General features: G+C 72.7%; 38 protein-coding genes, 1 tRNA gene and 2 pseudogenes. 20 read left to right on the top strand and 21 right to left on the bottom strand.

Translation table 11 applies throughout. The features are described 5' to 3' along the window. Both ACFV9O_RS19860 and ACFV9O_RS19855 read left to right on the top strand, forming a co-directional pair. A pseudogene (locus ACFV9O_RS19860) lies at window positions 1-414 on the top strand (hypothetical protein); the annotation flags it as partial. Window positions 415-859: 445 nt separating this feature from the next. Next, window positions 860-1330 (top strand): GNAT family N-acetyltransferase, encoded by a 471-nt coding sequence (locus tag ACFV9O_RS19855; RefSeq protein ID WP_385419596.1) that lies wholly within the window; start codon window positions 860-862, stop codon window positions 1328-1330. Window positions 1331-2382: 1052 nt separating this feature from the next. Here ACFV9O_RS19855 and ACFV9O_RS19850 read toward each other — a convergent pair. Beyond that, window positions 2383-2455 (bottom strand) — tRNA-Arg (locus tag ACFV9O_RS19850). A 314-nt stretch (window positions 2456-2769) separates the two neighbouring features. Here ACFV9O_RS19850 and ACFV9O_RS19845 point away from each other — a divergent pair. From ACFV9O_RS19845 to ACFV9O_RS19795, 11 genes are all read left to right on the top strand, one after another. After that, the gene (locus tag ACFV9O_RS19845; RefSeq protein WP_385419594.1) at window positions 2770-4371 is read left to right on the top strand and encodes a dynamin family protein; all 1602 of its coding nucleotides are present in this window, start codon (window positions 2770-2772) and stop codon (window positions 4369-4371) included. Between the two features lie 219 nt (window positions 4372-4590). Then, window positions 4591-6321 (top strand): GTPase, encoded by a 1731-nt coding sequence (locus tag ACFV9O_RS19840; RefSeq protein WP_385419653.1) that lies wholly within the window; start codon window positions 4591-4593, stop codon window positions 6319-6321. A gap of 165 nt (window positions 6322-6486) precedes the next feature. Further along, entirely contained in the window at window positions 6487-7035 is a 549-nt protein-coding gene (locus ACFV9O_RS19835; RefSeq protein WP_385419591.1) for a single-stranded DNA-binding protein, read from the top strand. Between the two features lie 216 nt (window positions 7036-7251). Then, window positions 7252-8685: a Cys-Gln thioester bond-forming surface protein gene (locus ACFV9O_RS19830; protein ID WP_385419650.1), complete on the top strand. Its 1434-nt coding sequence runs from the start codon at window positions 7252-7254 to the stop codon at window positions 8683-8685. A gap of 202 nt (window positions 8686-8887) precedes the next feature. Beyond that, a complete protein-coding gene (ettA, locus tag ACFV9O_RS19825) occupies window positions 8888-10552 on the top strand; it encodes an energy-dependent translational throttle protein EttA (protein ID WP_385419588.1) in 1665 nt (554 codons plus the stop codon). Between the two features lie 8 nt (window positions 10553-10560). Continuing rightward, window positions 10561-10992 carry an acyl-CoA thioesterase gene (locus ACFV9O_RS19820; protein ID WP_385419586.1) on the top strand — a complete coding sequence of 144 codons (432 nt, stop codon included), beginning with the start codon at window positions 10561-10563 and terminating at the stop codon, window positions 10990-10992. Next, window positions 10989-11666: a hypothetical protein gene (locus ACFV9O_RS19815; RefSeq protein ID WP_385419583.1), complete on the top strand. Its 678-nt coding sequence runs from the start codon at window positions 10989-10991 to the stop codon at window positions 11664-11666. The genes ACFV9O_RS19820 and ACFV9O_RS19815 overlap by 4 nt, the downstream gene beginning before the upstream one ends. 180 nt (window positions 11667-11846) lie before the next feature. Continuing rightward, entirely contained in the window at window positions 11847-12611 is a 765-nt protein-coding gene (locus ACFV9O_RS19810) for an IclR family transcriptional regulator (protein WP_385419580.1), read from the top strand. 93 nt (window positions 12612-12704) lie between these two features. Next, a complete protein-coding gene (locus ACFV9O_RS19805) occupies window positions 12705-15188 on the top strand; it encodes an FAD-dependent oxidoreductase (protein WP_385419577.1) in 2484 nt (827 codons plus the stop codon). Between the two features lie 11 nt (window positions 15189-15199). Further along, entirely contained in the window at window positions 15200-16348 is a 1149-nt protein-coding gene (solA, locus tag ACFV9O_RS19800; protein ID WP_385419574.1) for an N-methyl-L-tryptophan oxidase, read from the top strand. After that, window positions 16345-17490 (top strand): aromatic ring-hydroxylating dioxygenase subunit alpha, encoded by a 1146-nt coding sequence (locus tag ACFV9O_RS19795; RefSeq protein WP_385419572.1) that lies wholly within the window; start codon window positions 16345-16347, stop codon window positions 17488-17490. The genes solA and ACFV9O_RS19795 overlap by 4 nt, the downstream gene beginning before the upstream one ends. A 75-nt stretch (window positions 17491-17565) precedes the next feature. On the opposite strand, the gene ACFV9O_RS19790 is transcribed toward ACFV9O_RS19795, so the two are convergent. The 4 genes from ACFV9O_RS19790 to ACFV9O_RS19775 all read right to left on the bottom strand — a co-directional run bounded on the left by ACFV9O_RS19790 (window position 17566) and on the right by ACFV9O_RS19775 (window position 25369). Further along, window positions 17566-18504 (bottom strand): ABC transporter ATP-binding protein, encoded by a 939-nt coding sequence (locus ACFV9O_RS19790; RefSeq protein ID WP_385419569.1) that lies wholly within the window; start codon window positions 18502-18504, stop codon window positions 17566-17568. Further along, window positions 18501-21308, bottom strand: coding sequence for an ABC transporter permease (locus ACFV9O_RS19785; protein ID WP_385419566.1), 2808 nt, complete (start codon window positions 21306-21308; stop codon window positions 18501-18503). Before ACFV9O_RS19785 ends, ACFV9O_RS19790 begins: the two co-directional genes overlap by 4 nt. A 107-nt stretch (window positions 21309-21415) precedes the next feature. Continuing rightward, window positions 21416-24841 (bottom strand): FtsX-like permease family protein, encoded by a 3426-nt coding sequence (locus tag ACFV9O_RS19780; protein ID WP_385419564.1) that lies wholly within the window; start codon window positions 24839-24841, stop codon window positions 21416-21418. A 123-nt stretch (window positions 24842-24964) separates the two neighbouring features. Next, on the bottom strand, window positions 24965-25369 hold the full coding sequence (locus ACFV9O_RS19775; RefSeq protein ID WP_385419561.1) for a globin: 405 nt from the start codon (window positions 25367-25369) through the stop codon (window positions 24965-24967). A 149-nt stretch (window positions 25370-25518) separates the two neighbouring features. Here ACFV9O_RS19775 and ACFV9O_RS19770 point away from each other — a divergent pair, with 149 nt between their 5' ends. Beyond that, window positions 25519-26532, top strand: a complete 1014-nt coding sequence (locus tag ACFV9O_RS19770) for a methyltransferase domain-containing protein (RefSeq protein ID WP_385419558.1) — start codon at window positions 25519-25521, stop codon at window positions 26530-26532. Here the strand turns inward: ACFV9O_RS19770 and ACFV9O_RS19765 are convergent. The 14 genes from ACFV9O_RS19765 to ACFV9O_RS19700 form a co-directional block, all read right to left on the bottom strand. Beyond that, window positions 26510-27733 (bottom strand): FHA domain-containing protein, encoded by a 1224-nt coding sequence (locus ACFV9O_RS19765; RefSeq protein ID WP_385419555.1) that lies wholly within the window; start codon window positions 27731-27733, stop codon window positions 26510-26512. The genes ACFV9O_RS19770 and ACFV9O_RS19765 overlap by 23 nt on opposite strands. Before the next feature lie 94 nt (window positions 27734-27827). Next, complete coding sequence (locus ACFV9O_RS19760; RefSeq protein WP_385419553.1) at window positions 27828-29186, bottom strand: VWA domain-containing protein; 1359 nt, start codon at window positions 29184-29186, stop codon at window positions 27828-27830. A gap of 81 nt (window positions 29187-29267) precedes the next feature. Next, a complete protein-coding gene (locus ACFV9O_RS19755; protein ID WP_385419550.1) occupies window positions 29268-30638 on the bottom strand; it encodes a PP2C family serine/threonine-protein phosphatase in 1371 nt (456 codons plus the stop codon). A gap of 3 nt (window positions 30639-30641) precedes the next feature. Further along, a complete protein-coding gene (locus ACFV9O_RS19750) occupies window positions 30642-33464 on the bottom strand; it encodes a tetratricopeptide repeat protein (RefSeq protein ID WP_385419547.1) in 2823 nt (940 codons plus the stop codon). 5 nt (window positions 33465-33469) lie between these two features. Then, window positions 33470-34786, bottom strand: a complete 1317-nt coding sequence (locus ACFV9O_RS19745) for a hypothetical protein (RefSeq protein WP_385419545.1) — start codon at window positions 34784-34786, stop codon at window positions 33470-33472. Between the two features lie 137 nt (window positions 34787-34923). Beyond that, entirely contained in the window at window positions 34924-36039 is a 1116-nt protein-coding gene (locus ACFV9O_RS19740; protein ID WP_385419542.1) for a glutamate ABC transporter substrate-binding protein, read from the bottom strand. A gap of 11 nt (window positions 36040-36050) precedes the next feature. Further along, the gene (locus ACFV9O_RS19735) at window positions 36051-37466 is read right to left on the bottom strand and encodes a hypothetical protein (RefSeq protein ID WP_385419540.1); all 1416 of its coding nucleotides are present in this window, start codon (window positions 37464-37466) and stop codon (window positions 36051-36053) included. 331 nt (window positions 37467-37797) lie between these two features. Then, window positions 37798-38790 (bottom strand): N-acetylglucosamine kinase, encoded by a 993-nt coding sequence (locus tag ACFV9O_RS19730; protein WP_385419538.1) that lies wholly within the window; start codon window positions 38788-38790, stop codon window positions 37798-37800. After that, complete coding sequence (locus tag ACFV9O_RS19725) at window positions 38781-40046, bottom strand: 6-phospho-beta-glucosidase (RefSeq protein ID WP_385419535.1); 1266 nt, start codon at window positions 40044-40046, stop codon at window positions 38781-38783. Before ACFV9O_RS19725 ends, ACFV9O_RS19730 begins: the two co-directional genes overlap by 10 nt. A 7-nt stretch (window positions 40047-40053) precedes the next feature. Then, window positions 40054-40974 (bottom strand): carbohydrate ABC transporter permease, encoded by a 921-nt coding sequence (locus tag ACFV9O_RS19720; RefSeq protein WP_385419532.1) that lies wholly within the window; start codon window positions 40972-40974, stop codon window positions 40054-40056. Window positions 40975-40980: 6 nt separating this feature from the next. Further along, on the bottom strand, window positions 40981-41967 hold the full coding sequence (locus ACFV9O_RS19715) for a carbohydrate ABC transporter permease (RefSeq protein ID WP_385419529.1): 987 nt from the start codon (window positions 41965-41967) through the stop codon (window positions 40981-40983). Window position 41968: 1 nt separating this feature from the next. Next, window positions 41969-43306, bottom strand: a complete 1338-nt coding sequence (locus tag ACFV9O_RS19710) for an ABC transporter substrate-binding protein (RefSeq protein WP_385419526.1) — start codon at window positions 43304-43306, stop codon at window positions 41969-41971. A gap of 66 nt (window positions 43307-43372) precedes the next feature. Beyond that, the gene (locus ACFV9O_RS19705; protein WP_385419524.1) at window positions 43373-44605 is read right to left on the bottom strand and encodes an ROK family protein; all 1233 of its coding nucleotides are present in this window, start codon (window positions 44603-44605) and stop codon (window positions 43373-43375) included. A gap of 152 nt (window positions 44606-44757) precedes the next feature. Next, window positions 44758-45813, bottom strand: a complete 1056-nt coding sequence (locus ACFV9O_RS19700) for a mechanosensitive ion channel family protein (RefSeq protein ID WP_385419648.1) — start codon at window positions 45811-45813, stop codon at window positions 44758-44760. A gap of 262 nt (window positions 45814-46075) precedes the next feature. On the opposite strand from ACFV9O_RS19700, the gene ACFV9O_RS19695 reads away from it, so the two are divergent. After that, window positions 46076-46612 carry an HNH endonuclease gene (locus ACFV9O_RS19695; RefSeq protein WP_385419521.1) on the top strand — a complete coding sequence of 179 codons (537 nt, stop codon included), beginning with the start codon at window positions 46076-46078 and terminating at the stop codon, window positions 46610-46612. Window positions 46613-47004: 392 nt separating this feature from the next. Here the strand turns inward: ACFV9O_RS19695 and ACFV9O_RS19690 are convergent, their stop codons facing one another. Then, window positions 47005-49923, bottom strand: a complete 2919-nt coding sequence (locus ACFV9O_RS19690; protein WP_385419518.1) for a beta-N-acetylglucosaminidase domain-containing protein — start codon at window positions 49921-49923, stop codon at window positions 47005-47007. 241 nt (window positions 49924-50164) lie between these two features. Between ACFV9O_RS19690 and ACFV9O_RS19685 the strand changes: the two genes are divergently transcribed. The 3 genes from ACFV9O_RS19685 to ACFV9O_RS19675 are packed head-to-tail and all read left to right on the top strand — an operon-like array spanning window position 50165 to window position 52776. Then, the gene (locus ACFV9O_RS19685; RefSeq protein WP_385419515.1) at window positions 50165-50353 is read left to right on the top strand and encodes a hypothetical protein; all 189 of its coding nucleotides are present in this window, start codon (window positions 50165-50167) and stop codon (window positions 50351-50353) included. Continuing rightward, window positions 50354-52513, top strand: coding sequence for a 4-alpha-glucanotransferase (gene malQ, locus ACFV9O_RS19680; RefSeq protein ID WP_385419512.1), 2160 nt, complete (start codon window positions 50354-50356; stop codon window positions 52511-52513). A gap of 20 nt (window positions 52514-52533) precedes the next feature. Then, window positions 52534-52776 carry a hypothetical protein gene (locus ACFV9O_RS19675; RefSeq protein ID WP_385419509.1) on the top strand — a complete coding sequence of 81 codons (243 nt, stop codon included), beginning with the start codon at window positions 52534-52536 and terminating at the stop codon, window positions 52774-52776. Window positions 52777-52888: 112 nt separating this feature from the next. On the opposite strand, the gene ACFV9O_RS19670 is transcribed toward ACFV9O_RS19675, so the two are convergent. Then, on the bottom strand, window positions 52889-53416 hold the full coding sequence (locus ACFV9O_RS19670; protein WP_385419507.1) for a MarR family winged helix-turn-helix transcriptional regulator: 528 nt from the start codon (window positions 53414-53416) through the stop codon (window positions 52889-52891). A 126-nt stretch (window positions 53417-53542) separates the two neighbouring features. On the opposite strand from ACFV9O_RS19670, the gene ACFV9O_RS19665 reads away from it, so the two are divergent. Both ACFV9O_RS19665 and ACFV9O_RS19660 read left to right on the top strand, forming a co-directional pair. After that, the gene (locus tag ACFV9O_RS19665) at window positions 53543-54505 is read left to right on the top strand and encodes an EamA family transporter (RefSeq protein ID WP_385419504.1); all 963 of its coding nucleotides are present in this window, start codon (window positions 53543-53545) and stop codon (window positions 54503-54505) included. A gap of 163 nt (window positions 54506-54668) precedes the next feature. Then, a pseudogene (locus ACFV9O_RS19660) lies at window positions 54669-55550 on the top strand (DMT family transporter); the annotation flags it as partial. Window positions 55551-55643: the final 93 nt, after the last annotated feature.

The raw sequence follows: 55643 nt of genomic DNA, 5'->3' as shown, positions 1-55643 counted from the left end.
AAGGAGAAGGGCAAGGACGAGAAGAAGGACGAGGACAAGGAGGACCGGGACAAGGAGAAGGGCAAGGACGAGAAGAAGGACGAGGACAAGGAGGACCGGGACAAGGAGAAGGGCAAGGACGAGAAGAAGGAAGACCAGCAGGACGAGAAGAAGGACGAGCAGGTCCCGGACAAGCCGGTGGCTCCGGACGAGCCGAAGATCCCCGAGCCCCAGGCGCCCGAGCCCCAGGCCCCGGAGCCGCAGAACCCGGAGCCCCAGGCCCCCGAGCGCCAGGCCCCCGAGCCCCAGGCGCCCGAGCCCGAGGCCCCCGAGCCCCAGGCCCCGGATCAGCAGCAGGAATCAGATCAGCAGGAATCGGATCAGCAGGAATCAGATCAGCAGCAGGGCCCGGAACAGGGCTCGGACCAGCAGTAGCCCCCAACCAGGCACCACAGGGCTAGCCCAGCGCGTTTACGCGTCCTCTACGCCCCGCCCGCTAGCGTCCCCGGTCCGCCCTGCTCAGGCCGGCAGTTATAGAGCCGCAGCGCCGCCCCGTTTGTGGAGGGGGCAAGCCCGTTCGAGCTGGGCAGGCGGCATGCGACGCCTCCGGAGGTCCATGTGGTTCTTCGTGTGTGCGTAGCTCTCGGCTCTCAGCATGAGCATCGCCACGTCAGGCCGAGTTGCTCTTCACCAGGAGCTGCCTCGGACGCGGTCACAGCCCGGCGTGCCAGTCCCGCTCCAGATCGCCTATGTCGAATACGCTGCGAAGACGTCCAACCTGGCTTCTTGACAGCGCGTACGCACAAGGGAATGCCGCCTGGTGGCGGCCCTCCACGTCGGCCCGGACGGCGCAGCTGCCGGATGAAGGAAGGGATGTGGCATGAGGTCCCCAGGCGTGCACCTACGGGAGATTACCGACGACAACCGGGATGCCGTTCGCGCCCTCCGCGTCAGACGTGACCAGAAGCAGTTCGTCGCCTCAGTGTCCAAGTCGCTCAAGGAGGCGGCAAAGACGCCGGAGGCCAATCCCTGGTACCGCGCCTTGTACCGTGGCGACGAGCCAGTCGGCTTCGTGATGCTGTCGTGGAAACCGCCGGCTGGTCCTTTCAAAGGACAGCACTTCCTCTGGCGCCTCCTCGTCGACAAGCGGTACCAGAGGCGAGGGATCGGCCGAGAGGCGCTCACGCAGATCGCCGCCCTGGTTCGCGAGGACGGCGCCACCGAGCTGCTGACCAGCTACGAGCCCGGCGACGGCGAACCGTGGCCCTTCTACCAGAAGTTCGGGTTCGAGCCCACCGGGGAGATCGACGACGGCGAGATCGTTCTGCGGCTCACCTTCCCCGCTCGGTGAGCTCATACGGGAAGCCGCGGACGGTTTTGATTTCTGGTTGTCACATGACGAAGAAGCTGGTGGCACCTGGAAGTCGGTGCTCACCAGCTTCATATCCGCTTTAGAGGCCGTGCCATTGCCTTGATCCCGATCTTGGCACTCCAACCTGAGGCGGTGCCGATCCCCTGGATCTGAGCCGCCTCTCCGGGCACTGCAATCTCGCCGAGTGAGGGTGGCTGACGCGCGGATCGCCGGGGACCAGGGTTGCCGGTAATGCGACGGCACTGTCACTAGTCACCCGCCACTGCCTTTTGCGGGTCTTCCCTGCAGCGGCGAATGACCGGAGCACGAAGATCAGCACTGTCGCTGCTATCCATAGGTCACGTCCGCTGGAGTGGTGTATCGACGGCCACTCGGTGATCTCGTCCCGCCTCCGACCCCGCTCGCGAGAGCACCCCCGACCAGGGAGAGACCGCCTGTGGGTATCGCCGTGATCAGGCCGAGGGCTACGCCGACCCCCATGCCCTTCTCCCGGCCAATGGTCGGCCGAGACCGTCTGATTCGGACGGGCACAGCTAACTCACTGCTTCCGGCAAACACGCCACGTGATCGAAGCCTCTCGACACACGCCGTAGCGAGCTATTCCTCAGTTGTCACTTTGGCCTCAGCACCAGTAAGCACCACCGCGTCGGCTTTACCACCGACCCCGGCAGGTGATCTTGCCGCCCAGCCCCGTGCCGGTCGTTTTTGCCTCGGCCAAGGGAGTGTGCCGGTGCTGCTCGCCACGAACGCCCGATGCACCTCCGATCAGCTCAGGGACCATCAGCCGAGCATCGAGGCCAGCGGTGTTCTGCCGTACCTGACAGGGGGTTGACCCAGCCCAGAGAACTTCACCGCGTATTCGCCGCAGCCACCCGCAGAAACACGGTGACAGCCGGACAGTGCCGGACGGCTCCCAGCCATCGTGGGGGTGCTCCGGCGCTTACGCGTCCTCTACGCCCCGCCCGCTAGGGTCCCTCTGACCAGCAAAAAGGCCCTCCCAGGAGGAGGGCCGATCGATCGCGCGGTGTGTGCGCCCCCGGCAGGACTCGAACCTGCGGCCAAGCGCTTAGAAGGCGCCTGCTCTATCCACTGAGCTACGGGGGCCGGGTGTGGCCTCGGTGGCCTGGAGCCCCTGGTGGGTCGTCCGTGCCCTTGCCGGGACAAGGATAGGGCTCCGATCGCCTTGACCCGGATGCTTCACCTGCGTGGCACGATGTGGAGGTTCGGTGAAGCGAACCGATAATCGCAGGCAGGCGCGATTCTTGCAGCGCTTTTTTCGTCCCGCGGCTCGGGTGTTGTGCACTCGTTATGCCTGCGTCCCGCTCGTCCCGTCTGTCCCGTCTGCCTGATCGGCGCGCAGGGATGCCAATACGCTTCAAAAAGCCGCCAAAGTTGGGCATTCTTCGCATGTGGTGACCATGGAAGTACGGCCTCAGCTGATCGACGCACTCTCCGCCCTGCGCGACTGTGTCGCTGCCGTGCGTCTACCGCTCCCCCTTCCAGGTGCTCCGCGGGCGCGGCAGACCAGGGATGAGCTGCTCGCGCAGCTCGACGACTATCTGGTGCCCCGGCTGAAGGACCCCGAAGCGCCGCTGCTCGCGGTGGTCGGCGGGTCCACGGGGACCGGGAAGTCGACGCTGGTCAACTCCCTTGTGGGGCGGCGGGTGAGCGAGGCAGGGGTGCTGCGGCCCACGACGCGGACGCCCGTGCTCGTATGCCACCCGGAGGATCACCACTGGTTCGCGGGCATGCGTGTGCTGCCGCACCTCACGCGCGTATGGCTGCCGCAGCAGGAGGAGATCGAGGCCGCGGGCGGTGAGCGCGGGCCGGTGGAGGACAACGCGCTGCGCGTCGAGACCGCCGGCTCGCTGCCTCGCGGGCTCGCCCTGCTCGACGCGCCCGACATCGACTCGCTCGTCGTCGGGAACCGCATGCTGGCCGCCGAGTTGCTCTGCGCCGCCGACATCTGGGTCATGGTCACCACCGCATCCCGGTACGCCGACGCCGTTCCTTGGCATCTGCTGCGCACGGCGAAGGAGTACGACGCCATGCTCGTCACCGTCCTCGACCGGGTGCCGCACCAGGTGATCGCGGAGGTGTCCCGGCAGTACGCGGCCCTCCTCACGAAGGCCGGCCTGGGGGACGTACCGCGGTTCACGATCCCGGAGCTCCCCGAGTCCGCGGGCGGCGGCCGGGGGCTGCTCCCGGACTCCGCCGTGGCCGCGCTGCGGAGCTGGCTGGCGCACCGGGCCCTGGACCCTGCCGCGCGTCAGCAGACGGTTGTACGGACAGCCGCCGGCGTCATCGACTCGCTCAACGCCCGCATGCCGGCGCTCGCGGGCGCGGTCGCCGCGCAGTACGCCGCCGCCGTACGCCTCTCCGGCGCGGTCGAGGAGGCGTACGCGCTGGAGGCCGAGCGGGTGCGCAAACTGCTCGCGCGCGGCGCTGTGCTCGCCGGGGACGCCCGCACGCGCTGGCGGGGCTACCCGCGCGACAGTTCCGCCACCGAGCTCCTCGACGCCCTCGCCGAGAGCCTCATGGCGCTGCTCCAGTGCGCCGTGGCCGCCGCCGACGAGCGGCTCCAGGAGGCGTGGCGGCGCGAACCGGCCTCGGGGGCGGTCGGCGGCGGGTACGCGGCGGCCGACCGGGAGGCCGCCGAGCGCATCGGGATGGCGGTGCGCCGCTGGCGGCGGGTCCTGGAGGAGCTCGCCGAGGAGGTGGTACGGGGCATGGAACGCTCCGTCGCACCGGACCCCGAGACCGTCGCCGCGCTGCTCGCCGCCTCCCTGCTGGGCGGCCGTCGCGCCCGTGCCGCGGGGGAGCAGCTCGCCGAACGTATCGGCGCCCAGGGCGCGCTGCGGCTGCGCGACAAGGGCGGCGAACTCGTGACGGCGTACGTCGAACGCGTCCTGCACGAGGAGCGCGACCGGCGGCTCGCCCCGCTGGACGCCCTCGATGTGACCCCGGAGCCGCAGGCAGAACTGATCGCCGCGCTGTCCGTACTGCAGAAGGAGAGGTGATCGCCGGTGACCGCTGTCGCTGGGGAGACCGAGGACCGCTCGGAGCCCGGTTCCGGGGCCGCTCGGGCGGAGGGGGCCGGGGCCGTGGCCGGGTCCCCCGGCGGGACTGCCGCGGGGTCCGCCGAAGAACCGGTCGAGCAGTCCGTCGCCGGGGCCATCCCTGACGCCGCCGGGGCGGCCTCGGGCGAAGAGCCTGCCCCGGAGACGGAAAGGGAGGGCGTGGGCGGGCCCGGAGACGGATCCGGAGGCGGATCCGCCGGTCCGGGCGAAGTCCGCTGGGACGACGGCCTCATCGCCCGCCGCGCCGCCGAGCCCTCCTTCGACGACGCCACGCCGGCCGAGGAGCCGCACGTCCCCATCGGAGGCCCGTACGCCGCCCCGCTCCGCACCCGTCTCGAGGCCCTCCGCGAGCTCATCGGCCTCTCCCGCACGCGGCTCGACGGCCGGACGCTCGCCGAGGCGGGGCGGGTGCTCGACGAGGCGGCGGCGCGGCAGCGGCTGTCGTCGCAGCACACCGTCATCGCCATCGCGGGCGCCACCGGCAGCGGGAAGTCGACGCTGTTCAACGCCCTGGCCGGGGTGCCCATTTCGGAGACCGGGCTGCGCAGGCCCACCACCTCCGCGCCGATCGCCCTCAGCTGGTCCGAGGGCGCCGCCGGGCTGCTCGACCGGCTCGCCATCCCCGGGCGGCTGCGCCGCAGGCCGCTGGCCGGCGGATCGGGGGACGAGGCCATGCAGGGACTGGTCCTGGTGGACCTGCCCGACCACGACTCGGCGCTGACCGTGCACCGGGAACAGGTGGACCGGGTGCTGGCGCTGGTCGACGCGGTCGTCTGGGTCGTCGACCCGGAGAAGTACGCCGACGCCGCCCTGCACGAGCGCTATCTGCGGCCGCTCGCCGGGCACGCCGAGGTCACCTTCGTCGTCCTGAACCAGATCGACCGGCTGCCCGGTGAGGCCGCCGACCAGGTGCTCGACGATCTGCGCCGGCTCCTGGACGAGGACGGAATCGCCCTCGGTGAACACGGTGAGCCCGGCGCCACGGTCCTCGCCCTCTCGGCCCTCACCGGCGAGGGCGTCGGCGACCTGCGCGACCTGCTCGGCCGCTTCGTACAGGAACGCACGGCCGCTGCCCGGCGCATCTCCGCCGACGTCGACGCGGCCGCGGCACGGCTGCGCCCCCTGTACGTCGCCGAAGGGCGGCCCGGACTCGGCGAGCGGGCCCGCGAGGACTTCAATGCGCGCCTGGCGGGTGCGGTCGGCGCCACCGCCGTCGGCGAGGAGGCCGAACGCCAGTGGCGCAGAAACGCCGGGCGCGCATGCGGCACGCCCTGGCTGCGGCTGTGGCGGTGGTACGAGCGCGTCCGTACGCCGGGTGGGGGGCTGCCGCAGCCCCCGGAGCCGGTGGAGAAGGAGCTCACGGCACGGCAGCGGGTCGAGCAGGCCGTACGCATCGTCGCGGACGACGCGGCACACGGGCTGCCCGCGCCCTGGTCGCAGGCGGTGCGGGAAGCGGCGGTGCGCGGGGCGGAGGGGCTGCCCGAGGCACTGGACGAGCTCGCGGTCGAACTGGGCACGCCGCAGGCCCGTCCGCCGCGGCCGACGTGGTGGCCGGTCGCGGTGCTCGCACAGGCCGCCATGACACTGCTGCAGATCTACGGCGGGCTGTGGCTGACGGGCCAGATCATCGGGGTCCTGGATCCCATGCTGGTGCCCCCGGTGCTGCTGATGCTCGGCGGGATCATCGGCGGGCCGCTCGTGGAGTGGGCGTGCGCTGCCGCCGCGAAGGGACCGGCGCGGCGGTACGGGCAGGACGCGGAACGGCGGCTCAAGGAGGCCGCTGCGGCGTGCGGGCGGGCGAGAGTCCTCGATCCGATCGCGGCGGAGCTGATGCGGTACAGGGAGGTACGCGAGCAGTACGTGGCGGTGTCCGGACGCTCGCACCGCTGAGACGGCCGGTCCGGGTGACCCCGCCACTCGTTCGGGTGGCGGGGTTTTCCCCATCTGCGGCGGCTTCCACAGGCGTCGGCAGGGATCCGTGTCCGGGACCAGCATGGGATCAGTGGTCCGGATCAGCCGATCGGGATCAGTCGGTCGAACGGGAGGGGATCGGTCATGAACGAGACGATGGTGACGCTGGTCGGCAATGTGGCGACCGGGGTGGAGTACCGGGAATCCGCGAACGGGGGGTATGCGCGGTTCCGGTTCGCGGTGAGGTCGCGCCGCTGGGACCGGCAGCGGGAGCTCTGGGCGGACGGGCCGACCAGCTTCTACACGGTGTGGGCGTGGCGGGCGCTCGGGTTGAATCTGGCGGCCTCCGTCTCGGTCGGTGAACCACTCGTGGTCCACGGCCGGTTGAGGGTGCGGGAGGAGGAACGGGACGGGGTGCGGCGGTCGTCCGTCGACATCGACGCGGTGTCGGTCGGACATGACATGACGCGCGGTACGTCGGCGTTCCGACGGGTGACGAAGGCGGAGCCGTATCCGGCGGACCCCCCGGGCGGCGGGGCGGGTGACAGTCCGGGCGACGGCACGGGCAACCGGACCGGCCCACCGGGCCCGTCCCCTGACCCTGTCATCACCCACGTCTCCGCCGGTCAGGGCGGTCCTGACGGCCGCGGCCCCGTACCCGCGGCCGGAGCGGCCACCGCATCAGCCCCCTGACCTGCGGTTGTGGAGATTTGTCGATAGTTCGTCAGGGGATGAGGAGGCCGCGATAACGATTCCGATTCGGAATGGTTATCTCACGGTATGACGGGGCATCGGGTCGCGCCGCGTCCCTAGGATTCCCCAGTACTCACGGGGCACTTGAGTCTGCTGGCGAGGCACTCCCCCCACGCATCCCACGCGAAAGCGCCTCGCCCGGAGGGGAATTCTGTGATTTCTGCGTTCTCTGCACGTGGGCGGGGAGCCGCCCGTACGGCCGTGGCGGCTCTGGTGTTCGGGCTGTCCGCGGCAGGCTCGATCGTCACCGCGGGACCGGCCGTCGCCGACGAGGCCCCCCAGCACACGGGCGGAGCCTCCGCCACTCTCGACGGCCTGACCACCTTCGACCGCGCCGTGCTGCACGACGGCGGCCGCGATCAGGAACTGCCCGCCGGGCTCTTCGAGATGACCGTGGACGGCGGCGGCAAGCTCAAGACGTACTGCATCGACATCCACAACCCCACCCAGGAGCAGGCCAAGTACCTGGAGACCCCCTGGGACCAGACCTCGCTCGGCGCCAACAAGAACGCCGGCAGGATCCGCTGGATCCTGCAGCACTCCTACCCCCAGATCGACGACCTCACGGGGCTTGCCGACCAGGCCGGCACCGGTCCGCTGACCGAGCGGACCGCCGCGGCGGGCACCCAGGTCGCCATCTGGCGGTACTCGGACGGTGCCGAGGTCGAGGCGCTCGACCCGGCCGCCGAGAAGCTCGCCGACTGGCTCGAGAAGGAAGCGAAGAACGTCGAGGAGCCCCGTGCCTCGCTCAGCCTGGAGCCCAACGCCGTCTCCGGGAAGGCCGGCGGAAGGCTCGGGCCGGTCACGGTCCGCACCGACGCAGACCGCGTCACGGTGACGCCGCCCGCCGATGCCGCCGCCAGCGGCATCAAGGTGACCGGCAAGGACGGCAAGCCGGTGACCTCCGCGGTCAACGGCAGCGAGCTGTACTTCGACATACCCTCCGGGACCGCCGACGGCTCGGCCTCGCTGACCGTGCAGGCGACCACCTCCGTTCCGGTCGGCCGGGCGTTCGCCGGGGTGACCAAGAGCCAGACCCAGATCCTGGCCGGGTCCAGCCGGTCGACGGTCTCCGCGACCGCGACCGCCACCTGGGCCAAGGCCGGCCCGATCCCGGCGCTGTCGGCGGAGAAGAACTGCGCCAAGGGCGGCATCGACATCACGGCTACCAACAAGGGCGACGAGGCGTTCACCTTCGAGCTGATGGGCTTCAAGCACTCCATCGCCGCGGGCGAGTCCCGCACCGTGACCGTCCCGGTCCCCGAGGACCAGGCGTACGACTTCACGATCACCGGGCCCGGCGGGTTCTCGAAGAACTTCAAGGGCGTGCTCGACTGCAAGACCACCGGCAGCGAGGGTCCCACCCCCGACCAGCCGTCCTCCCAGCCCAGCCCGGCCTCGGCGGGCGGCACCTCGGGCGGTGACGAGAACCTGGCGGCGACCGGCACGTCGAACGCCACCCCGGTCATCGCGGGCGTCGCGATCGCCCTCGTCGTGATCGGCGGCGCCGCCGTCTTCCTCGTCCGCAGGAAGAAGACCCCCGCCGCCGGGTCGGCAGCCTCCACGGAGTCGTCCTCCCCGCAGGAGTGAACGACCCACGGTGAGCGCCCGGTGACGGTGCGCTCGGGACGGCCCCGGATCGCCTGCGAGCGCCGGGGCCGTCGGCGTCGGGGCCGTGTCATCCGGGCAGGCGGCATGAGCCGGGCCACTGACCTACTGGTTCGCTCCCAGGGGTGGCGGTCAGGCAAGATGGGGTGTATCTGCCCACTCACATATTGCCGGACGGTTTCTCTTGGCTGAGTACATCTACACCATGCGCAAGACGCGCAAGGCGCACGGCGACAAGGTGATCCTTGACGACGTCACGCTGAGCTTCCTGCCCGGTGCGAAGATCGGTGTGGTCGGCCCGAACGGCGCCGGTAAGTCCACCGTGCTGAAGATCATGGCTGGTCTGGAGCAGCCGTCCAACGGCGATGCCTTCCTCTCGCCCGGCTACACGGTCGGCATGCTCCTCCAGGAGCCGCCGCTCGACGAGTCCAAGACCGTCCTGCAGAACGTCCAGGACGGAGCGGCCGAGATCATGGGCAAGCTCCACCGCTTCAACGAGGTTGCCGAGCTCATGGCGACCGACTACTCCGACGCGCTGATGGAGGAGATGGGCAAGCTCCAGGAAGACCTCGACCACGCCAACGCGTGGGACCTGGACACGCAGCTCGAGCAGGCCATGGACGCGCTGGGCTGCCCGCCCGGCGACTGGCCGGTCACCAACCTGTCCGGTGGTGAGCGCCGCCGCGTCGCGCTGTGCAAGCTGCTGCTCGAGGCCCCTGACCTGCTGCTCCTCGACGAGCCCACCAACCACCTGGACGCCGAGTCCGTGCAGTGGCTGGAGCAGCACCTTGCCAAGTACCCCGGCACCGTCGTCGCCGTCACCCACGACCGGTACTTCCTGGACAACGTGGCCCAGTGGATCCTGGAGCTCGACCGCGGCCGCGCCCACCCGTACGAGGGCAACTACTCCACCTACCTGGAGAACAAGGCCTCGCGTCTGAAGGTCGAGGGCCAGAAGGACGCCAAGCGCCAGAAGCGGCTCAAGGAAGAGCTGGAGTGGGTCCGCTCCAACGCCAAGGGGCGCCAGGCCAAGTCCAAGGCCCGTCTGGCCCGCTACGAGGAGATGGCGGCCGAGGCCGACAAGATGCGGAAGCTGGACTTCGAGGAGATCCAGATCCCGCCGGGCCCGCGCCTGGGCAGCGTCGTCGTCGAGGTCGAGAACCTGAGCAAGGCCTTCGGCGAGAAGGTCCTCATCGACGACCTCTCCTTCACGCTGCCGCGCAACGGCATCGTCGGCATCATCGGCCCGAACGGCGCCGGCAAGACCACGCTGTTCAAGATGCTCCAGGGCCTCGAGAAGCCCGACGCCGGTCAGATCAAGGTCGGCGAGACCGTGAGGATCTCGTACGTCGACCAGAGCCGCGAGAACATCGACCCCAAGAAGACGCTGTGGGCCGTCGTCTCCGACGAGCTGGACTACATCAACGTCGGCCAGGTCGAGATGCCGTCCCGCGCCTATGTCTCGGCGTTCGGCTTCAAGGGCCCGGACCAGCAGAAGCCGGCCGGGGTCCTCTCCGGCGGTGAGCGCAACCGACTCAACCTCGCGCTCACCCTCAAGCAGGGCGGCAACCTGCTGCTCCTCGACGAGCCGACCAACGACCTCGACGTCGAGACCCTCTCCTCGCTGGAGAACGCGCTGCTGGAGTTCCCGGGCTGCGCCGTGGTCGTGTCCCACGACCGCTGGTTCCTGGACCGGGTCGCCACGCACATCCTGGCGTACGAGGGCAACTCCAAGTGGTTCTGGTTCGAGGGCAACTTCGAGTCGTACGAGAAGAACAAGGTGGAGCGGCTCGGCGCGGACGCGGCCCGTCCGCACCGTGCCACCTACAAGAAGCTGACCCGGGGCTGATCACGTCCATGGCTCGGCACATCTACCAGTGCCCCCTGCGCTGGTCGGACATGGATGCCTTCGGGCACGTCAACAACGTGGTCTTCCTCCGCTATCTGGAGGAGGCCCGGATCGACTTCATGTTCCGGCTGGCGCCGGGGGACGGTTCACCGTCGTTCTCCGGCGGGTCCGTCGTGGCCCGGCACGAGATCGACTACGTACGACCGCTGGTCCACCGGCACGAGCCGGTGACCGTCGAGTCGTGGGTGACGAAGATCGGCGCGGCGTCGCTGACGATCGCGTACGAGATCAAGGACCCGGATCAGGTGTACGTCCGGGCCTCGACCGTCGTCGTGCCCTACGACCTGGCGGCGGCGCGCCCGCGCCGTATCAGCGCCGAGGAGAAGTCCTTCCTCCAGGAGTACCTGGACGACGGCGTGGAGGGCGCGCTCGCGGCATGACAGCGCCCGTGCAGACCCTGCGGCTCGCCGACGCGAGGGAGGCGGCGGATCTCGCCGCCTTCCTCGGCCGGCTGATCCACTACGACCGCGCCGCCGCCGTCCGGATCCAGGCCGGCGGCGGGGCGCTCGCCGTGTTCGGCAGGCCGCCGTCGTTCGACGTCCTCGCGATCCGTACGGCCCGGCTCGCCGGGCCCGACGAGGCCGCCCGGCTGGATGTGACCGTCTCGGCCGGCGAACTGCTGGAGTCCGTGCGGGGCGCCGAGCTCGCCGTCCCGGCCGCGGTCACCGGCCCGCCCTGGGCCGGGGTGCTGCCCCCGCGCGGCGGCTGGCGGGAGCTGCAGGGACTGCCCGGCGTCACCGAGATGCGGGGCGCGGTCGCGGCCGCGGTCGCCGAGTTCCGGGCCCGTGACGAGGCGCTGCCGCCCGTTCGCCGCACCCGCGCCGAACGGGACCGCATCGGCCGCGAGATCTGGTCCCGCACCCTGGGCGACACCGACCTGCCGCTGCGGGCCGTGCACGCCGCCCAGTCGCTGGGCTTCCTGCGCCCGACGCCGGAGGGCGTGCCCGGAGCGGCGCTGCTCGCGGCGGGCAGCTGGCTCCGGCTGCGGACGCCGTTCGGCTCGATCGCCGTACGGACGGCCGGACTCGGCCTGCTCACGGTCACCCCCACCTGAACCCCGGACCCTCCCTCCGAACCCCTGCCGCGGGCTCGGAACCCCGCCCGGACCTCGCCCGGAACCACCTGAGGAAACTCGTCCGCATAAGGTCTTCCGGACCGGGCAGATGAGCCGTCAGCGCGATCTGTGCAACGGGAATGCGCCATACGCAACACCTGCGTCAGGGGGCTCCTTGCGATGACGGACAAGGCGAGTGCCGTGCAGTCGGTGGACCGTGCCGTGAGCGTCCTGGAGAGCCTGGCCAGGCACGGCGAGGCCGGGGTCACCGAGATCGCCGACGAGCTGGGCGTCCACCGCTCGACCGCGTTCCGCCTGCTCGGCGTGCTGGAGAACCGCGGCCTCGTCGCCCAGTCCAGGGACCGCGGCAAGTACTACCTCGGCGCGGGGGTGCTGCGACTCGCCGGGGCCGCCGCGGTCCGGCTCGACATCTCCCAGGAGGGCGTGCCCCTCTGCCGCGAACTCGCCGACGAGGTCGGCGAGACCGTGAACATCGCCGTGCTCGACGGCTCCGCCGCCGTCAACATCGCCCAGGCCCGCGGACACGCCTCCGTCACCACCTACAACTGGCTCGGCCGCCGTACCCCGCTGCACGCCACCTCCAGCGGAAAGGTGCTGCTCGCGCACGGCCCCGCCGCGGTCAGGGACGAGGTCCTCGCCGGCCGCCTGGAGCGCTTCACGGAACGTACGGTCACCTCGCCGCAGGCGCTGAGGCAGCAGCTGGCCGCCACCGCCGAGCGCGGATTCGCCACCGCGGTGGAGGAGTTGGAGATCGGGCTGAACGCCGTTGCCGCGCCCGTACGCGGCCACGACGGAGCCGTGCTCGGCGCGCTCAGCACCTCCGGGCCCGCGTACCGGCTGGGGGAGGAGCGGCTGCCGGGACTGGCGGACCGTACCGTCGCGGCGGCGCGTGAGCTGTCGCGCCGTCTCGGCCACAGCGGCTGACCTCCGCACGCCGCCCTCCGCCGCGGGTCCCACCCCGGACGCCCCGCACGGCCTCCGCCCGGAGCCAGCCGGTCATTTACAAAGCGTTAACCCATGACTCTTGACGGTCACCACGCCGCGTTCCCACTATGTCTCCCATCGCGCAATCCGTCGTGCAGTACGCAACAACGGAGGGGTAGGAACGTGCCCAGTACGCGAGTGGTCGTCATCGGTGCCGGAATCGTCGGCTGTGGGCTCGCGGACGCGCTCACCGCACGCGGCCGGTACCACGTCACTGTCCTGGAGAAAGGCGCGCTGCCCACGCCGGGCGGCTCCACGTCGCACGCCCCCGGACTGGTCTTCCGTACGAATCCGTCCCGGACGATGAGCGCGTTCGCGGGCCGCACCATCGAGAGGTTCACCGAGCTCGGCGCCTTCGACCCGGTCGGCGGCCTCGAAGTGGCCACCACCCCCGCCCGCCTGGCCGACCTCCACCGCAAGGCGGGCCTCGCCGCCTCCTGGGGCGTGCGAGGCGAGATCATCGGTCCCGGACGCTGCGGGGAGCTGTGGCCGCTGCTCGACACCGACCGGATCCTCGGCGGCTTCCACACCCCCGACGACGGGCTGGCCCGCGCCGTGGACGCGGCCGACGGCATGGCCCGGCGGGCGGCCGCCCGCGGGGCCCGCATCCTCGACCGGCACACCGTCACCGGCATCACCCAGGACAACCACCAGGTCACCGGCGTCGTCACCGACCGGGGCACCTTCCCCGCCGACATCGTGATCTCGGCGGCCGGGTTCTGGGGGCCGGTGATCGGGGCGATGGCCGGGGTGACCGTACCGCTGCTGCCGCTCGCCCATCAGTACGCCACCACAGCGCCCCTGCCCCAGCTGGTCGGCGCCACGCACGAGTTGCCGATCCTGCGCCACCAGGACCGCGACCTGTACTTCCGCACGCACCGAGACCGGATCGGCATCGGCTCGTACGCCCACCGGCCCATGCCCGTGGACCCGTTCGCCACCGACGGCTCCGAACTGCCTTTCACCTACGAGGACTTCGCAGCCGGCTGGGACGACGCCGCCGCGCTGCTGCCCGCCCTGCGCGAAGGGGCGGCGGCGAGCGGGGCCCGGGCCGTCGACCACGCCTTCAACGGGATCTTCTCCTTCACACCCGACGGAATGCCGCTGCTCGGCGAGTCCCGTGAGCTGCGCGGTTTCTGGCTCGCCGAAGCCGTCTGGGTCACCCACTCGGCCGGAGTCGCCGAAGCCGTCGCCGACTGGCTCACCGACGGCCGCCCACCCCTCGACCTGCACGAATGCGACGTCGCCCGCTTCGAGACCGCCCAGCTCACACCCCCGTACATCGCCGGGCGCAGCGCGCGGAGCTTCATCGAGGTGTACGACATCGTGCACCCCCTCCAGCCGCCGGAGCAGCCGCGGCCGCTGCGCACCAGCCCCTTCCACCCGCGCCAGTGCGAGCTCGGCGCGTACTTCCTGGAGGGCGGCGGCTGGGAGCGGCCGCACTGGTACGAGGCCAACGCCCCGCTCGCCGCAGGACTCACGCTCCCCGCCCGCGACCCGTGGTCCGCACTCCACTGGTCGCCCATCGCCGCCGCCGAGGCGCTGGCTACGCGCGAGCGGGTCGCGCTGTACGACATGACACCGCTACGGCGCATCGAGGTCACCGGACCCGGCTCGCTCGCCTTCCTCCAGCGCATGACGACGAACCAGCTGGCGCGGAAGCCCGGTGCCGTGACGTACACCCTGCTCCTCGACGAGGGCGGCGGGATACGTTCCGACCTGACCGTCGCCCGGCTCGGCCCCGACCGCTTCCGGATCGGCGCCAACTCCCCGGCCGACCTCGACCGGCTGGCCCGCCATGCCCCCGACGGCGTCCACGTCCGCGACATCACCGCCGGCACCTGCTGCATCGGGGTCTGGGGCCCGCTCGCCCGCGAGCTCGTCCAGCCGCTCACCGACGACGACTTCTCGCACACCGGCTTCGGCTACTTCCGCGCCAAGGAGACGTACATCGGCCATGTGCCGGTGACGGCGCTGCGCGTCAGCTACGTCGGCGAGCTCGGCTGGGAGCTGTACACCAGCGCCGACCTCGGGCTCAGCCTCTGGGACACGCTCTGGGACGCCGGCCGGGACCTCGGTGTGATCGCCGCCGGACGCAGTGCCTTCACCTCCCTGCGCCTGGAGAAGGGCTACCGGGCCTGGGGCCAGGACATGTCCGTCGAGGACAACCCCTACGAGGCCGGACTCGGCTTCGCCGTCCGCCCGGACAAGGGGGATTTCGTCGGACGCGACGCCCTCGAACCCCATCGGATCCGCCGCCGCCTCACCTGCCTCACCCTCGACGATCCCGGCGCCGTCGTCCTCGGCAAGGAGCCGGTGTACGTCGACGGCGAGGTCCGCGGTCACATCACCAGCGCCGGTTACGGCTACACCATCGGCCGCTGCGTCGCGTACGCCTGGCTCCCGTCGCTCGCGCCCGGCACCTCCGTCCACATCGAGTACTTCGGTGAGAAGATCGCCGCGACCACGGCCGAGGAGCCCCTGGTCGACCCGCAGATGGACCGTATCCGCAGGTAGAGGAGTACTCCGTGGCACCGTCACCGTCCTACGACGTGATCGTTCTCGGCCTCGGCGGCATGGGCAGCGCCGCCGCGCACCATCTCGCGGCACGCGGCGCCCGCGTCCTCGGCCTGGAGAAGTACGGCCCGGCGCACAACAAAGGCTCCAGCCACGGCGGTTCGCGCATCACCCGCCAGTCGTACTTCGAGGACCCCGCCTACGTACCGCTGCTGCTGCGCGCGTACGAGCTGTACGAGCGGCTGGAGCGGGACAGCGGCCGGGACATCGCCACCCTCTGCGGCGGTGTGATGATCGGCCGCCCCGAGTCCCGTCCCGTCGCCGGTGCGCTGCGCGCGGCACGGCAGTGGGATCTGCCGCACGAGATGCTCGACGCGAAGGAACTGCACGACCGCTTCCCGACGTTCACACCGCAGGACGACGAGGTCGCCCTGTACGAGGCGAAGGCCGGGCTGCTGAGGCCGGAGAACACCGTCGCGGCCCACCTCCAGCTCGCCGCCCGCGACGGCGCCGAGCTGCACTTCGAGGAGCCGGCCACGCGCTGGGAGACGTACGGCGAAGGGGTGCGCGTCCACACCGCCGACAGTGTGTACAGGGCGGGACAGCTCGTCATCTGCCCGGGTGCCTGGGCGCCCGAGCTGCTCGCGGACCTCGGGGTGCCGATCACCGTCGAGCGGCAGATCATGTACTGGTTCCAGCCCACCGGAGGCACCGGCCCGTACACCCCCGACCGGCACCCCATCTATGTCTGGGAGGACGCCGACGGGGTCCAGGTCTACGGCTTCCCCGCCATCGACGGCCCCGAGGGCGGCGCCAAGGTCGCCTTTTTCCGCAAGGGCACCGTCTGCACCCCGGAGACCATCGACCGCACCGTCCACGACGACGAGGTACGGGCCATGGCGAACCAGCTCGCACCCCGTGTCCCGACCCTCCCCGGCACCTTCCTCAAGGCCGCCACCTGCATGTACTCCAACACGCCCGACGAGCACTTCGTGATCGCCCGCCACCCCGCTCATCCGGAGTCGGTGACCGTCGCCTGCGGATTCTCCGGGCACGGCTTCAAGTTCGTCACCGTCGTCGGCGAGATCCTCGCCGATCTGGCACTGACCGGTGCGACCGCGCACCCCATCGACCTGTTCGCCCCAGGGAGGCCGCTATGACCGCCATGACGTCCGGCCCCAGCCTCATCGCGACGCTCCCCGGACGGGCGTACACCGATCCCGGAACCTTCCGCCGTGAACAGGAGCGGATCTTCGAGGCCTTGTGGTTCTGCGCGATACGCTCCGCCGAACTGGCCGGGCCCGGTGCGTACCGCACGGTCCAGGTCGGCACCGAGAGCGTCCTGATCACCCGGAACGCGGACGGCGCGCTGCGGGCCTTCCTCAACGTCTGCCGGCACCGCGGCGCCCGGCTGTGCGCCGAGCCCGCGGGCGAGGTCCGCCGTACCCTGCGCTGCGCCTACCACGCCTGGACGTACGACCTCGACGGCAGACTCGTCGCCGCGCCCAACCTGGCGAGGATGAAGGACATCGACCGCGACGCGTACGGGCTGCGGCGCGTCGCGCTGCGCGAATGGCTCGGCTACGCGTGGGTGTGCCTGGCCGACGAACCCCCGTCCTTCGAGGACACGGTCATGGGGGCGGCCGTCGAACGGCTCGGCGAGGCCGCGGCGATCGACCGCTACCGCACCGAGGAGCTCGTCGTGGGCCGCCGCATCCGGTACGACGTCGCGGCCAACTGGAAGCTGATCGTCGAGAACTTCATGGAGTGCTACCACTGCGCCACGATCCACCCCGAACTCACGGATGTCCTCCCGGAGTTCGCGCGAGGGTACGCCGCCCAGTACTACGTCGGGCACGGCGCCGAGTTCGCCTCCGCGGCGCAGGGCTTCACCGTCGACGGCAGCGAGGGCTTCGGCCGGCTGCCCGGGCTCACCGATGCGCAGGACCGCCGCTACTACGCCGTCACGGTGAAGCCGCAGGTCTTCATCAACCTCGTGCCCGACCACGTGATCGTCCACCGGATGTTCCCGGTGGACGTCGCGCGCACGGTCGTCGAATGCGACTGGCTGTACGCGCCGGAGGTCGTCGCGTCGGGGGCGGACGTGTCCCGGTCGGTGGAGCTGTTCCACCGGGTGAACGTGCAGGACTTCGAGGCGTGCGAGCTCACGCAGCCGGCGATGGATTCCCGCGCGTATCGCGGGGGCGGGGTGCTGGTGCCCAGCGAGCACCACATCGGCGCGTTCCACGGGTGGGTGACGGCCCGGCTGGTGGAGGCAGGCCCTCGGGCCTCCGGGGCGTGACCGGAACCGTTCCGCAGGCCCGCGAGTCCGTCCTCGAACGCCGGACGGGTTCACATGAGAGGCCCCCGCAGGTGGCTAGCGGTTCGCGTCGTCGGGCCAGACCCCGATGTGGTCCTGTTCCAGCTCCAGCATCACCCGGTGTTCCATGCCCAGCGCCGCCGTGTACTCGGCGGGCAGCTGCAGCCGTCCCGCCCGGTCCAGCGTCGCGTACTCGCGTGCCACCACCGACTCCCGGCCCTCCGCGTCGATCTCCGTGCGGCGCAGCACCTCCGAGGACGTCCGGCCGTCACGGATCGCGACGGTGCGGCGGACCTCGCTCGCGACCGCCTGGTCGTGCGTGACGATCACGATCGTCGTGCCGAGCTCCTCGTTGGCCCGGCGGAAGGCCGCGAAGACCTGTTCACCGGTCGCGGAGTCCAGCTCGCCGGTGGGCTCGTCGGCGAGGAGGACGGAGGGGGAGTTGGCGAGGGCGACGGCAACGGCGACGCGCTGCTGCTGGCCGCCGGACATCTGCTGCGGGTGGCGGTCGCGGCAGTCGGCGACACCGAGCATCGCCAGCAGCTCCTGTGCGCGTTCAGCCTTCTTCTTCGTACGGCCCCGCAACTGCATGGGCAGGGCCACGTTCTGGGTCGCCGTCAGGTAGGGGAGGAGGTTCCGGGCGGTCTGCTGCCAGACGAAGCCGACGACGTCGCGGCGGTAGCGGAGCCGGGCCTTCGCGTCCATCGCGAGCAGGTCGCAGCCCGCGACCTTCGCGGCGCCCGCGGTGGGGACGTCCAGGCCGGCGAGGATGTTCATCAGCGTCGACTTGCCACTGCCGGACGCGCCGACCAGGGCCATCAACTCGCCCTCCTGGACGAGCAGATCGAGCCCCTGGAGGGCCTGCACCTCGACGCCGTCCGCGCTGAAGATCCGTACGAGCCGGTCGCACGCGATCAGCGCGTCGTGTCCGTACGCGGGCCGGTCGCGGCGCGCCGCGGCCCGCTGCTCCAGCTCCGCGAGGCTGGTGTCGGTCATCGCATGTCTCCTGCCCTGAGTTCGGTGATCGATCCGCGGCGCCCCGCCCACCACGCCTGCCCGGCGGCCACCGCCCCCGCCAGCGCGACGACGCCCGCCGCGGGCAGCGCCAGCGACCACGGGTCGGCGCGCAGCGACGCGCCGTCCACCGGGGCGAGGCCCGGTGCCGCGGCCAGGGCGAGTCTGCCCAGGTCGATGCCGGGGGCGAGGAGCAGGATCGTGGCCCAGCCGACGAGGATGCCGCCGCCGGCGGCGAGCAACGCCTGGGGCAGTGACTCCAGGCCGAGCAGCTGACGGCCCTGGCGGGTGGTGAGGCCCATGGTGCGCAACCGGGCCAGCAGCGCGGCCCGTTCCGGTGCGGTCTGCAAGAGGGAGAGCAGCAGGGCGAGTACGGCGTAGCCGGCGCCGGCCGCGATGGCCGCCGCGTAGATCCGCTCGGCGCCCGACTGGAGGGGCGAGTCGGTGAACGCGGCCCGTTCCTCGCTGCGGAGCGTCACGGAGAGGTCCGTGCCGGACCCGCGCACGACCGCCGCCCGCAGGGCCTTCGCCTCCATGCCCTCGCCCGTGACCAGCAGCGTGGTGGGGGCGGACGGCTTCAGGGCCGCAGCGTCGACCAGCAGGAAGTCCGATGCGGGCGCGGCCGGGGTGCCGGGGCGCACCGCGACGATGCGTACGGTGACGTCACCGGCCAGGGACGTGATCCGGCGCGGTGCCGTGCCGAGCCGCTCGGCGACACGGGGCGAGGCGACGGCGTCCAGCACACCACCGGTGCTCTTCAACGCGTCGGCCGGGAAAGCCCCGAGGCCCAGCTGCCGGGCCAGCCCCGCGTACGGCCCGGGCTCCACCCCGATCAGCGTCAGGGTCTTCCTGCCGCCGGCCGGGTCTCCGGATCCGTCTCCGGTCCCGTTCCCGGTGCCCGTCCCCACAGCGGACCCGCCGGACCCGCCGGACGCGAGCTCCGCCATGCGGTCGATCCGTACGGCCGTCACGTCCTTCACGCCCGCGACATCCCGCACCGCCCCTTCCGCCCCCACGGGCAGCGGCGTCGTGTCGCCGGGACCCGAGATCCGCGCGTCCGCGCCCGTCGCCACCAGCGCCGCCCGGTCCCGGGCGTCCGCGACCCCCGCGAGTACGGAGCCGCCGAACGCCGCCGTGGTCAGGGCCATCAGCAGCGCCAGCAGCGGCAGCGCACCCGTCGCCGACGAGCGTCCCGAGCGGGCCAGCGACAGGAAACCGACGGCTCCGCGCAGCCGCCCTGCCGGACCGGCGGCCCAGCGCAGCGGCAGCGGACAGAGCCGTACGAGCACGAGCGCCGCGATCAGCCCGACCAGCACCGGAGCCGCACTGACCAGGTGGTCCCCCGCGACGGTCGTGCCGCGCCGCCGCAGCGCCACCACCGCGCCGACGGCCAGGACCAGCAGGGTCAGGTCGGCCACCGTACGGCGCTTGCCGGGCTTCGCGTGGGCGAGGTCGTCGCGCTCCCCGTGCGCCCGCGGTCTGCGGTGCAGCACGATCGCCCGCACCGGCAGCGCGGCGCAGGCGAGCAGCGCCACCGCGCCCGCGCCGGCGACCGCGGGCAGCAGCCGGGCCTCGTCCACGGCGAGGACGGCGAGCAGCAGACCGGCGGCGGCCGCCGGCAGCGCGACCACGGCGGTCTCGCCGAGGAGCCGTCCGCCGATCCCGCGCAGTGAGCCGCCGCGCGAGCGGAGCAGGGCGAGCTCGGCGGCCCGCCGCGCGGCGAGCAGCCCGCCGGTCATGGCCAGGACGACGGCGGCGATCGCGCCGATCCCGAACGCCGCCACCGCGACGACGGGCGCGATCGCCTCGCGCATCGACGTGTACGAGGCGAGGCTCGTCTCCAGGCCCGTGCTCAGGGCTGCTGCGCTACCGGCGATGTCCCGCAGCTTCAGCAGCTCCGGCCCGCCTTCGAGGGACGCGATCCGGTCGACGAGCTCCGGCACGTCCTGCGCGGTGAGCTGTCCGGTGGCGGGCGCGAACCGCCAGTACGCCTCCGGCTGTGCCTGCGTGCCGAGGAGTGCGGGAGCGGCGTCGGGAGCCAGGAGCAGGGCTGCCTCCCAGTAGTACTGGGGAGGCTTGGACTGTACGGCGGCCATGCCCGGCGTACGGAGCACGGACTCCGCCGACCAGTAACTGCCCTGCGGCAGACGGGGTTCGACGATCCCGGTGATGTGCACGGCCAAGGGGACGGAACCGTCGCCGGCGACGTGGACGACGGAACCGATGCCGAGGTGCAGTGCCTCGGCCGTCGCGACGGTCGCCGCGCCCTCCACGACCTTGGTGTCGGACGTCACTCTCCCGGCGGCGACGGGCAGCCGGCCCTTCCGCAGGGTGGCGTGGGCGGCCATGTCCGACTGTGCGGCCAGCGTGAAGCGAGGCGGCAGCACGTAGGGGCGCGGCAGCCACTTGTCCGTACCGACGAGCGTCTTGGAGGTCCGCACCCCGAACGCCGACTGTCCGGCATCCGCCCTTACCGGCTCGGGCAGGGCCTCCATCGCCTCGCGGTGAACGGCCGCGAGCGCTTTCGGCCGCACCACGTCCTCCCGCGCCGCCGGCGGCAGTTCCAGCCGCGGCTGCAGCGCGCTCAGCTCCAGCACCGTGTTGCGGGGCGGGGCGCTGCCGACGTCGTGCCGGAGCCCTTCGGCCTCGTACGCATCGACGGCCCGCGGCAGTACGGCGGCGAGGAACGCCGTGACCAGCACGAGCACCCCGAACGCGACGGCCGCCAGGGGTGCGGTCCGCAGCCTCGTCCGGATCCACGGTGCGACACCGCGCTCACGCGCCATGACGGCCTCCCGCGCTGCGGCGCGCCGACGGACGGCGGAGGCCGCGACGGCTGAGGCCAGGACGGCCGAAGCCAGGACGCCTGAGGTCAACAGGGCACAGAATCATGTCAGTTGTCCCCCTGGTGGCGGAGTGAGACGGCGGGATCCGCGCGGCGGACGGCGATCGCGGCGGCGATCAGCAGCGGGAGAGCGGCGACGCCCGCGAGGAGCAGGGCCACGTGGGAGACGGGCAGTTCGACCAGGACCCGCGGCACCGGCTGGGTGGCCTGCCCGGTCAGGAGGACCAGGGGCACGACGGCCCGGGTGAGGACGGCTCCCAGGCCGAGACCCACGAGCAGACCGATCGCGATCAGCAGGCTCTGCTCCGCGGCGACCAGCCGGGCGAGGCCCCGGCGCGGCGCGCCCAGGGCGCGCAGCACGGCGAGTTCGGCGGAGCGCTCGCGGAGCGAACCGGTCGCGCTCACCCCGAAGCCCACCGCGGCCAGCGCGGCCGCGGCCACCGCGACCGCCATCAGCGCCGCGCGAGGACCGGCGCCGAGCGGGTCGTCCAGCAGCTCGGCGGCGGCCTCGTCGCGGACGAGGACCTGGTCCGGATCGGTGTCGGGGCGTGCCCGCAGTGCGGACGCGACCTGCGCGGCCTTGCCGGGGGCGGCGCTCAGCCACCACTCGTTGGGGCCGAGCGGGGTGCTCGCCCGATCGGCGAACACGGCGTTGACGGTGCGCAGATCGAGCAGCAGCGCACCCCCGTCCCGGGAACCCGGCCCGCCGGCGGCGCCGGTTTCCGTTCCGGGTCCCGTTCCCGCCCCGGCCCCGGCTCCCGACCCCGGTCCGGTCGTCGGCAGCTCCCGTACCGACTTCACGATCGTCACCCGCAGCGGTTCCCCGGCCAGCGTCACCTCGATGCTGTCGCCCGGCCGCGCCCCGGCCGCCCGCAGAAAGCCGTCCGTCGCCACGGCCGGGATCCGTGCCGGGGGAGCGGTGCGTGCGACGCCGATGCGGACGGTGAAATCCGATGGCACGATGAACGATTCGCCCGGTACGGGCGCGGCGAACCCCGTCCCGTACGCGACCGTCAGCGGCACCGCCTCCGATGCGGCGGGACTCAGGGCCACCCGCGGGCGGGCCTCCCCGTCCTCCGTCTCGTGCTTGCTGCCCTGCCAGCGCACCCCGGAGGACGCGTGGACCGGGCGGGCGGTCCCGCCGGGGCCCGTGGCCAGCAGCCGTTCGACGCGCAGCACGTGCCGCTCGGAGGTCCTGTCCGGGGCCCGGCCGTCGAGTTGCAGCCCGGTCAGGCCCAGCGGCCCGGCGGGTGCGGTGCGGGCCCCGGACGCGGACACGTCGAGATCGAGCGTGACGGGATGGACCCGCCCGTCCACGGGCACCTTCCCCGCGCTCAGCCGGTACGGAATGCCGTAGCGGTCCTCGACGACGACGGTGACCAGAGGCGCGAGCCCGGCGCGGGAACGGCCGGACGGCGCCCCCTCGTCGCTGATCCGCAGGTCGAGCGTGAGCCGCCGGGTGCCGTCCGGAAGCGGGAGCGCGCGCGAACCGGCGGGGGTCTTGGGCGGCGCGACCGCCCGCAGCAGCCCCTGCGCCGGCTCGTCCGCGAGATCGCCGCGCAGCAGCAGCCCCTCGTCGGCGCGCGCCGTGTCGAGCGCGAGCACCGTCGCCGTACGGTCGCCGGACAGGTCCACCGTCGCGCGATGGGCGGGCGCGGCCTCGCGCACCCCGGGCAGCGAGGTGTACAGCCCGGCCTGCCCCGGCCCGCCGGGCCTGCTGTCGAGCACCCGTACCGAAGCGCCCGTACCGAAGTCCGCCTGGTCGCCCTGCGACCGCTCCCACGACGCGCTCTGCCCGATCGCCAGCATGCCCATCGCCACGGCGAGCACCAGCAGCAGCACCGGACCCGCCCCGCGCAGCGGGCGGCGGCTGAACTGCCAGCCCGCCAGCGCCGCCGGCAGCCCCCGGCCGCTCGCGGCGCGCCGTTCCGCGAGCCGTGCCGCGGGCGGCAGCAGACGCAGCGTCAGCACCGTGCCGGCGAGCAGCGCCAGGGCGGGCGCCGCGACGAGCAGCGGATCGATGCCCAGGTCGCCCTCGCGGTCACCGCTGAGGGCGCCGGTGCCGGACGATCCGGTCTGCCGGTCCAGTTGCCAGTACGCCACCGCCGCGATCACCAGCAGGCCGACATCGGCCCCGGCGCGCACCGGCGCGGGCAGCGCCGCGGCACGGACACGCCGCAGACGCCCCGACGTGTCCGCCGTCGCGGCGAGCGCGGGCGCGACGACCGCCGCCGCGCAGCACACCGCGACCCCGGCCGCGACCAGCCAGACCTGGCCCGTCGGTGCGTCGCCGAGCCGCAGCCCGATCCGGTCGAGCGAGGACGTCCCCGCGAGCAGCCGGGTCAGCGGAGCCGACAGCAGCGGGGCGCACACAGCGGCCGGTACGGCCAGCAGCAGCGCCTCCAGCGCGGCGAGACCGGCGACCCGGCGGCGCGAACCCCCGCGCGCCCGCAGCAGATCGGTCTCGCCCGACCGTTCCGTACTGAGCAGCCGGGCTACCAGCAGCAGCGCGTACCCGGCGAGCAGCACCAGTTGCACGGCCACGATCATCAGCGTGGACCGGGACACGAGCAGCGCCCGACCGGTCCGGTCGAGGACGGTCGGGAGAGCCGTCCTCACGGTCGCGCCGCCCCCGAACGCCGGGTCCTCGCGCAGTGCTTCGGACGTGCGCGCGGACGCCTCGCGCAGCGCGCCGATCCGGTCGGTGGTGATGCCCCGGTAGTCGGCGCCCGCCACCCAGGCGGTGGTGCCCGCGGAGGTGCGGCCGGAGGCGAGGACGGACGGGTCGGTGAGCAGCGGGCCGTAGGTGGTGAAGACGACGGTACGGACCCCGCGCCCGCCGAGGGTGTCCAGCTGCCAGTACGGATCGGCGGTGTCGGCGGCCCGGTAGACACCGGTCACCCGGACCGTCAGCGGTGTGCCGCCCAGCCGGTCGGTGAGCGCGAACCGTGCCCCGGGGCGCAGCTTCAGCTGCTCGGCGGCGGCTTCGGGCAGGGCGACGGGTACGGGGGCGGCGTCGCTGCCGGCACGGGCGCGGGCGTCGCCGGCCGGGGCCGGTCCTGGCAGCGTGCCCGCGACGAGCCTGATCCGGGAGCGGTCCAGGGCGGCGAAGTGGGTGAGATCGGGCTCGCCCTTGCGGGCATCGGGGGCCTGGAGGGAGCGCGGCAGTGCGTACGGCCCGGAGCGCTCCAGCTTCCGCACGGTCACCGGCAGCCCGTCGAAGGTCTGCCGCGCGCCGCTGACCGCGGCCTCCTGCGCCTCGTCCCGCCGGTCCCGCGGCACGTTCGCGCTGATGACCAGCGAGGCGGAGTCGGCGGCCGGGCCGCGCAGGGTGTGCCGCAGCGCCGCGTCCCCGACGGAGCCCTGGAGCGAGGCGAGGGCGGCGAGGACGGACGTGGTCAGCAGGACCGCGAGGAGCGCGGCCGCGAGCAGCAGCCGGTGCGCTCCCACGCGCAGGAATAGGAATCCCGTCACCCGTCCCCCCCGTCCAACCCCGATCGAACGTTCATCGGATGCTTTCAGAGGGCACCCGGACGGGAAAGCGCTTCCAGGGCGATATGGGCCGACCTTGACGCGATCGTGATCAGTACCGAGGGTTCAGCCTGCGGTGTTGACCATGGACGCGGCCGCGTAGGTGAGGTACTTCCACAGCTGCCGCTCGTGCTCCTCCGAGAGGCCCAGCTCGTCGACCGCCACCCGCATGTGCTTCAGCCAGGCGTCGTGCGCGGCCTTGTCGACGGTGAACGGCGCGTGGCGCATCCGCAGCCGGGGATGGCCGCGGTGATCGCTGTAGGTGCGGGGGCCGCCCCAGTACTGGATGAGGAAGAGCGTGAGCCGCTCCTCGGCCGGGCCCAGGTCCTCCTCCGGGTACATCGGGCGCAGCAGCGGGTCCTCGGCGACACCCTCGTAGAAGCGCCGTACCAGGCGCCGGAAGGTCTCCTCGCCGCCGACCTGCTCGTAGAAGGTCTGCTCCTGAAGTGTGCCCCTCGGAATCTCGTTCACCGTTCCATGGTCTCAGACGGGCCGGCGGAGGACCCGGGCCCTAGGTCCTCCCCTGGACTCCGTCCGGAACCACCCGCAAGTACCCGCCAGTAGCCGCAAGTACGCACCAGGTGCTCGCTTCCCGCGTGGGCGCGCAGGAAAGTGGAGGTATGGGTGCACAGCGGGACGCTCCTCCGGTCCGGGACCCCTTCGCGGGGCCCGCCGCCGAGGTGCGGCGCGCGCTGGTGCGGCGCATCGCCGCCACGGGCGCGCTGGAGGACCCCGCGTGGCGGGCCGCCTTCGAGGAGGTGCCGCGGCATCTGTTCGTGCCGTACTACTACGTCTCCACCTTCGCCGGGTACGAGCGGCTGTGGTGCGGGGACCGCGATCCGGACCGGCGTGACCGCTGGCTGAGGGGTGCGTACGCCGACGGGCCACTCGCCACCCGCGTACGGGACGGGCAGCTCCTCTCCTCCAGCAGCCAGCCCTCGCTGATGGCCCGCATGCTGGCCGCACTGGACGTACGGGACGGGCACCACGTCCTGGAGATCGGCGCCGGCACCGGCTACAACGCCGCCCTGCTGTCGCACCGGCTCGGCGACGCGCTGGTGACGACCGTCGAACTCGAGCCGGAGATCACCGAGTCCGCGCGGGCCCATCTCGCGGCGGCCGGCTACCACCCCACCGTGATCACCGGCGACGGTGCGCGCGGCTGCCCCGAGCGCGGCCCCTTCGACCGGATCATCGTGACGTGCACCCTGCCGTCCGTCCCGCAGGACTGGCTCGGGCAGTGCCGCCCGGGCGCCCGGATCCTCGCACCGCTCGCCACCGGGCTGGTCGCGCTGCGGGTGCGGGACGCCGGCCATGCGGAGGGGCGCTTCCTGCACACCGCTGCGTACTTCGTCCCGCTTCGTGGTGGAAAGCCGGTGCGCTCGCCGGTCCCGCACGCCGCGGGGCTGCCGCGGCGGGTCGCCGACAGTGATCTGTTCCACTTCCTGCTCGCGCTGACCGCGGGCAGCCTCGATGCGCACGAAGCGCTCTCGCTCTGGCAGCGCGAGAAGCGGCCGGAGCGGGAGCGCTTCGGTGTCACGGTCAGCGGCGGGCGCCAGTGGGCCTGGCTGGACGACCCCGAAGGGCCGTACGCCTGGTCCCTCGGCGACGCTACTGCCCCCGGCGAATGGTGATCGTCGTCCAGGCGCCGACGTGCACCCGGTCGCCGTCCTGCAGCGGGACGGGGACGTAGGGCTGGATCGGCTCCTCGGCGCCGTTCACCGTGGTGCCGTTGGTGGAGTTCTGGTCGACCACCGCCCAGGTGCCGTCCGGCTGCTGGACCAGGACCGCGTGCTGGTGCGAGACGCCCGGGTCCTCCGGCGGAACGGACAGGTCGATGTCGGGCGCCTCACCGGTGGAGTGCCGGCGGCGGCCGATGGTGACCTGGTTGCCGGAGAGCGGACGCTGCTGCTCCGGCGAGTACGCGGGCAGGTTCAGGCCGGCGGCCTCGGGGCCGCTGCGCTGCATCATCGCCATGAAGTACTCACGGTCCGGCGCGATGACCGCCGTCCAGCCCGCGGGGGCCTGGTACTGCTGCTGCGGCGGCCCCTGCTGGTGCATGGACTGCGGCGGCTGCGGCGGCTGCGCCTGCGAGGGCGGCGGCAGCACCCAGTCGTCCCCGCCGCCCTGCGGCTGCTGGGGCCCCGGCGCCGGCGCCGGGACGGCCTGCGGGAATCCGGGCTGGGAGGGCATCGGGGCCTGACCCGGCCGCTGGAACGCCTGCGGCGGGGCGGGCGGTCCCGACTGCTGGAACGCCTGCGGAGGTGCCGGCGGACCGGACTGCTGGAACGCCTGCGGGGGCGCGGGCGGGCCCGGCCGGTGCGGCTGCTGGGCCTGCGGCGCCGACGGGTCGCCGGTCAGCGGCTCGGCAGGCCGGTTCATCTGCGAGGGCCGCGAGCTCTGGTACTCGAACGGGTCCGGCGGGCGCGGCGGCTGCTGCTGCTGCGCCTGGAAGCCGGGCGGAAGGTTCAGCCCGGGCACCGGACCGCCGGGGCCACCAGGACCACCGGGGCCACCGGGAGGACGGCCGGGCGGGGCCAGCGGCGTGTACGACGTCGCCGTGTTCGTGAGGAAGTTCCAGCGGCACTCCTCGCAGAACGGCGCCATCGCCTCGCGCGGCGTACGGCACTGCGGGCAGAGTTCCGCCTGGGCCGTGGCGTCGGGGTTGCCAGGACCGGGGTAGCCGTACCCCGGCGCGCGCGGCGAGGGAGCCGGCGGCGGGGGTGGCGGAGGCGGCACCGCGCCCGCCGGAGCCCCCGCCCCGGCCATGCGATGGCCGCAGACCTCGCACCAGTCGTCGGAACCCGACTGGTGTCCGTTCGGGCAGGTCGGCATGTCGGTGCTTCCCCCTCTCCTTACGTCAGGCCCGCGCAAGGGCCGGACACGTCCTACTGCTGCGCGTTCTGCTGCAACGCGTTGCGCTTCAGGTCTACTTCTTGACGCGAACTGTCTTTGTGGAGCGCGTTTCGAGAGTCATCTCGTCCGCCTCCGCAACCTTCGCCTTCAGTCGCACAGTACCCGTCGCCACATCGACGACGTCCACCACCTTCGCAAGCAGTTTCGCAGTGCCCTCGTTCCCCGAGGCAGCGGCCAGCTGTACGGCACGCCCCAGTTTCGCCGTCGCGCCGTCGATGTCCCCCGACTTGCGGGCGTCCAGCCCCTGCTGGATGACCTGTGCCAGTTCGGCCTGCCCGGTGTAGTGCGCGACCTGCGGATTGATCGACGTCGAAGCTGCCATGTCGTCCGTCCACACCGCCCGCACCAGACCCTGGGAGAGGGTCTGCGGGGTGCCGCCCGCCGGGTCGGGCAGGATCAGCGAGACCCGGGCCGCGAGCATCTCCTGACCGATGTTCGCCCGCGGCACCTTCACACACACGTGATAGTCACGGGACTCGTCGCCCCACGAGCCGGTGGGGTAGTCCCCGGCCCGGGGGCCGGCCTCCGTGCGCCGGCCGGTCAGCTCCTCGACGGTGGGCGCCACCTGCTTGACGAACATGATCTCCACGCCGACGGGTGTCCACAGCCGCAGCGACACGTCCGCGACCTCCTTGCCCATCGCGTTCTCCATCATCCGCGTGAAGTCCGCGGCGAGACCGGACGGGTCGGCCACGATGTCGGCGCTGCCGAGGAGCGCCGAGGCGATGCCGGTGACCTCCTTGACCTCCCAGTCCGTCCCGACACCGCGGGCGTCACAGGTGAAGCGGCCCGCGCAGGCGTCCAGGGCGGCCCTGAGGTCCTGCGGCGACTCGTGCTCGTTGCGGCCGTCGGTGAGCAGGATGCCGTGGCGGATCGTGACGTCCGCCGTCTGCAGCAGCCGGTCGGCCAGGCGCAGCCAGGTGCCGATCGCGGTGCCGCCGCCCGCGCTCAGCTTGCGCAGCGCCTCCTTCGCCTGGGCGCGCGTCGTCGCATCGGCGATCGCGAGGCCGCCACCGCCCGGGTAGACCTCGTTGGCCACATGCGTACCCGCGACCACGGCGAAGGCCGTGCCGTCGCGCAGGGTGTCGATGGCCGCGGCCGTGGCGTCGCGCGCGTTGCGCATCTTCGTCGGCGGGTAGTCCATCGAGCCCGAACAGTCGACCATGAGCACCACGGCGGCGTTCGGCCCCTTCCCCGGTACGGACGAGGGGGAGGCGGATACCCCGGCGAGCGGGACACCACCGCTCGTGCCGCCTCCGGTGGAGGTGACCGTGACGATCGCGTTCACCTCGCGACCACCCTCGGGCAGGAACTCGTTCTGGTACACCTCGACGGAGAACTGCGGCACGTTCGACTTCGAGAAGTTCGCCATCGGATCTGGCTCCTTGAGCTCCACTGACAGACAGAATTGACAAAGGGGTTGCCGGACGGGCGAAGCGGACGACGGCCTTGTTCAGGCCGATCCTGCCCCTTGCTCCACGACGGCGAACGGCAGCACGGCCACTGTTACGTTGTCGTGGCCGCCGCCGTCCAGCGCATGACCGACCAGCACCTGGGCCGCGGCCAGCGGGCGGTCCGCGGCGTCCGGCGGCAGGATCCGGGCCATCTCCCCGGCGGCCTCCGCGTAGTTCCACAGGCCGTCCGTGCAGACGACGACCACACCGGGGCGGTCCGGCTTGAAGGCGGCGGTGTGCGGCTCCAGTTCGTACGCATCCGCGCCGAGCCAGCCCGTGATCGCGTGGGCGCGCTCGTCCGCGTACGCCTCGGCCTCGCTCATCAGGCCAGTGGCGACCATCTGGGCCGCCCACGAGTCGTCCTCGGTGAGACGGGCCGGCGGGCCGAGGCGGTCGTCGGGCACCCAGTACGCCCGGCTGTCGCCGACCCAGCCCACGACCAGCAGACCGGCCGCGACGACGGCGCCCACGAGCGTGCACGCCGGTGCGTTCTGATGGCGGTGCGGATCGTGCTCCATCGCCCCGGCGGGCTCGGCCGCCAGCGAGTTGACCGCCTCGGCCGCCGCGACGATCGCCTCGTGCATCGCCTGCTGCGGGTGGACACCGCGGGGCAGCGACTCCAGCAGCGACTCGTTGGCCGCGCCGGCGGCCGCCGCCGAGGCGTCGTCCGGGCGGGTGGCCGACGACACGCCGTCGCAGACGATCGCGATGACCGCGGGGGAGCCGTCGGGCAGCGCCGTCGAGGAGACCGCGAACGAGTCCTCGTTGCGGTGGTGGCGCAGGCCGCGGTCGCTCACCGCGGCCACCGCGCCGAGCTCCTGTTCCATGTGGTCCCGCTCGCGGGGCTGGGCGTGCCCGCAGTTCTCGCAGTAGCCGTCGGTGTTGACATGGCCGGCGCGGCAGGCGACGCAGACCTTCGTCCCGGCCGGGGGTGTCGCGTGCGCCGCGGACGGGACGGCGGCGGCGCGGGGATCGGGGGCGGCGAGCTCGAAGTCGCCCGAGGCGGACGCGGTGTTCGCGGCCGGGCCGACCGGGGTGGCCGGGGGCGGTGCGGCGTCCGGGCCGTCGAAACGTACTGCCGCCGAGGGCAGCGGACGACCGCCCGTGCCTGTGCCTGTGCCTGCGCCCGCGGCCGGGCCCGCGCCCGGCGGCTCCTCAGCGGGCCGCTGCGGGCGCGCAGGGGCGCCGGGGCTGTCCGTACCGCCCGCCTCCGGCCGCTCCACCGGGGTGCCGATGGCGATCGTGGGGTGGTCCTGCGGCGGCTCCGGTACCGCCGACAGGTCGTACCCGCACGCACCGCAGAACAGGTCGGTCGACTCCAGGGGCTCCTCGCAGCTGGGGCACGCGGAGAGCTGGTGCATCCGGTCCATCACTCACACCCACGTCCGGGGGCGGAAACGGTTGGCCCGCTCCACCAGTTCGATGCGCTCCTCGCCGTTCTGCGCGAGCCGGGCGAGCACCCGGAACGAGCGTTCCAGTCCGAAGCGCAGTCCGCGCTCGTCCAGTTCGCTGCCGAGCAGGACTGTCGCGGCGGGCCGGGCCCCGGGACTACCGGAGAGTACCCAGTCCAGCGCCGTGCCCAGCACCTCTGTGGACAACCGCTCCCGGCGCACGGCGTCCAGGCCGAACCCGTGGAGTGCGGTGACCTGGTCGGCGGCGGCGGTCAGATCCTCGATCAGCGGGTCGTGCGCGGCGCGCCGGCGCAGCCTCGCACGGACCGCGGCGACCCGCGCGGCCGTGTAGTGGATCGACGCCTCGGGCACGGACTCCAGCGTCCGTACGGCCCCGACGCGGTCGCCCGCGGCGAGCTGCACCCGGGCCAGCCCGAACGCGGCGCTCACATAGCTCGGGTCCGTCGTCCACACGAGCCGGTAGTACTCCGCGGCGTTGTCCAACTGGCCCAGCACCTCGGCGCAGACGCCGAGCGCGAGCTTCGGCGCGGGCTCGCCGGGGAAGGCGTCGTAGATCGCGTCGAAGGACAGCGCGGCCGTCTCGTCGTCACCGGTCGCGAGGGACGCGATGCCGCGGTACCAGACGACCCGCCAGTCGTCGGGGTGCCGGGCCTCCAGATCGGCCAGCGACGTCGTCGCGGAGCCGAGGTCGCCCATCTCGAGACGGGCGCGCAGCTCCCGCAGCCGCAGCTCCACGGAGCTCGCGGGCGCGGAGTGCAGCGCGGCGATCAGCTCCGCGGGGGCGGAGGCCATCAGGCCCGCCAGGAAGCCCGCATTCGGGTCGTTCGGGTCGACCCGCGGCACCGGGAGCGCCAGCGCGGTCGCCCGCGCGTCGAGCCCGGCGAGGTGCGGCCGCGCCGCGGCGGCGGTGTGCGGTGCCGGCATCTCGCTGCGGGGCGAGGGCAGCACGGCCTGCGTCGCCGCGTACGCGAACGCATGCCCTCCCGGGCCTCCGGGAATTCCGGCCCCGCCGTTCCCCGCACCCCCGGGCAGGTATCCGGCGCCTCCGGCAGCCGCACGGGAGTCCGGCACCCCGGTCAGTGCGCCCGCGCCGACGGCGGCGCCGCGGCGGCGGAAACCGCCCTTGCGGGCGGGGGTGGTCCGCGCTCCCAGCACCGACACCTCGCCGTCCAGCTCGGCGAACAACTCCGTGTCCGTCACGCGCAGTTCCGTGCCGAACAGCGTCGACAGCGAAGGACGGGGCCGCCCCGTCTGCAGCGCGACGACCTCCCGCAGGACGCCCGTCAGCTGGTCCGCCATCTCCTGCGCGGAGGCGAACCGGCGCGCCGGATCCGGGTCGGTCGCCCGCACGAGCAGCCGGTAGAAGGACTCGTAGGTGTGGAACACCTCGATGTTGTCCGGGTCGGGGAGCGAGTCCACGAACACGTTCGTGTAGCCCTGGAAGTCGAACGTCAGGACCGCCAGCGTGCGCGCGACCGTGTACAGGTCGGAGGCGACCGACGGGCCCACCTCCGCCACCTCGGGGGCCTGGTACCCCACGGTGCCGTAGATCGCCGACTCGTCGTCGTCCATCCTCCGTACCGCGCCCATGTCGATGAGCTTGAGCTGGTCCTCGGTCTGGATGGCGTTGTCGACCTTGAAGTCGCAGTACAGCAGGTTGCGGCTGTGCAGATGGCCGAGGGCCTCCAGCGCCTCGATCCCGTACGCGCAGGCCTGCTCGACCGGCAGCGGGTCACGCTTCCCGTCGGGGGCGCGGCGCTCGTTGGCGATCTCCTTGAGGGACTTGCCGCCGACGTACTCCATGACGATGTAGCCGTCCAGGGAGCCCGTCCGCTGGTCGAGGTGCTCGACGAAGTTGTAGATACGGACGATGTTGGAGTGCTCGATCTCCGCGAGGAAGCGGCGCTCCGAGATCGCCGCGGCCATGGCGTCCTGGTCGCCGGTGTCGAGCAGGCCCTTGAGGACGACCCAGCGGTCCGAGACGGCCCGGTCGATGGCGAGGTAGATCCAGCCGAGACCGCCGTGCGCGAGGCAGCCGATCACCTCGTACTGCCCGTGCACGATGTCGCCCGCGCGCAGCTTCGGCACGAACGAGTACGGGTGGCCGCACTTGGTGCAGAAGCCCTCCGTGCGGCCCGGGCGGTCGCCCCGCGCACGCCCGACCGGCGCGCCACAGTCGCTGCGGCTGCAGTACCGCTTCCGCTCGGGGACCTCGGGGTTCTCCATCACCGCGGAGCGCGGGTCGGGGCGCGGCACCTCCGGCACCGTGACCAGGCCCGCGCCCAGCCGGTTGCGCCCGGACGCCGCGGCGCTGGAACCGGAGCTGCGGACCGACACCGAACGGCCGGTGCTGCGGCCGGACAGCGAACGCGACAGCCGGCCCGAGACCGACCGCCGGGACGTCGAGGAGCGCGACGACCGCGAGGACTTGGTCGACGACCCGGCGGACGACCGCGAACCACCCCTGGCCGAGCCGCTGTTGCCGCTCCTGGCGCCGCCGGCGGTGATCCCGGTGGGCGGTGACGACAGTGATCCGTTCACCGAGACGACCGGGGCGAGGCCGCAGGTGTCGCAGTACAGCTCGCCGCCGCCGACGTCCTCGTAGGACCCCTCGCAGCCGGGGCGCTGGCATGCGGGCAGGGCACCGCTCGCACTGCCGCCGCCCGCACCCACGCCCGCTCCGGTGGCGGTGTCGGGCGCGAGGCCGCAGGTGTCGCAGTACAGCTCGCCGCCGCCGACGTCCTCGTAGGACCCCTCGCAGCCCGGGCGCACGCACTTGGTCATGGCACTCACGATTCCCCCTGTTGGCCAGTACGGTCCCTCGGGCCCGCCTGCCGCGGCACCAGGACCTCTGCCGCCGCCCGCTGATAGCGCAGCACCGCCTGCTCGGCGGCGCGCAGATCGCAGGGTGCGCTCCACAGCATGCGGCGCGCCGCGTCGTAGCGCTCGATCAGCAGCGGGTCCTCCGCCATGCCGTGGCGGGCGACCTTCGCCTTGTACGCGTCGAGGCGGCCGCGCAGCTCCGCGCGGACCGCGAGCGGCGCCGTCACCGCCGTCAACGACTCGCGGGCGCGCAGCAGTTCGTCCTCGGCGTCCCGCTCCAGCGACTCCAGCAGCGGTGAGAGCCGGTGCCACTGGGCGTGCCGGCGGTACTCCGCGGCCGTGGCGAGCCGTTCCTGCAGAGCCGTCGGGGGGCCGCTGACCGCGGGGACCTCCGACGCGGCGATCTTCGCCAGCACCTCGCCGCGCGCCGCCCGGGCCTCCGCGAGGGTGCGGTCCGCGCGTGAGAGCACGTCCCGCAGTCGCATCAGCCGCTCCTCCGAGTCCTGCCGCACCGCGAGAACCGCCTCGATCTCACGCCGGACGTCCTCCAGAGCGCGGGCCGCGCGGTCGTACCGGTCGGTGTCGGGGCGGCCGCCGCCCGGTGCCGAACTCGCCGCCGCGGGCGCCCAGAACGCCAGCGGATCCGACACCACCTGCGCACGCAGCGCGGACAGTTCGTGCGTGATGGACTCCAGGTCGTCGCCGGCCGGATGCTCGCCCGGCCGCACGCCCACCGAGTGGGCGAGGGAACGGGTGCGCTGCAGCTCGGCGGAGAGCAGATCTATCCGGGCGGGCAGCGCCGACCAGACCGCGTCGGCGGCCACGACCATGTCCAGCGAGCGCGCGTACAGCTGGTTCATCCGGCCCACCAGGGCCTCCAGCGTGAACCGCTCGGAGAGCTTGGCCGGTCCCGTGATCGACGGGGACGGGTGTGCGGCGGAGCTTGCGATCGTGACGCTCGGGCCGCGCAGCCGGTCCGTCAGCTCGACCAGGTCGTCCCGGTTCGGCCAGCGGCGCCGCGCCCGCGCGTCACGCGCGGCGGTGAGCGCCGCCGTGTACGCGTCGAAGTAGCTCCACAGCAGCGTGATCGCCTGCTCCGTGGAGGCCCAGCGGTCCTTGGTGACACCCGTCAGCTCGGCGCCCTCCAGGAGCCTGCGGCCCGCGTGGTCCTGCAGGGCGAGGAGCGAGGTCTCTATGGCCTCGTGCTCCTCCCCGAGCCGCGCCAGCGCACGGTCCACCTCGTCCCGGTCCATTACCGGCCCGGGGGGTCCCGCGACGCCCATCGATCACCTCTCCGCTCGTGCTTCGGATCCACTGCCGCGCATCGTCCCGGCCGGTCCGCGTGGGCCGGCCGGTCCGACCGGTCCGCTCCAGGGCCGAACCGGTCCTGACCGAGCCGGTCTCCGTGGTTGCTCCGGTCTCAATTGTTCCGGTACTTCGGCGCCGGCGGGCCGGATATACCGGGGAGATCCGCCTTCAGCCACTTCGTGTACGCCGTCATCCAAGGGCCCCTGCGGTAGTCGTCGAGCACCTTGTTGACCCGGCGGACGAGGTCGTCCTTGCCCAGTTTGGCGGCCACGCCGTAGTACTCGGTGGTGAAAGGCTTGCCGCCTTTCAGTTCGACGGCCGGGTCCTGCGCCGCCTGGCCGGCCGCGAGGGCGGCGTCCGTCACGACCGCGTCGACCTCACCGAGCTGCAACCGGACCAGGCAGTCCAGCTGGTTGGAGACCGTGAGCCGGTCCTTGTCGCCCGGTCCACCGTCGTCCTCGTCCTTGAAGACCGCGCCGAACGACTCCTTCTCCAGGGCCTCGTAGGCCGTGGAGCCCTCGGCCGAGCAGACCCTGCGGCCGGCCAGGGACTTGTCGTAGCCCGTGATGGGGGACTCCCGGGGGGCGAGCACCTGCTGCCCGGTCTGGAAGTACGCGGTGGAGAAGGCGACCTGCTTGATCCGGGCGCAGTTGATGGTCATCGTCCGGACGACGAGGTCGACCGTGCCGCTGTTCAGCGCGGCGATGCGCTGGTTGGTGGGAATGGCACGGAAGATGATGTCGTCGGGACTGCCGAGGATGTCCTTGGCGACGGCCCGGGCGAGATCGATGTCGAAGCCCTCCAGCTTGCCGTCCGCCGTGCGGTAACCCCATCGGTAGCTGTTCTGGTCGACGCCGACGATCAGCTTGCCGCGCTGCTTGATCGCGGCGATCGCCGGCCCGTCCGCGGTGGACGGGGTCAGCGACCGCTCCGGCTCCGTGCAGTCGTCCGCCTTCGCGGGCACCGCGGCGGCCGAGCGCGCGCCCGACACGTCGGGCGACGTGGTGTGCGGGCCGCCGTGCGAGAGCGGCAGCAGAGTCAGGGACGCGGTCAGCGCACAGGCGACCGCCATCCCGGCGACGCCGCCCCAGCCGCGGAACCTGCGGACCAGCCGCGCCGCCCCCGCGGACCGGATCCGCGCACGCGACGGGACCCTCGCCGCGCGCGCTTCGTGCGCGGCCGCGGCGGGCGTCACGTCGGGCACTTCGCCGGACACTCCGTCCCTCATCTCTCCCCCTCTCACCGGTACTCCGAAAGCCTGCGGCCTATGCCCAGGACCGCGCCCACCGCGCCGAGCACCGCCAGCACCGCCGCCCCGACCGGCAGACCCGTCAGGGCTCCGCGGCCGTCCTCGGCAGACCTGGTGAACTCGGCCTGCTCATGCGCGAGGGCCTGCTCCAGCGCCCTGTCCACGCGGTCGAACGACTGGCCCGTGGACTCCTTCCCGCCGATCACCTTCGCCAGGGCGCCCTCGTAGTCACCGGCCTTGTCGGTGTCGCTGGCCGACTTGTGGCGGGCGCGCCACTCGGAGACCGCGGAGACGGCGGCGGCGACCGGGGTGCGGCCCTCGCCGTCGTCGGCGAGGGTCTCGGCACGGCCGAGGGAGGTGCTGAGCCGGTCCATGCCCGACGTGTAGTCCGTCTCGTACTTGTCGCTCTTGCCGTCGGCCGTGAGGACGGCGCCCCGCGCGACCAGCGTGAGGTTCTCGTTGGCCCGGGCCTTGAGGCTGTTGATCCGGGCGTCGTTGAGGACCTTCAGCGACTCCTGGCCGTGGGCCCGCGCGTCGTTCAGCTCGGTCCTGGCCACCGTGTGCCCGACGGCCAGCCACAGCAGCACCACCGTCGCGGCGGCGGTGGCCGCGAGGAGCCCGTGGTTGAACACCCGGTTCGTCCGCTCGTAGTTGCGGCGCTGCGCCCAGAACAGCACGCCCAGCGCGACGACGCCGATGGCCAGGGAGAGGAACGGCCACAGCCGGGCGTCGCCGTGGTCCTCGTCGAGGCGGGCGGTCTCCGCCTCGTACAGCTTCTGGGCGGCGGGGAGCAGCTCGGTCGTCATCTGCTGGTTCGCGTACCGCAGATACGCGCCGCCGAGGGGGAGGCCCTGGCGGTTGTTGGCACGGGCCCGCTCGACCAGGCCCGTGTAGCGGGGCAGCTGCTCGTTGAGCGTGGCGATGTAGCGACCCGACTCGGTCGAACCGTCCGTGTTCGCAGCGGCCTTGACGAGCAGTCGCGACGCGTTCGCGATGTCCTTGTGATAGCGCTCGCGGGCGTCGGCGGGCTCCTGCGCGCCCGCCAGGAATCCGCTCGCCGCGGCCGTGTCGGCGTCGGCCAGCGAGCGGTAGATGCTCGCGGCGTCGGCGCTCAGCGGCTGGCTGCGGCTGACCACGGCGTCGGCGGCGGACGCCCGGTCGGCGATCTCGAAGGCGGTGACGGCGCCGAACGCCACGACGAGGGCGGCGAGCACGGCACCGATGATCCGCAGCCTGCCCGGCTCGGTCGTCGCGGCGGAGCGCAGCCGCGCGGTCGTCTCGGCCCAGGCGCTGCGGCGTGCGAGCGTCCCCGGGGGCGGCGCGGACTGGTCCCCTGAGGGCCGCGAGCCCTCGTACGGCGGCGGCACCGGTGGCGCGGGCGGTCCCGCGCTCGGTGTGTAAGTCACCCTGACCTCCCCCTCGGTCACTGACGGCGTCCCGCACCCCACGGGATCGGGGGACGGCTGCCCGGCCAGCAGTATGGCCGCAGGGGCGGACATCCACACCCAGGATTGACTGGATCTTGAGCTATCTCGCCTGTCGCGTCAATGCCGCCAATGCGCCCCCTGCCCCGAGCCCCCACCATGAATACGCCGCCCGCGCCTGATCGGTTCCCGTTCCGGGCGCATGAACTCTGCGCGGATTCCGCCGAAACCCCGGAACGGGGTCCGGGGCGGAGCCCTGTTCGGGAAGGCGGGGGGTGGGGAGAAGGCCCGCCGAGGGCGCCCTGCCCACCCCCTACGCGTAGTGCGCCCGCACACGCTCCCGCGCCTCCGCCGGGGCGGCGACGTGGTCCAGGCCCAGGAGGGCAGCGCCGAGGACCGGGGGAGACGTGACGACGGACAGCGTCGCCTTCGGCGCGCGGGCCGAGAGGAGTTCGGCGATGCGGCCGCCCAGCCGCGGGTGCCGCGCGGCCAGCACGCTCCCGCCCAGCACGACCGGCGCCTCCTCGTCGAGGAGCCCGAGCCGGCCCAGCGCGACCGTGGACATGGCGACGACCTCGTCCGCGAGCCGGTCGACGATCGCCCCGGCCACCGGGTCGCCCGCGGCGCCGGTCGCGAACAGCACCGGGGTCAGCTCGTGCTTGCGCCCGGCGGGGATGCGGCCCAGATGGAGCGCCTCGATGAGCGCGTACATCGAGTCGAGCCCGAAGTGCGCCGGAAGGGCCCGTGCCAGCTCCGTCGGCTCGCCGCGCCCGTCCTCGGCCCGGGCCGCGAACCACAGCGCCTCCTCCGCGAGTCCGGCCCCGCCGCCCCAGTCCCCGGAGATCTTGCCGATCGCCGGGAAGCGCGCGGTGCGGCCGTCGGGCAGCATGCCCACGCAGTTGATGCCTGCGCCGCACACCACGGCCACGCCCCGGGGCTCGTCGACGCCCGCGCGCAGGATCGCGAAGGTGTCGTTGCGCACCTCGACCGTGCGGCCCCAGCCACGCCCCCGCAGCGCGGCCGTGAGCTGCTCCTCCTCGACCGGGAGGTCGGCGTTGGCGAGACAGGCCGACACATGCTCGATGCCGCCGATGCCGTCGACGGCCGCACCCCCGGCCCCGGCCCGCTCCAGCGCCTCGCCGACCGTCGAGGCCAGCGCGTCGAAGGCCGCCTCGACGCCGACGTACGGCGGCTGGAAGCCGCCGCCACGGGCGGAGGCGAGCACCGACCCGTCCGCCCCGACGAGGGCCACGTCGGTCTTGCTGTTGCCCGCGTCGATGGCGAGCACCGAAGCGGTCACGCCCACGCGAGGTGCTCCCGGTTGTGCGCGATCAGCCGGTCCGTGAGCTCCTCGGCGTACTCGTACTGGCCGATCAGGGGGTGGGACAGCAGTGCCTTGAAGACCCGGTCGCGGCCGCCGCGCAGCGCCGCCTCCAGGGCCAGGTCCTCGTAGGTGGTGACGTTCGCGATCAACCCGCTGTACAGGGGGTCGAGTGCGGGCACCGGCAGCGGCGCGGCGCCCTGCGCGCCGACGGCGGCCTGCACCTCGATCACGGCGTCGTCGGGGAGGAACGGCAGCGTGCCGTTGTTGTACGTGTTGACCACCTGGTACGGGCTGCCTCCCCCGCCGAGCAGCGAAGCGGCCAGGTCGACCGCCGCCTCCGAGTAGTAGGCGCCGCCCCGCTTGGCGAGCAGCGCGGGCTTCTCGTCGAGCGCCGGGTCCCCGTACATCTCCAGCAGATGCTTCTCCATCGCGGCGACCTCGGCGGCCCGGGACGGCTTGGTCCGCAGCTCCCGTACGACCTCGTCGTGTGCGTAGAAGTAGCGCAGGTAGTACGAGGGGACGACGCCGAGCCGGTCGAGGATCTGGCGGGGCAGACGCAGGTCGCCCGCGATGGTGTCGCCGTGCTCGGCGAGCAGCTTCGGCAGGACGTTCTCCCCCTCGGGGCCGCCGAGGCGTACCCCGGTCTCCCAGGTGAGGTGGTTGAGACCCACATGTTCCAGATGCACATCGCCCGGTGTCACACCGAGCAGCCCGGCGAACTTCCGCTGGAGGCCGATCGCCACGTTGCACAGCCCGACGGCCTTGTGACCGGCCTGGAGCAACGCCCGCGTCACGATGCCCACGGGGTTGGTGAAGTCGATGATCCAGGCGTCCGGGTTGGCGCGCCGCACCCGTTCGGCGATGTCCAGCACCACCGGCACCGTGCGCAGTGCCTTGGCGAGTCCGCCGGCACCGGTGGTCTCCTGACCGATGCAGCCGCACTCCAGGGGCCAGGTCTCGTCCCGCTCCCGCGCGGCCTGCCCGCCCACCCGCAGCTGGAGGAGGACGGCGTCGGCGCCGGCCACCCCGGCGTCCAGGTCCCCGGTCGTCACGATGCGGCCCTCGTGTCCCTGCCTGGCGAAGATCCGCCGGGCCAGACCGCCGACCAGTTCCAGACGGTCGGCCGCGGGGTCGACGAGGACGAGTTCACTGATCGGGAGGGTGTCCCTCAACCGGGCGAAGCCGTCGATCAGTTCGGGTGTGTAGGTGGATCCGCCACCCACGACTGCGAGCCTCATGTGTGTTCTAGCCCTTCACTCCGGTCAGTGTGACGCCTTCGACGAACGCCTTCTGGGCGAAGAAGAAGACGATGATCACAGGGGCCATGACCAGCACGGTCGCGGCCATGGTCAGATTCCAGTCCGTGTGGTGGGCGCCCTTGAACGACTCCAGGCCATAACTCAGCGTCCACGCGGCCGGGTTCTCCGAGGCGTAGATCTGCGGACCGAAGTAGTCGTTCCAGCAGTAGAAGAAGTGGAACAGCGCGGACGCCGCGATCGCCGGCCTGGCCATCGGCAGCACGATCTTGATCATGGTACGGAACTCACCGCAGCCGTCGATCTTCGCGGCCTCGGTGTACTCGCGGGGGATCGTCAGCAGGAACTGGCGCATCAGGAAGATCGTGAACGCGTTGCCGAACGCGAACGGAACGATCAGCGGCCAGAGTGTGCCGGCCAGGTCCAGCTGCTTGGCCCAGAACAGATACATGGGCACGATGATCACCTGCGGCGGCAGCATCATCGCCGCGATCACCAGCATCATCATCACGTTCCGCCCCCGGAAGCGGAACTTCGCGAGCGCGTACGCCACCGGGAGACTGCTCGCCACGGCGAGCACGGTGCCGAGCCCCGCGTACAGCAGGGTGTTGCGCCACCACGTCAGGAAGCCGGGCGTGTTCCACACGGTGGCGAAGTTGCCCCACTCCCAGGTGTGCGGCCACAGATCGCGGGTGAGGGCCTGGCTGTCGCTCATCACCGCGGTCAGGAACACGAAGACGAACGGCAGCAGGAAGAACAGGGCGGCGGTGACGGCCAGCGAGTGGACCGCGACCCACTCCAGGGCGGCCCTGCGCCGCGCCGCCCGCCTGGCCGCCGTGGTGCTCGTCACGGCGGACGCCGCCGGCCCGGACTTGTGGAGCGCGAAGGGTGTCGTACGGGTCTGTGTCATCGTCGGTCAGTCCTCCGCCGCCATGAAGCCGCTGCGCCGGCGCATCAGGAATCCGGTGAAAATCATGGCGAGCACGAACAGCACCAGCGCGACGACACACGCCGCCCCGGTGTCGAATCGCTGGAAGCCCAGGTTGTAGACCACCTGCGGCACCGTGAGCGTGGACTTGTCGGGATAGCCGGGTTCGAACTGCTGCCCGGAGCCGCCGATCACTCCACTGGCGACCTTCGCCGCGACCAGCGGCTCGGTGTAGTACTGCATCGTGGCGATCACCCCGGTGATCACCGCGAACAGCACGATCGGCGAGATGTTGGGCAGCGTCACGTACCGGAAGCGCTGCCAGGCGCTCGCGCCGTCCAGTTCGGCGGCCTCGTACTGCTCCTTGGGCACGTCGAGCAGCGACGCCATGAAGATGACCATGAGGTCGCCGACGCACCACAGCGCGAGCAGCGTGAGCGACGGCTTCGACCAGGTGGCGCTGTTGAACCAGCCGGGCTCGCCGAGGCCGAGCCTGCCCAGGATGGTGTTGGTCGGCCCCGTGCCCGGGTTGAGCAGGAAGACGAACGACATCGTCGCCGCCACCGGCGGGGCCAGATAGGGCAGGTAGAACAGGGTGCGGAAGAATCCGGCCCCGGTCTTGATCTTGGTGATCAGCAGCCCGATGCCGAGCCCGAAGGCGACCCGGCACGTGACCATGACCAGCACCAGCCAGAGCGTGTTGCGCAGGGCGGGCCAGAAGAAGGGGTTGTCCTGGAAGACGTACGCCCAGTTCTTCAGCCCCACCCAGCGGGGCGCGGTGAACCCGTCGTACTCCATGAACGAGAAGTAGACGGTCGAGACCAGCGGGTACGCGAAGAACACGCCGAACCCGACCAGCCAGGGCGAGAGGAAACCGAGGGTGCGCAGTGCTCGTCGAGCGCGCACCGCGCGCGGGGCACTCCGCGTGCGCTTCGCCCTCAGCCCCGGTGACACGGACACGGGAGCGGTGGTCATGTCAGCCGGCCTGCTCGTTGTCCTTGTCGACCTGCTCGTCGTTCTTCTTCAGCAGCGCGTCCAGGTCCTTCTCCGCGCCCTTCTCGTACGCGAGGCCGTTGTCCTGGAGCGTCAGCAGGAACGCGCCGCCGTTGACGGACGAGGGGGCGTGCGAGCTCTTGGGGTGCTGGGCGATGTCCACGAACGTGCGGTACAGCGGGTCGTTGTTCAGCTTCGGCGAGTTCAGGGCATCGACGGTCGACGGCACGTTGTGGATGGCGTTGGCGAAGGAGACGACCGCGTCGGTGTCGGTGGAGAGGTACTTCACCAGCTCCCAGGCGGCGTTCTTCTTCGGGCTGTTGCTCGCGATACCGAGGATCGTGCCGGACAGATAGCCCTTGCCGTAGTCGGCGATCTGCCGGTCCGGCACGGGGAACGGGGCCGCGCCGATCTCGAAGGGCAGCTTGGCGTCCGACGCCATCTTGCCGCGCCACTCGCCGTCCAGCTGCATGGCCACCTGGCCGGTGTGGAGGGGGTGCTTGGGGCCCCACTCGTCGCCGAACGAGGTGCGGAACCTGTTGAGCTTCTGGAAGCCGCCGAGGTCGTCCACCAGCTTCTTCTGCCAGGCGAACAGGGCCTTGACCGCCGGGTCCTGGGCGGTGTTCGACTTGCCGTTGCCGTCCAGGTACGTCACGCCGAAGTTGCCGGCGTAGTGCTCGACCGTGGTCTCGTAGCCGCCGTAGAGCGGCATGAAGCCGAGCTGCTCGAAGCCGTCGCCCTTGGTCCTGGTGAGCTTCTTCACCACGGCGTCGAACTCGGACAGCGTCTTCGGCGGGGCCTTGATCCCGGCCTTCTCGAAGGCGTCCTTGTTGTAGTAGAGGCCGTACGCGTCCCCGAGCAGCGGCACCGTGCACCGGGTGCCGTCGTGCTCGGTGTACTTGGCCATCTGCGGCAGGAAGGTCTTCTCCGGTTCGATCCCCGACTTCTCCAGGAACGGCTTCAGATCGGTGAGCGCCTTGGAAGAGCAGAACCGCCCCACGTTGTCCGTGGTGAAGGACGACACCACGTCGGGGGCGTTCGAACCGCCGGTGCGCAGGGCCTGGTTGAGCTTGTCGTCCGTGATGCCCTTGACGACCTTGACCTTGATGTTGGTGTGCTTGGCCTCGAACGCCTTGATGTTCGCCTCGATCGCCTCGACCTCGCTGGGGGCGCTCCAGCCGTGCCAGAAGGTGAGCGTGGTCTGCGCGTTCGGGTCGTCGTTCGCACCGGAGTCGTTCGACCCCGTACAGGCGGTGGCGAGCAGGGCTGTCGAGACGGTCGCGGCGAGCGCGACGGCCGTCGTCCGGCGGATTCCGGGCATGGCGGGGTCTCCCTGTGGCGGGTCCGAGGGGGCGGGGGCGGGCGGTTCTTCCGTACGTGCGGGGGTTCAGCGTGAGGTGTCGAAGACTTCGTCGCGGGTGGCCGCCAGGGCGCTCTCCAGAGCCCCGCGCAGCACGGGGTGTTCCTGTACGTCGCCGATGACGAGGCGGGGCCGGGCCGCGGCCAGCTCGGTGAGCTCCGCCTGGACGCGTTCGCGCAGCGGTTCCCCGCCGGCGAGGATGACCTGGCCGGAGAGGACGACGAGCTCGGGGTCGAGCACGGCGACCATGGAGGCGAGACCGGTGGCGAGGCCGGTCCCGAAGGTGTCGAGCAGGGTGCGGTACGGCGCCGGGTCCCCGGCGTCCGCGCCGCTGTCCGCCGTCACCGCGGCGGCGGCGCGCTCCAGCAGCTCCGCCGCCACCTCGGCGTGCGGGCCGTGCCCGACGCCCTCGACACCGAGGTCCCGGGCGAGACGGGGCAGCATCTGCGCACCGGCCAGCTCCTGGAAGCCGCCGCTGCCGGCCTTGGAGACCTGGCGCACCAGCGGCGTGCCCGGTACCGGCAGGAAGCCGACCTCGCCGGCGCCGCCGGTGAATCCCCGGTGCAGCCGGCCGCCCATGACCAGGGCGGCGCCGAGGCCCTCCTCGTTCCACAGCAGCACGAAGTCGTCGTGACCGCGCGCGGCGCCGAGCCGCTGCTCGGCCACGGCGACCAGATTGACGTCGTTCTCGTACTCGACGGGCATCGGCAGCACCGCCGCCAGCTCGTCGAGCAGCGTGGGGGAGTGCCAGCCGGGCAGATGGGACGCGTACCGGAGGCGCCCGGTCGACGGGTCGAAGGCGCCCGGCGTCCCGACGACGAGGCGGTGCACCTCGGCGCGGGTGATCCCGGCGGCCTTCACGGCCCCGTCGATGGCCTCGGTGACCTGGCGTACGACGCTGTCGGCGCGCCGCCCCGGGGTCGGCACGACGAACTCGCCGACGGTCGCGCCGGTGATGTCGGCGACGGCGGCGCGGATGCGCTGCGGGGTCACGTCGAGGCCGGCGGCGAAGGCGGCGCGGGCGTTGATGGCGTACAGCTGTGCGTTCGGCCCCGGCCGTCCCTCGGTCGTCCCCGTGGCGACGACCAGCCCGGCGGCCTCGAGGCGTGCGAGCAGCTGTGAGGCGGTGGGCTTGGAAAGGCCGGTCAGCTTGCCGATCCGGGTCCGCGAGAGCGGGCCGTGCTCCAGGAGCAGGTCGAGCGCGGCGCGGTCGTTCATGGCGCGGAGTACGCGTGGTGTTCCCGGGGTAGTACCGGCCATGTCGCTGCACCCGCCCTCGAAGCACTGTTAGGAAAGTTTCCTATTTGGTGCCAGGAACGTAAGCGGGCCGTGAGCGGCTCGTCAATACCGCCGAAGCAGAGCACCCCCGCGGCAACCAAGTCGTTACCTGCGGGGGTGTCCGGAAAGCGGGGCTACTTCGAGAGGCTCGACGGCGGAGCGATCGGGGACGCCGCCATCGACTGCGGCGAGGTGTTCGACGCGTACGCCGAGGGGGCCGCCATGCCGGCCGTCGGGTCCTTGACCGGCTGCTCGCCGTCGGCCTGGAGCGGCAGACCGCCCACGATCCGGATGCCCTCCTTGTCGAAGGCGCGCTTGATCCGCCAGCGCATCTCGCGCTCCACACCGAGGGCCTTGCCCGGCATCGTCTTCGCGGAGACCGAAACGGTCATCCGGTCCAGCAGCACCTCGCTCAGACCCAGCACCTCGACCGGCCCCCACAGGCGCTCGTTCCAGGGCTCGTCCTTGGTCATCGTCGCGGCGGCCTCCTCGATGACCTTGCGGACGTGGTCCAGGTCCTCCGACGGGGGGACGTTCACATCGACGGACGCGGTGGCCCAGCCCTGGCTGAGGTTGCCGATGCGCTTGACCTCGCCGTTGCGGACGTACCAGATCTCGCCGTTGTCGCCGCGCAGCTTCGTCACGCGCAGGCCGACCTCGATCACCTCGCCCGACGCGACGCCCGCGTCGACCGTGTCGCCGACGCCGTACTGGTCCTCGAGGATCATGAACACGCCGGACAGGAAGTCCGTGACCAGGTTCCGGGCGCCGAAACCGAGCGCCACGCCCGCGACGCCGGCCGAGGCGAGCAGCGGGGCGAGATCGATGTTCAGCGCGCCGAGGACCATCAGGCCCGCCGTGCCGAGGATCACGAACGACGCCACCGAGCGGAGCACCGAGCCGATCGCCTCGGACCGCTGACGGCGGCGCTCGGCGTTCACCAGGAGCCCGCCGAGTGCCGTGCCCTCGACCGCCTGGGCGCTGCGGTTCATGCGCTCTATCAGCTTCGTGAGCGCACGCCGCACGGCGATCCGCAGCAGCACCGCGATCACCAGGATGAGGAGGATGCGCAGGCCGATGCTCAGCCAGGTCGACCAGTTCTCCTCGACCCAGCCTGCGGCGCTGGTGGCCTTCTCCGTGGCCTTGTCGAGGGTGACGGGCGGGTCGGACGGACCGGCGGCCAGGATCACGGCGGATACCTCCAGGGCGTGCGTGGGCGGTTCCACCACACTAACGGGGCACACTCCGTGCCCCCGGTGCTCTGTTCGAGGGAGAGACGGGCCCCACCGGGGCATTCTCCGGATGGAGGCACGTGCGCGTGTGGTCGACCGCACACAAAATCCTTCCGGCCCGTTACGGGGACGTAGTGGCGCCACGACCAGGCAGGAGGAGAGACTGGGGGCAGATCGTCCCGGCGCGAGCCACGCGCCGCCGGCGTACAAGGAGGCATCCGTGCCGCATGTCCTGGTCCTCAACGCGTCGTACGAGCCGCTCGGCGTCGTACCGCTCCGCCGCGCGCTCGTCCTCGTCCTCGAGAACAAGGCCATCTGCCTCGAGGAGTCCGGCGCCTTCATGCACAGCGCAACCCGAGTGATCCCCGCGCCCAGCGTGGTGAGACTCAAGCGCTTCGTGCGGGTCCCCTACCGGGGGCCCGTTCCTCTGACCCGGCGCGCGCTCTTCGCACGTGACGGGGGCCGCTGCATGTACTGCGGTGGCGTCGCAACCAGCGTCGACCACGTCGTTCCGCGCAGTCGCGGCGGTCAGCACGCCTGGGACAACGTGGTGGCCGCGTGCCGCCGCTGCAACCACGTCAAGGCCGACCGGCACCTGCGCGAGCTGGGCTGGCGGCTCCGTCACCAACCGGCTCCGCCGAGCGGCCTGGCCTGGCGCATCATCGGCACGGGGCATAGGGACCCGCGCTGGCTGCCATACCTGCAGCCGTACGGCGCGGACGACGCGATGGCCCGGATCGACGGCATCTCTGCCTGACGAGTCCGGGCCTTTGCGTTGCCCGCACGGGCCGGGGCGGCACGGGCCGTCCCGGCCCGAGGGTTCGCCCCCGCCTGCGGCCTGGTTCCTGCCCACGCCGGCCCACAAAACACCGGCGATCCGCGACCCACCGAGGCGAGCCCACCGCGGGTGCGCACGATGGGGGGACCCGCAGGGGTCGTGTTCCGGACGTAAAGCGCCCGCAGCTCGCGCGAAGCGCGGTCAGGACCCCGGTCCAGGACACGAGCCCCGTGGCGGCCCCCAACGGCACCGCCACGGCACCGACCCCCACCCCTCCACCCAGCCCGTCCGGCGTTCGAGGACGGACACACCGGCCACCACCACGGCACCGGGCACCCCGCAAACCGCACACCGCGTCGCCGAGCCCCGCGTCAGCCCCCGGTTATCGCGTACGCCTCCGCCGACCACAGCGAGTACCCGTACTCCGTCCCCCGCGCCTCGCCCTGCACCCGGATGAAGCGCGTGCCGGGGGCGTCCATGCGTACCGTCTCGCGGCCCCCGCGACCGTCACGGACCGTGGCCGCCGTGCGCCAGACACGGCCGTCCGCGGACACCTGGATGCGGTACCTCGTGGCGTACGCGTCCTGCCAGTGCAGCACCACCTGCCCCACCCGCGCCGGCCCGGCGAGCTCCGCCTGCCACCAGGCGCCGTCCTCCGCCGGGGAGGACCACCGCGTCGAGGGGTCGCCGTCGACGGCCCCGGACGCGGGAAAGCCGGGGGTCTCGTCCCCGGACGACGTGGCGGTCGCGGTACGGAGCAGATCCGGTCCGCCCGTCTTCGGGTACGCCCGCACCGTCAGCGTCCGCTCCTCGCCGCCGAAGGTGAACGGCACCAGGTACTCGCCCGCGGGCGTCCCCGGCGGCACGGTGACCTCGACGGGCACAGCCGTACGCGCACCCCGCGGCACCCGCACCTCCTTGGGCACCGCCACCCTGATGCCGTGGGGCGCCTTCGCGGTGAGCGCGCCCCGTACCTCGTCGGGACGCCGCGCCGCTACGTACGCCTCCGTCCGCTGCGGCCCGCCGCCGATCGGCGCGTCCAGCTCGCCCCGTACGAGAGCGAGCCCGGCCTGGGGTTCGTCCGCGAACCACGGCACGAGCCCCCGCACCTGCGGGGCGGCGCCGCCGGACCACACGATGCGGACGGCGTCCGTGCGCAGCCCGGTCGTGCCGGCCTGGGTCCAGCCGGACGCGGCCAGCGGGCCGATCCGCCGCCAGCCCTCGCCCGGCACGTGCGCCTCCAGCACCCCGGCGGACCCGGCCGTGCCCGGTTCGGTCATCGCGGTGACCGCCTCGACGGGCCGTGCCCGGTCCAGGTGCACCGTGTGCACGGTGGCGGTACGGCTCACCGACCCGGTCCTGCGGTCCGCGCCCGTCCACGCGGCGGACTCCTTCGCCGCCCGGTCCAGGAACGGGTCGAGCACCCCCTTGCCGACCGTGACGTGCTGCCCGCCGATCGCCGCCCGTAGCGGCGCCAGTGCCAGCGAGGCCCGCCACGCCGCCTCGCCGTCGCCGCGGGCCTGCGCCTGCAGCATGTCGACGGCGAGCTCGCCGGCCTGCCCGTGCCGCGCCAACTGGTCCGCCCAGGGACCCACTTCGGCCTCCAGCGCCGTCGTCAGTCGCCGCGGCGCCTCGCGCATCACGGTGAACGCCGCCCGCAGCCGCCGGGCCGCCTCGTCCCGCGCCGTCGCGTCGGTCGTGGTCCGGGACCGCCAGAACTCGGCCAGCAGCGGCCGCAGATACGCGGACTCCTCCGGGCTGAGGATCGACGAGGCGTGGTTCCCGGCGAGCGCGCTCAGCGCCTCCCGGGTCCTCGCGTCGCCGCCCGCGAGGTCCGCTATGGCCGCCTCCCAGGACTCTTGCGGCCGGTAACCCTTGGGGTTCCAGGCGTAGTCGGCGGCCGTGAAGAGGGGGATGCGGGACGCCGTCGCCTGCTCCATCGCGTTGGCGAGCAGCGCGGCCGAGCCGGTCGCGACGGCGGGCTCGCGGCCCGTGTAGGGGCCGAGGAAGATCCGGTCCTGGGCGTAGTCGTTGACCGGGTAGTTGTCCATGGTGACCAGCGGGTGCCGGAACACGGCGCGCGCCCCGGCCAGTTCCCGCCCGGTGATGGTGCGCGGGACGACGCCGACGCCGGTCCAGGCGACCTGGACCCGGTCGTCCAGCTGCGCGGCGAGCGCCCGCCGGTACTCGGTGGCGCCGTCCTGATGGTACTCCGTCGGCATGACCGTGAGCGGGGCGGCCGAGGGATGGCGCTCCGCGAGATGCCGGGCCAGCTCCCCGGCGAGCCGCGCGTGCGCGGCCGCGGCGGCCGCGGGGCCCGAGCCGAAGGTGTCCGCGTCCCGGTCGCAGTGCCACTCGCTGTAGCTGACGTCCTGGAACTGCAGCTGGAAGGCGCGCACCCCGAGCGCCCACATCGCGTCGACCTTGCGCTTGAGCGCCTTGAGGTCGTCGTCCGACGCCAGACACATGGACTGCGCGGGCGCGACGGCCCAGGCGAGCGTCACATGGTTGCGGCGGGCCCGTTCGGCCAGCTCACGGAACTCGGCGCGCCGGTCGGCCGGGTACGGCTCGCGCCACCGGGCCTGCCGGAACGGGTCGTCGCCCGGTGCGTAGAGATAGCGGTTCTGCTTGGTGCGGCCCATGAAGTCGAGCTGCGCCAGCCGCTGTTCCCGGCTCCACGGCTGTCCGTAGAAGCCCTCCGCCATGCCGCGTACGGCCGTGCCCGGCCAGTCGCGTACGACGGCCCCGGCGACCGCACCGTCCTTGACCAGTTGCCGGAGTGTCTGCACGCCGTGGAACAGCCCGTCGTCGCCGACGCCGTCCAGGGCGACCGTGTCCCGGCCGGCGACGCGGCCCACGCCGAGGCGGTAGCCGCCCGCGGGGAGATCGGCGCGTTCGGGCGCGCGCAGGGCGCGCAGCGCGTCCTGCGCGCCGCTGCCGCCGAGCAGGACCAGCGGCCCGCGGCCGGGGAGCGTGGCGTTGACTATCCGCACCCCGGCGGCGCGCAGCACGTCGCGGGCCGCTTCGACGGCGGACGGGTCGGCGCCGTCGGGCACGAGGAGGGTCACCTCCTGGCCGAGCGGCACGGCGGGGCCGGTGGCCCTGAGTGTCTGCGGTCGCGGCCAGACGGGCGGCAGCGCCGCGTCCCCCTCGCGATCCGGCGCGGTGGTGGCGGTGGGCGCATCCGGCACGCCGGGCGCGGCGACGGCGCCGGAAGCCGATCCGAGGAGTCCGCCGAGGAGGGTGACGGCGACGGCGGTCGCCGTCTGCTTGCTGCGCCCGAACCGCACGTCCGGCTCCCCTCGCCCGCCCGGTACCTGTCGAAACGCATTGAGCCCACCACCCGTGTGGTGAACGTGTCAATGTGAGTGCCTGTTGTGTCCTCTTTGCACATCGGCGCGCGAGGGCAGCTCAACTCCCGTATGTGGAGCAGAATGTGACACGGAACACGTTGACGAGAGGTGTACGTCTGCGGCCGTGCCCACTGGGTAGGGCTGCTATGTCCTGCTGTCCACCCTGAGGAGGCCACCTGTGGCCGCATCCGCACAGCTTCTGCTCTCCGCCCTGTCCAAACAGGCGCCGGGCCCTCTGACGAGCGAGCCGCCGCTCGCCGACGCCGCACCCCTGACCAGCGAGCCGCCCCTCGCCGAAGCCGCCCCCCTCACCAGCGAACCCACCGCCCCCGGCACCGCCGGCGGCACGGAGTCCCCAGGAGTCTGAATGGGCCTGGCCCGCCTGGCCGCGCTGCATGGTGTCGCCACCACCCACTCGCCGTCGGCGGGCGTCACCGTCCCTGTCCCCGACACCACCGTCGTTTCTGTCCTCGCCGCGCTGGGCGTGGACGCATCGACCCCGGAAGCGGTCCGAGCCGCCCTCGCCGCTGCCGACAGCGCCGCCGCGGACCGCCTGCTCCCCCCGACGGTGGTGCTCTGGCTGCCGGCCGCCGCCCCGCCCGTGGCGCTTCCGCCCGGCACGCGCGTGCGGGTGCGCCTGGAGGACGGCGGCAGCCGCGAGTGGCGGGAACCGGCGCAGCGCAGCCCGACCTCCGGGACGGCCGCATCCGGCGCCGCGCCCGTGCCGTCCGCGCCCGCCGGGTGGGCCCAACTGTCCCCCGGAGTGCACCGGTTGGACGTGCGCACGGCCGACCGGCGCGAGGCGCGGGCCACGCTCGTCGTCGCGCCCGAGGCCGTGGCCCAGCCCGAGGGCAGGGTGCACGGGTTCCTCGTGCAGCTCTACTCGCTGCTGTCCGGGCGCTCGTGGGGCATGGGGGACCTCGGGGACCTCGGCGAGCTGGCGGCCTGGGCCGGCAGGGCGCTCGGGGCCGGGTTCGTGCAGGTCAATCCGCTGCACGCGGCGGTGCCCGGCGCGCCGACCGACCCCTCCCCGTACCGGCCGAGCTCCCGCCGCTTCCCCGATCCCGTGCATCTGCGGATCGAGGACATCCCCGAGTACGCGTACGTGACCGGCCAGGACCGCGTCCGGCTCGACGCGCTCGTGGAGAAGGCCGCAGGGCTGCGCACGTCCGTCCTCGACAAGGGCGCGCTGATCGACCGCGACGCGGTGTGGGAGCTCAAGCTCCAGGCCCTGGAACTCGTGCAGCGCGTCCCGCTCGGGCCCGGGCGGCGGGCCGAGTACTGCGACTTCCTCGCCGCACAGGGTCAGGCGCTGGACGACCACGCCACCTGGTGCGCCCTCGCCGAGGTGTACGGCTCCGACTGGCACTCCTGGCCCGCCGCGCTGCGCGACCCGCGTTCCACGGAGACCTCGCGGGCCCGGGGCGAGCTGATGGACCGGGTCGACTTCCACTGCCGGCTCGCCTGGCTGACCGACGAGCAGCTGGCCGCCGCGTCGCACGCCGCCCGCGACGCCGGGATGGCCGTCGGCATCGTCCACGACCTCGCCGTCGGGGTGCACCCGGGCGGCGCGGACGCCTGGGCGCAGCAGGACGCCTTCGCCGCGGGCATGTCGGTCGGCGCGCCCCCGGACGCCTTCAACGCGCGGGGCCAGGACTGGGGCCTGCCCCCGTGGCGCCCGGACGTCCTCGCCGCCTCCGGCTACGCCCCGTACCGCGGGCTGCTCCGCGGCCTCCTCCGGCACGCGGGCGCCCTGCGCCTCGACCATGTCATGGGCCTGTTCCGGCTCTGGTGGGTACCGGCCGGCGCCGAGCCGACCGAGGGGACGTACGTCCGCTACGACGCGGAGGCCATGCTCGCCGTGCTCGTCCTGGAGGCGCACCGCGCGGGCGCCTTCGTCATAGGGGAGGACCTCGGCACGGTCGAGCCCGGCGTCCGCGAAGCCCTGTCGCGGCGCGGGGTGCTCGGCACATCGGTGCTCTGGTTCGAGCGCGACTGGGCCGGCACGGGCCGCCCGCTGCCGCCGGAGAGCTGGCGCGAAGGCTGTGTGGCGACCGCGACCACGCACGACCTGCCGTCCACAGCGGCCCGGCTGACCGGCGAGCACGTCGCGCTGCGCCACCGGCTGGGACTGCTCACGCGCCCGCTGGAGCTGGAGCGTACGGAGGACTCCGCGGAGGTGGCCGAGTGGCTCGCGTATCTGACCCGGCTCGGGCAGCTGCCGGAGGGAACGGGCGGCGAGGAGGGCGGGATCCGGGCCGTCTACCGCTTTCTGCTGAGTACCCCGGCCCGCATGGTCGGCGTCTGGCTGCCGGACACCGTGGGGGACCGGCGGCCGCAGAATCTGCCGGGCACCTGGGACCAGTACCCGAACTGGCGGCTGCCCGTCGCCGACGCCGAAGGCCGCCCGCTGACCCTGGAGGAGCTGGCCGCGTCGCCGCGGCTGCACGCGCTGATGGAGGTGTTCCGGGTCCGGGACGCGGTGGCGGCGCCCCGTACGGGCACCCCGGGCGCGCGGCCCGCATAGCTGTTCGCTACGTTTGCACCGTGGACAAGAAGAACGCCCTGCGCGCCGGCGCCGTCGCGGCCGGTACGACGCTGATGATGCTGCTCATGTCGTCACCCGCGCTCGCGGTGATCCGCGACGACGGCGACGACCCGGGCCCGGGCCTGAGCGTGGCCCAGACGGTCGGCCTGTACGTCGCCCTGCCGATCGTTCTGTTCCTCGTCATCGCGGGCCTGGTGATGGTCCTCGACAAGTCCGACAGGCCCAAGAAGAAGCAGGCCTGAGCACCCGGCTCCGCCGCTCTTCGCGAGGGCGCCGTACGGCACGCGCACGACGTGTACCGTACGGCGCCGTCGCGCATTCCCGGGCCGCACTCACGTGCCGCCCCGTTGGCGCTCACGCGCCCATCGACCCGAGCAGCTTGCGCAGCAGCCCGGCCAGCTGTTCCGCCTCGTCCGTGTCGAGCGCCGCCTCCAGCGCCTCCCGCTGCACCTCGAGACCGGCCCCCACGGCCTCGTCCACCAGCTCGCGCCCCCGCTCGCTGAGCGTCACCCGCAGACCGCGACGGTCGTGCGGATCGGGGCTGCGAGCGAGCAGCCCGGCCCGCTCCAGCTTGTCCAGTCGCCCGGTCATCCCGCCCGTCGTCAGCATCAGCGTCGCCGACAGCTGACGCGGTGAGAGGGTGTACGGCTCTCCCGAGCGCCGCAGTGTCGCCAGGACGTCGAACTCGCCACGCGAGATCCCGAAGGGCGCGTACGCCTTGTCGATGCGCAGCGCCATGGCGTTCGACAGCCGGTAGATCCGTCCGAAGACGGCCATCGGGACGGTGTCGAGGTCGGGGCGTTCGCCAGCCCACTGCGCGGTGATCGCGTCCACGGGATCCGGGGCCGAGGCCGGCGAGGTCTTCGAAGTCGTCGAGCTCATGGGAACAGTCTCGCCTCCGGTCCGGTTGCTGACAAGCAAGTAGCTTAGGAGTAAGCCACTTGTCGTTAAGTAGCTTAACGGTAAGCTACTTAACGCCGAGCTGCTTCCTGCCACGAAGGGGCTGTCATGTCTCTCCGGTCCTCCCGCAAGGCGGCCGTCGCCGCCGTCGCCGTCACCGCGCTCGCCCCGGTCTCCTGGGGATCCACCTATGCCGTCACGACCGAGTTCCTCCCGCCCGACCGGCCCCTGTTCACCGGCCTGATGCGCGCCCTGCCCGCCGGACTCGCGGTCCTCGCGCTCACCCGCACCCTGCCGCGCGGCGCCTGGTGGGCGAAGTCGGCGGTGCTCGGCGCACTGAACATCGGGGCGTTCTTCCCGCTGCTCTTCCTCGCCGCCTACCGGCTGCCCGGGGGAGTCGCCGCGGTCGTCGGGTCCGTCGGGCCGCTCTTCGTCATCGGCCTGGCCGCCCTGGCCCTGAGCGAGCGGCCGACCGTACGCGGCCTGCCGGCCGCGATCGCCGCGGCCTTCGGCGTCAGCCTCGTCGTCCTGAAGGCGGGCGCCGCGCTGGACCTGGTGGGCGTGCTCGCCGCGCTCGCCTCGTCCGCCTCGATGTCCGCGGGCACCGTGCTCACCAAGCGCTGGGGGCGGCCCGAGGGGGTGGGCCCGCTGGCGATGACCGGATGGCAGCTCACCGCCGGCGGACTGCTCATCGCGCCGGTCGCTCTCCTCGTCGAGGGCGCCCCGCCGGCGCTCGACGGCCGCAACATCGCCGGTTACCTCTACCTCGCGCTGGCCAACACGGCTGTCGCGTACTGGCTCTGGTTCCGCGGCATCGAACGGCTCACCGCCACCTCCGTCACGCTCCTCGGTCCGCTCTCCCCGATCACCGCGGCGGTGATCGGCTGGGCGGCGCTCGGTCAGGACCTGACGCCCGTGCAGGTGGTGGGGATGGTGATCGCGTTCGGTGCCACGGTGGTCGGCCAGCCGGCTCCCCGGCCTGCTGTCCGAACTCCGCGATCTTTCGATTTTCCTGAAAGGAATGCTCGGAAACATTCGATAGACCTGATTGATCGGGCGGTGCGACGGTAGATCCCACGATCAAGATTCCCCCGCCGGGGGAGAGAGGCAAGGGATGCCCGTGACACTCCTGGACCGCGTCCGCGGCAGTGGGACGACGACCGACGCGCGGAGCGTGGACGAGAGGAGCGTGAGCGCGAGGAGCGTGAGCGCGAAGAGCGTGCACGCGAAGGGGATGACCGCGAAGAGGGTGACGCAGGCGTCCGGCCTCGGCGTCCTCCTCGCGCTCGTCGCGACGGTCGTGTGGTCGGGGAGCTTCGTCACCGCCCGCGCCCTCCACGACTCCGTCCCGCCCGTGCAGCACGCCTTCTGGCGCTGGATCATCGCGATCGCCGCCGTGGCGCCGTTCGCCGCCCGCGAGACCTGGCGGCAGCGCCGGCTGATCCGCCGTCACCTGGGCTTCGTCACCCTGGCCTCGCTGCTCGGCGTCGCCGTCTACAACACCCTGGTCCACCAGGCCGCAGTCTCCACCAGTGCCGGCAACATGGGCATGATCATGGCCGCCTCCCCGGTCCTGATGGCCGTGTACGAACGCCTCGGCGGCACCCGCCTCGGCGCGCGGCGCATCACCGGCATGCTGATCGCCTGCGCGGGAGTGGTGCTGCTCGTCGGCAAGGGCTCGCTCACCATGGACATCGGCACGGGCGACCTCTGGGTCATGGCCGCCGCGGTCTGCTTCGGCTCGTACAGCGCCCTGCTCAGGCACCGCCCGGCGGAGCTCGGTGGACTCCCGTTCCTCTTCAGCACCTTCGTGCTCGGCACACTGATGCTGCTTCCCGTCCACGCCGTCAGCCTCGGCGTGCAGGGCGGCTTCACGCCCACGGCGGGGACGGTCGGGCCGCTCGTGTACGTCGGCGTCTTCTCCTCCGCCGTCGCCTTCTTCGCCTGGAACAAGGCCATCGCCCTGATCGGCGCCGCCCGCGCGGGAGTCGTCTACTACCTCCAGCCGGTCTGCGTGGCCCTGCTCTCCTTCGCCCTCATCGGCGAGCCCTTCGGGGCCCTGCAGGCCCTGTGCCTGGCGCTGATCCTGGGCGGCGGGGGGGGGGGGGGGGGGAAAAGCAGGAGCAAGCAAGAGGAGGGGAGAGGGGCCGAAAAGGATCCAACGGGTTCTGTTTTGGGTCCAAAACACCGATGGAAAAAAGGCAGGTTG

Source organism: Streptomyces sp. NPDC059909 (assembly GCF_042730885.1).
Lineage (GTDB): Bacteria > Actinomycetota > Actinomycetes > Streptomycetales > Streptomycetaceae > Streptomyces.
This window is presented reverse-complemented; position numbering and strand designations above follow the sequence as displayed.

Excerpts from the sequence above, each read along its gene's own strand:
- ACFV9O_RS19810 (WP_385419580.1), top strand. The coding sequence starts at position 11,847 with ATGACGGACAAGGCGAGTGCCGTGCAGTCGGTGGACCGTGCCGTGAGC.
- ACFV9O_RS19740 (WP_385419542.1), bottom strand. The coding sequence starts at position 36,039 with ATGAGGGACGGAGTGTCCGGCGAAGTGCCCGACGTGACGCCCGCCGCG.
- ACFV9O_RS19710 (WP_385419526.1), bottom strand. The coding sequence starts at position 43,306 with ATGCCCGGAATCCGCCGGACGACGGCCGTCGCGCTCGCCGCGACCGTC.
- ACFV9O_RS19665 (WP_385419504.1), top strand. The coding sequence starts at position 53,543 with ATGTCTCTCCGGTCCTCCCGCAAGGCGGCCGTCGCCGCCGTCGCCGTC.
- ACFV9O_RS19765 (WP_385419555.1), bottom strand. The coding sequence starts at position 27,733 with ATGCCGACCTGCCCGAACGGACACCAGTCGGGTTCCGACGACTGGTGC.
- ACFV9O_RS19750 (WP_385419547.1), bottom strand. The coding sequence starts at position 33,464 with ATGACCAAGTGCGTGCGCCCGGGCTGCGAGGGGTCCTACGAGGACGTC.
- ACFV9O_RS19705 (WP_385419524.1), bottom strand. The coding sequence starts at position 44,605 with ATGGCCGGTACTACCCCGGGAACACCACGCGTACTCCGCGCCATGAAC.
- malQ (WP_385419512.1), top strand. The coding sequence starts at position 50,354 with ATGGGCCTGGCCCGCCTGGCCGCGCTGCATGGTGTCGCCACCACCCAC.
- ACFV9O_RS19785 (WP_385419566.1), bottom strand. The coding sequence starts at position 21,308 with ATGGCGCGTGAGCGCGGTGTCGCACCGTGGATCCGGACGAGGCTGCGG.
- ACFV9O_RS19815 (WP_385419583.1), top strand. The coding sequence starts at position 10,989 with ATGACAGCGCCCGTGCAGACCCTGCGGCTCGCCGACGCGAGGGAGGCG.
- ACFV9O_RS19755 (WP_385419550.1), bottom strand. The coding sequence starts at position 30,638 with ATGGACCGGATGCACCAGCTCTCCGCGTGCCCCAGCTGCGAGGAGCCC.
- ACFV9O_RS19855 (WP_385419596.1), top strand. The coding sequence starts at position 860 with ATGAGGTCCCCAGGCGTGCACCTACGGGAGATTACCGACGACAACCGG.
- ACFV9O_RS19745 (WP_385419545.1), bottom strand. The coding sequence starts at position 34,786 with ATGGGCGTCGCGGGACCCCCCGGGCCGGTAATGGACCGGGACGAGGTG.
- ACFV9O_RS19725 (WP_385419535.1), bottom strand. The coding sequence starts at position 40,046 with ATGAGGCTCGCAGTCGTGGGTGGCGGATCCACCTACACACCCGAACTG.
- ACFV9O_RS19720 (WP_385419532.1), bottom strand. The coding sequence starts at position 40,974 with ATGACACAGACCCGTACGACACCCTTCGCGCTCCACAAGTCCGGGCCG.
- ACFV9O_RS19670 (WP_385419507.1), bottom strand. The coding sequence starts at position 53,416 with ATGAGCTCGACGACTTCGAAGACCTCGCCGGCCTCGGCCCCGGATCCC.
- ACFV9O_RS19715 (WP_385419529.1), bottom strand. The coding sequence starts at position 41,967 with ATGACCACCGCTCCCGTGTCCGTGTCACCGGGGCTGAGGGCGAAGCGC.
- ACFV9O_RS19835 (WP_385419591.1), top strand. The coding sequence starts at position 6,487 with ATGAACGAGACGATGGTGACGCTGGTCGGCAATGTGGCGACCGGGGTG.
- ACFV9O_RS19770 (WP_385419558.1), top strand. The coding sequence starts at position 25,519 with ATGGGTGCACAGCGGGACGCTCCTCCGGTCCGGGACCCCTTCGCGGGG.
- ACFV9O_RS19820 (WP_385419586.1), top strand. The coding sequence starts at position 10,561 with ATGGCTCGGCACATCTACCAGTGCCCCCTGCGCTGGTCGGACATGGAT.
- ACFV9O_RS19795 (WP_385419572.1), top strand. The coding sequence starts at position 16,345 with ATGACCGCCATGACGTCCGGCCCCAGCCTCATCGCGACGCTCCCCGGA.
- ACFV9O_RS19760 (WP_385419553.1), bottom strand. The coding sequence starts at position 29,186 with ATGGCGAACTTCTCGAAGTCGAACGTGCCGCAGTTCTCCGTCGAGGTG.
- ACFV9O_RS19845 (WP_385419594.1), top strand. The coding sequence starts at position 2,770 with ATGGAAGTACGGCCTCAGCTGATCGACGCACTCTCCGCCCTGCGCGAC.
- ACFV9O_RS19790 (WP_385419569.1), bottom strand. The coding sequence starts at position 18,504 with ATGACCGACACCAGCCTCGCGGAGCTGGAGCAGCGGGCCGCGGCGCGC.
- ACFV9O_RS19805 (WP_385419577.1), top strand. The coding sequence starts at position 12,705 with ATGACTCTTGACGGTCACCACGCCGCGTTCCCACTATGTCTCCCATCG.